Consider the following 57,671-nt stretch of genomic DNA (forward strand, 5'->3'; position numbering starts at 1 on the left):
TTTTTACAATACCTATGAATGTTTAATGATACTTTCATGTTCTCGTAAAAATAGTGAAACAGCTCCTAAAACCCCTGCGTTGTCCCCTAACTGTGATGTGTAGATTTCTACTGAACTCGGAAGATATTGATTCACAATTTCACGTACATTAGGTAAAATTTGTTCAGCTGATTTCGAAACACCACCTCCTAAAATAATGATCTCCGGATTTAGCAAACTGGCAGCATTGACAATTCCATAGCTTAAATGATCAGTTGCGTCATCTATAATTTGCTGGGCTATTTTGTCACCAGCTTGTGCTAATTTAAAAGCAGTTTCCGCACTTAAATCAGTGTTTTTTACTGCTTCAAATAATGGATGTTCACTCTGGTTTCGAATCTTCTCAGTTAGTTTTTCCCCAATTGATTTTCCTCCGGCTACACTTTCTAAATAGCCATATCGATAAAAAACAGGTTTAAAATTGCTTTTCACATCTTTTTTATCAGTTACCATATAACCCATTTCTCCAGCGGCACTGGAGGAACCACGATACAGTTGATTATTAATAATAATGCCGCATCCTATCCCTGTCCCAATAGCAATAAAGAGTACATTATTCTTATTTTTGGCCTTGCCAAGCCATTGTTCCCCAAGGGCAGCAACATTCACATCATTGTCAGCATAAATTGGAAATGAGAAATATTTTTTCGCTTCGTTTATAATGGAATAATTGAACCAATTTAAGCTAGGTGCCTCTACTACCAAACCACTAATTGTATCGGTGATTCCTGGTATCCCCACTCCCATTCCTAAGATCGTTTCTTGGGCAATCTTTTCCTTATCGATTAGCCAATCCACTTCCTTGGAAATGTGACTTAACAACCCCGTTTCCAAATATTCATTTGTTTTAAAACTATTTTCAGCTACAATATTGCCACTTAAATCACTGATGATTATTTTTACTTTTGTTCCACCAATATCGATTCCGATAACATAAGCAGCCTTATGATTAAAAAATAATTGTATCGGTCTTCTCCCACCTTGGGAGGAAGCTTCACCAATTCCTTTTTCAATTACCCAGTTATCGTTTATAAGTTCATCCACCAATATCGATACAGTTGGTTTACTAATTTTAATTTTTGCTGAAATCTCTGCTCTCGATATGGGAGCGAAGTCTTGAATACATTGAAGCACTCTTTTTTTATTGATAGATTTCATTTCCATCGGTGTTCCTTTTAAGCTCATAACATCACTGCCCTAATCTTTTTGGTTAGTAAAGTTTACTAATTAACTAAAGATAATATAACCTATTCGGAAAACGTTTACAATATATTTTTTGAATATTTTTATTTACAAACCTATTCGGATTAGTTAGTTAGGTTTTAATTACTTTTTTAAAAAATAAAGAGTATTTACATTATTCAATCGATATGTTATTTATTAGTTAAGGTTTTTTGGTCCTGTTAGTTAGGAATATTAACTAACCTACTAAATACCTAGGACAAAAGGGGTGACTTACATTTAAAACCTTAACTAAAAAAATGAAAGGGGTTACACAAGTGAAGAAACTATTATATGCATTGCTATCCATTTTATTGGCGGTTACTATTATTCCTCTAAACGGGAACGCAAAAGAAGCAAAAAAGTGGATGTAGATTTATGGAATGCCGTAAAGCCACTTGAAACAACGGTTACCTTTTTAAATACGGGTGCCCATCCCGATGATGAGCGAAGTGACTTTCTAGCTTACTTATCACGAGGATTAGGTGTGAAAACATCAAGTCTTATCGCCAATCGTGGAGAAGGTGGACAAAATGAAATTGGAGATGAGCTAGGTAATGCACTCGGCATTATTCGATCACGCGAAATGATTGAAGCGGCTAAAATCACCGGTGTAAAAGCCTATCATTTAAGTGAGACTACCTCTGATTCTATTTATGACTTTGGATTTTCAAAAACTCCGGAAGAAACGTTAAGCAAATGGGGAGAAAAGTTAACTTACGAACGTTTAATTAGATTCATACGTACTTACCAGCCGGATATCGTTATGCCTTCCTTCCGTAATGATGACACCCAACATGGGCACCACAGAACAATGGAAATTCTCAGTGAACGCGCATTTAAGGATGCTGCTGATCCCACTGTATTTCCAGATCAATTAAAAGAAGGTTTGTCTACTTGGCAAATTAAAAAGCTGTACTTACCATCAGGTTCTAAAGATCCTGTCACAACGACTTTAGAAATTGGGATGTATGATCCAATTTATGGAATGACCTATCCACAGCTTGGTGAACAGTCACGTTATATGCATAAAAGCCAAGGAATGGGCTCTGATATTCCAGCAGAACCAAGGCAATTTAAATTAGAGTTACTGTACTCCGCTGTTCAATCCAAAAACAGCAATGAACTTTTTGCAGGTATTCCTTATAATTTTTTTGAATGGGCACAAACCCTTCCTGCAAAAGAAAAAGGTTTAAAAAGACAATTCACAAAATTCCAACAAGAACTTAACCAAATCATTCATTCCTATCCAAATCGAGACCGTATTTTTATAAAAACGCAAAAAGCATTGAAAGATGTAAGAAATCTAGTAAAGAAAACGAAGAAAGCAAAGTTAAATAAAGAAATGAAAGCCGATCTGCTTCATAAGTTTTCACTTAAAGAAGAACAACTTCAAACTGCAAGCATCATCTCTTCAAATTTAGAAGTAACTGCAAAAGCACAATCAAACATACTTACAAAAGGGCAAAAAACAACAGTCCAAGTGAGCTTAAATAACAATGGAAAACAAAAACTTAAAAAGGTAAATGTTTCACTAAACGTACCAAAAGGTTGGAAAGTAAAAAGTAAGACCGGAAGCAAGGATTTAAAACCGGGAAAAAAATTAAATCTTTCATTTGAGGTGAAGGTTCCAAAAGATGCTGAGTACTATCATGCATACAAACAACCTGCTATCCAAGCCAATATACAATATGAATCATCAGGAACAAAAACGGTGCATGTTCAAGAATTAGAAGGTACTGTAGCGGTACTTCCTGATGTAAGCGCAACATTATCACCTGAAAATATTGTTGTAAATACAGCGAACGTTCAAAAGGAAATTCCCGTTATCGTTAAGCTCAAAAACTACCGGGAAGGAAAAACAAGCTCATCCGTCCGCTTAAAAATCCCTGCTGGATGGAAGGTTTCACCTCAAACATCAAAGGTAAATTTTGATAAAAAGCTAGAAGAAAAAGAAGTAACATTCAAACTCGCACCACCAAAAAACATCCAAGAAGGTGATTTCAATCTATCTGCAGTAACAGCTGTAAACGGAAAATCCTTTGACTCTACGATTCAGGAAATAAAATATGATCACATTGGTACCTTTTACTATCAATATCCTGCAGAACTAAAAGGCGTAGCTTTTGAACTACTAAAACCGGACCATTTAAAAGTAGGATATATTGATAGTGGTTTTGATAAAGTAGCAGATTATTTAACAAACGCAGGATTCGATATTACGAAACTATCAGAAGCCGATCTTGCAACTGGGGACTTAAATCAATATGATACTATCGTAACAGGTATCCGTGCGTATCTGTCACGTGATGATCTATTGCAAAATAATGCTCGCCTTCTAAAATATGTAGAAGATGGTGGACATTTAGTCGTTCAGTATCATAAACCAGGTGACCGTTGGGACCCGCTACAAACAACACCTTATAAGTTGAAAATTGGCGACCCATCCATTCGCTGGAGAGTAACAGATGAAAACGCTAAAGTGACCGTGCTAAAGCCAGATTCTCCATTATTCAATTATCCGAATAAAATTACTGATAGTGACTGGGATAACTGGATTCAAGAACGAGGTCTCTATTACCCGATGGAATGGGATAATCAATTTGAAACCTTTGTAAGCATGGCCGATCCAAACGAAGATCCATTTACAGGAGGCATCCTCATGGCGAAATATGGAAAAGGAACCTATCTATATACCAATCTTGTATTCTATCGCCAAATCCAAGACCAAGTTCCAGGAGGATACCGAATCTTCACAAACCTAATTAGTTATGGTAACAATAAATAATCGTAATATGCGATGTGTTTCACTGTCCACAGTTTGTTTTTTCTAATTTGAGACCGCGATTCATCAATTAATACCGTTGTTAGATTAAACCGCAGAAAATTACTACTTTCTGCGGTTTATGTTTATTTTTTATAAGGTGAAAATCCCATCAAATGATCAATCCACTCCGCATCACGAACCAAGGTAGCAGCGTATTCTTTCTTTAAATACTTTTCCGCTGCCTCAAAAGAAGGAAAGTCTGTTTCAAGTGGCTTTTGATTCACTTTAATCTGCCAGTCCCCTTTGCCTTTCTGATAAACAAATATCGCTTCATCATTTTTACCTTTATAGAACGAGCCATCCGGAGAGCCTTTTAGATTATATTGATTGTTGTATGCATCGCGCTTCAACGGTTCGGAGTAAAATGTCTGTTCAACGAATTGCTTGAATGCCTTTTCTGTTAAATTACAACCTGATGCTTTGCGATGACCACCTCCGTCATATAGTGCCGCGATTTCGGATACATCCACATTATCATGAATTGTTCGAAGGCTGATTCGTTTACCACCGACCATGACCATCGCGATATAGTCGAGATGTGTAAATTCCTTCGATAATTCATTTCCTAACTCCGAATGATAGTTTTCCGCGTGGACAACCCCGACTAAATGGTCGTCAATGGTCATTTGATAAACTTCCCGTTTCTTTCTGTTTATGTATCGTGTTACCCTGCTTTCTTCTACATGAAGCAACTTGCTTTCGATTTCATCGAATTGGAAAGGCTCATCGTCCTCAAGTTTGGAAAGGATTTTTTCTTCAAATTCCTCGATACTAATCATGAAAAACAAATCATTAAGCTGCTTCGCCATGAAATTCTGATTAGCATCCCATTCCCACGTATCGTACTGTCTCACCAATTCAACGAATTCATCAGCACTCTTTGTTTTCGTTAACAGCCCTTGTTCCACTAAATAGTCATACAGAAGTGAAGTTGCGGATGTCAGTTTTCCGTCTTCTTGCTCTACTGTTACAGCCGCCCAAGAATGCTCATTCAAATGCAAAGCCGATTTATGATGATCAATTAATAACGCCTCTCCACCGCCTGCCACATACTCATTTATTTTCTTTTCATTATCCTCATTCACGGACAAGTCAGTAATGATCAATCGCTCGTTGCCTGTAGCATTTTCAAGAAAATATGCCACCGAATGATTAAGTCTTCCAATTGAATTATAACTGACCGTCACCTGATTACCTAAAGCCAGCTTCGCAATAATTCCGCAGCCCACTCCATCCAAATCGTTATGTGAAAAAAGATGATACATCATATTCCTCCTAAAAAACAGATAGTTGTTAGCGTTCCCTACTATATAATAATTTATCCAATAAAAAAAAACAGTCCTTACATTCCAGTAAGGACTAACAGTGGGCTCGGTCCAAATCCCAATCAGGTAAGTATATTTGCCGTTACAAAACTATTTTGAAGTCTACCAATCTCTTTAATTTCACATTCAATCACGTCTCCTTCTTCCACGAATTCTGCACCGACAGGGCTTCCTGTTAAGATTACGTCACCTGGTTTAAGGGTCATGACGGTTGAAAGATAGGAAATCATCTTACGGATCGGAATAATCATTAATTCGGTTGCACTATTTTGCTTTTCTATATCATTTAGTCTTGCTTCAACGCGAATTTGGAATGGGTCGAGTTCCGTTTCAATAACCGGCCCTAAAGGTGTAAATGTATCAAACGATTTGCCGATGGTCCAATGTCCATCTTGGTGAAAATATTGGGGAGCTGTTACATCATTGGCAACCGTATAGCCAAATATGTATTCTAGCACTTCTGTTTCATGTATATTTTTTGCTTGCTTTCCGATGATAATCGCCAATTCCGATTCAAATTTTACTTGGTCAATTCCTTCTGGAATGACAATGCTTTCCCCCGTTCCGATAACAGATGATGTTGGTTTAAAGAAGAATACAGGAATGTCCGGAAGTTCACTAGGTAAATCATCCACTTTTGAAACATAGTTTGCTCCTATTCCAATGATCTGATTGGGCTCTAAGGGGGCCAATAATTTCACCTCATTTTCTACGAATTCCTTACCTGTAAATTCCCAATCCCCAAATATATTCCCTTTTATTTCTTTAACGGCTCCCTCTGTCATCACACCCGTATAAACGGTAGAATCAGCTTGAAATCTAGTAAATTTCAATGTACATACTCCTCCTATCGACTAGTCTTCAAATAAGAGCATCCTATATGTAGAATGCCCTCGATTGTCTATTATTGTTTCACAGCAAATTTCGCCTTCGCTTCTAAACGGCGACGATGTAAAATTGGTTCGGTATATCCATTTGGTTGATCATAGCCTTTAAAAACAAGGTCACAGGCAGCTTGAAAGGCGATAGAGTTGGCGTAATCTTCCGCCATAGGATGGTATTTAGCATCTCCTGCATTCTGTTTATCCACTACTTTTGCCATTCGCTGTAACGTTTCTAGAACTTGATCCTTTGTGCATATTCCGTGATGGAGCCAGTTCGCGATATGTTGACTCGAAATTCGTAGAGTTGCTCGATCTTCCATTAATCCAACATTATTAATATCCGGTACTTTGGAACAGCCAATTCCTTGTTCTACCCAGCGAACAACATATCCAAGAATACCTTGTGCATTGTTGTCCAATTCCTGTTGAATCTCTTCTGGACTCCAATCAATCTGATCGGCTACCGGTATGGTGAGAATATCACGTAGCAAATCCCCGTCCTCTTTTTCCAGCTCTTTCTGCACTTTTGTCACATCCACTTGATGATAGTGAAGTACGTGCAAGGTAGCGGCCGTTGGTGATGGGACCCAAGCCGTATTTGCACCTGCTTCTACATGGCCGATTTTTTGTTTTAACATGTCAGCCATTAAATCTGGCATCGCCCACATTCCTTTACCAATTTGTGAGCGGCCTTTAAGTCCACTCTCTAAACCAACCATTACATTAGATTTCTCATACGCCTGCAGCCATTTCGATGATTTCATGTTATTTTTACGAATCATTGGGCCGATTTCCATTGATGTATGAATTTCGTCCCCAGTTCGATCTAAGAACCCTGTATTAATGAAGACAATTCGATCCTTCACTTCACGAATGCAAGCTTTCAAGTTTACTGATGTACGGCGTTCCTCATCCATCACACCAATTTTTAACGTGTTTCGCTTAAGCCCAAGTAGGTCCTCCACTCGGTCAAAAATTTCATTACTAAATGCTACTTCCTGTGATCCATGCATTTTTGGCTTTACGATATAGACCGAATCCTTTGAAGAGTTTTGATAGTTTCCATTCCCAAGTAGAGAATGTTTGGCTAATAAACTCGTAAACACGGCATCTAACATTCCTTCGGGAACTTCCTTACCGTCCTGGTCTACGATCATGTTACTAGTCATTAAATGTCCTACATTTCGAACAAACATGAGTGAACGGCCCTTTAAATGAATTTCCTCACCTGTAACAGCCGTATACACGCGATCAGGATTAAGCGTTCTAGTGATTGTTTGGCTCCCTTTTTTAAAAGTTGCACGTAAATCACCTTTCATTAATCCAAGCCAATTTCGATATACAAGCACCTTGTCCTCAGCATCTACTGCAGCGACCGAATCTTCACAATCCATAATCGTCGTTAATGCTGCTTCCAAAAGGATGTCTTTAATCCCCGCTTCATCTGTCTGACCAATTGGATGGGTACGGTCGATTTGAATTTCTAGATGAAGACTATTATTTTTCAATAAAATAGCGGACGGCTCCCCTGCTGCTCCTTGGTAGCCAATACATTTAGATTCATCTTGGAGACGAGTCGTTTGTCCATCACTAAGTAAAACAGATAATTTCCCTTCAACAATAGAATATTTGACCGCATTACGATGGGAAGCTTCTTTTAATGGGACTGCTTGATCAAGAAACTCTCTCGCAAATTGAATGACCTTCTCCCCTCGAATGGGGTTATAGCTTCCTCCTTGCTGGGCTCCCGCTTCCTCACTGATCGCATCCGTCCCGTACAATGCATCGTAGAGACTTCCCCATCGTGCATTTGCGGCATTCAGTGCATAGCGTGCATTATCAACTGGTACGACAAGCTGTGGTCCTGCTTGAATCGCTACTTCATCATCGACATTTTCCGTCGTTATATTAAAATCATCAACCTCTGGCTCTAAGTAACCAATTTCTTGCAAGAATGATTGATATTTATTAAAATCAAACTCTTTATTTTCACGGTGCCATGAATTGATTTTGTTTTGTAAATCATCGCGTTGGGCCAATAATTCCCTGTTTTTTGGAGTCAAATCTTTTATAAGGGTTTCTAAACCGGACCAAAACTGCTCCTGATCCACCTTACTTCCAGGAAGCGCTTCTGCATTAATAAATTCATAGAGTACTTGTGCCACTTGTAAATTACCTACTTTTACAAAATCCTTCATCGTCTCTTTTCCTCCTTATTTAAACCTTTCTATCGAATATGGGGCAATCGATAAGGATGTATCTCCGTCGACTAATAATTCTGTCATTAATGTCCCTACTAAAGGAGAAAGCGTGATCCCACTATGCATGGTAGCGACATAAAGATTTTCGACAGAGGGAACTTTCCCAATAATCGGCAGCCCATCTTCCGGGACAGCACGAATACCTGAAAAAGCTCGGACAACCTTTGCCTTGCCAAGATCAGGAATATAATACATAGCCATATTTGCCGTTTCCTGCATAACGTCTAATGTAGTGGAACGATTAAAACCGGCCTCTTCCATGGAATAACCAATTAACACTTCCCCATTATTCGCTTGTCTCATTCCACTGATCGTATAATTGATAAATGGCTTTAGAGGTTCGGTTACAAGAATTTGCCCTCTTACTTGGTTTACTGGAATATGGACGCCTAGCATTTTTCCCAATTCCCGTGACCATGTGCCCCCAGCTAAGATGACGTTTTTACAAGTGTACTCGCCCTTTTTGGTAAAAACGATAAATTGATCGTTTTTCTTTTGAATATCGATTACTTCATTATAATAAGAATACTCGATACCATTTTTCTTAGCCGCTCTCATATACATATCGACAAGTCTGAAGGGATTCACATTTCCATCGATTTTGCTAAACGTAGCCCCAGCAACATTTGGATTAATGGAAGGTTCCTTTTCAATCACTTCTTCCCGTGATAAAACCTTTATTTTAATACCAATTTCACGATACGATTCCGCCAATCGTTTGGCCTTATCTCGATCTTTTTCATTAAAAAACGGGGAGAGTCCACCCGTTCTTTTATATTCCACATCACCTATTTTTTTTGATAAATAGGGATATAGTTCAGCACTATACATACTAAATTCAGCATAGGACGATGGCGTTTTATTATGTACCCAAACCCAAGCTTGAGTGGACCCCGAAGTACCGGAAAGGGGATATTTTTTGTCGATTACGAGGACACCCTCTTTATATCGTTCAGAAAGATGGTAGGCAATACTATTTCCAATGACTCCTCCTCCAATGATAATCGTTTCATAGGACGTATTCATTTTATCTCACCTTCCCATCTTCGAGTTCAACCTCATCTAGAACAGATTTCACTGCAGAAAAATGTTGACTATTTGTGGATAATGTTTCTATTGAAATTGGAGATACGGGCATTCTTGTTCGTGGTAGCGGGATCTCCTCATAATTTTTTCCTGTTTGTTCGCGGATCATTTGTGACACTATATCTGCACACATCTTTGCTTGACATGGCCCCATCCCACATCGTGTGATTCGTTTAATATCATCAAAAGATTCCGCCCCTAAACGAATCACCTCTTCAATTTCCTCCACGCTTAATTCCTCGCAGCGGCAAATAATCGTTTCTTTATCCATATAATTCTCCTTTCACCCACTCCAGATTTGTTTTCTCTAAGAAATAAATTGATTCTTCAGTTTAGGATGGAGGAAATTTTCGATGTGTGTCATTCTTTCTAACCACAAATGTTCATCTTGTTTGGACTCTATTATTTTTATCTCTTTAAATAATGAATCTCTTAAGCTATTCGCTTCGTCGACCTTCAATACGCCAAGATCCTCACACACACTGATACCAGCGATCATTCCTGTTAATAAGATGGAACCATGAAAGGATACCCCTGCAGCATTCCCACCTAGGTAAACCTTTTCTTGACTGGACTGGAAACGCTCATTATATTGAGGGACCCACCCCCCGAGTTTTTCTTGATAACTAAACGAACAATCCAATTGGTAAAATACCTCTGTAATCGGTTTTCTCCCTCCGTCTACACAAACAAGATCAACATGGAACGTTTTTACTTCCTGATCCTGTTGTACATAAACCTCTTCCACCTGACCATTTCCCCCTACTTCCTTAATAAAAGAATTAAGATAAATGGGGATGCTTGCTTGTTTGATTAGATTTATTTTATCCGTATCCCGGGCTGTTAATTTAGTTGATTTTTCAATGATTCCTTCAATTTCTACGCCAACTTGTTTAAGTTGAATCGCTACATCAAGCGCAAAATCACTTGAGCCGAAAATAACCGCTTTTTTCCCCGGAACGACAAAATCCCGATTGACTAAAGTTTGCGCAGCACCAATCGTCATAACGCCTGGCAACGTCCATTTCAAAAATGGAACGGCCCGTTCAGCTGCGCCTGTTGTCACAATCACTTTTTTTGCTGATATTGGAAAAACATTTTCCCCATCGGACACACCAATACTTCCGTCTTGATACAATCCGATAAATGAATGATTTAATAAAATTTTCACGGGAAATTCATGTAATTGATTGATTAATAATTCGGCTAATTCAAAGCCTCTCATTGGCGGGTATTGAGATGGCAGCATTGACAACATTTGAGTTTGCTGTGGAAGCTGGCCGCCAAGATAACTAGATTCGTCAATGATCACAACATCCAGCCCTCTCGATACGGTCTCATAGGCTGCCAATAGTCCAGCAGGACCCGCACCGATGATAAGTACATCAGTTTCCATGATTATTCCCCCTCACATCCGGATCTCCGATATTCGGAAATACCTCCATCCCATCCTCAACCATTTTCATACATGTTCTAACATGGTCCTCCCCATTCACCGTCATATAGCAGCTGCAGCAACGACCACGAGAACAGAATAAGCCTCTAGCTTGCATCAGTTTTCTGCTTTCCCCGAACTTTTTGACATCATTCGCTATTAATGCTGCGGCTATTGTTTGTTGTTGATAGGCGCGAAGTGGTTTTCCATTGAAATAAATCGTAACGGGATCGTGTAAACGCTCTCCCAATATTGGATGGTTGTTGATATGCATGATAACACCTACTTGTTAGTTTTTGGATGCAAATACCTTTCCAACACCTAGTACTCTTTCGATTACAATCATTAAAATAATAGTAAATAAAATCATGATGCTTGAAATTGACGTAATGATAGGATCGTATTGGTACTGCATATACGTATAGATTCTAACGGGCAACGTTACAACATCAGTACTGACAATAAACAAGGCAACAGTCAGATCATCAAACGAGGTAATAAAAGCAAAGATACAGCCCGCAATAACTCCTGATTTAATAATCGGTAAGGTAATGTGAAAAAATACTTTCCATGAACTCGCTCCTAGATTCATAGCCGCCCGTTCAATGGAACGATCAAAGTCAACTAAACTAGCAACGACTAGACGTAGCACAAACGGAACAGTTAAAATGATATGTCCAATAATCAAGGCAAGCGGACTCGCTGCAAGTCCAATCCATGAATAAAATTGAAGAAGCGCGACTCCAAATACGACTGAAGGAATTAACAGTGGTGAGCCAATCAACTGTACAATTGCTTCTTTTCCTTTGAATTGGTTTCTTACAACAGCAAGTGATGCAAATGTGCCGATAATTGTCGAAATTATGGCTGTTCCAAGAGCAACAACGATACTAAGAATTAACGATTGCATAAATTCAGGATGATTGATTAATTCAGTGTACCATCGTAATGTCAATCCCTTTGGGGGAAATGTAATGTATTCCGTTTTCGTTAAAGATGAAAGTAAAACTACCACAATCGGCGCCAGTAAAAAAATATATACGATTATACAGAATGTGTTTAATGTAAGTTTTGGAAGTCTTTTTCTCATTGGATGGCGACTCCTTTTTCAGAATAAGCTAGTATTCGACTATAGATGACAATCGTGATAATCGCTAAAAAGATAAGAAGGAAACCAATCGCTGAACCGTATGGCCAGTTCAACATTACAGCTGTTTGCTCATAAGTTAAGTAGGACATCACTTTTACTTGTGGTCCTCCAAGAATTGCTGGTGTAACAAACGAGCTTACACTTAAGCTAAATACCATTACCGAACCGGCAAAGATTCCTGGTAATGTTAGCGGTAACATTACGGAAAAGAAGGTTCTTAAAGAACTTGCTCCAAGATTTTGCGATGCCCGAATGACAGACGGGTCGATTCTTTCAAGAGAGCCCATGATCGTTAATACCATGTAAGGAAACAAAACATGAATCATGCCTAAAATAACGCTGAATTCTGTATAAAGTAAGGTAAGTGGTTGATTAATAATACCTAAATCCATCAGCGTATTATTAATAACCCCTTTATTAGAAAGAATAATCACCCAACCATACGAACGTATCACCATACTAATTAATAATGGCGATAATACAATGAGAGTTAAGTAGTTTTTCAATCTTCCCTTCGCTTTTGAGATTTGGTAGGCCACCGGATAGGAAATGATGATTGTGATCAATGTCGTTAACAGAGCAATTTTCACCGTCCGCCATAAAACGCTCAAATAAAAGGAATCAGATAGGAACTTTACATAATTTTGAATTGTCCATTCACTTCCAATTCCACTATTAGCATCAAAAGTTTTGAAGCTAGTAACAAAAAGAAAAACTAATGGAAGTAAAAAGAAAAAGATAAAGATAAGTAGTGTCGGTAGTAGTAGCAACCAAACATCTAGTTTTTTTCTAGCATTTCTCTTCCTTTTTTGCTTAAGTAACAATGATTGTTCTTGATTCGTTACGATATCTCCTTGCATCAAGTTAACTCACCTCTTTTGAAGGTAATAAATCCTCTGGTTCCCAATACGTATGAACATTCTTTCCCTCTTCAATATGATTAGGATTTAACTCCGTATTTGATATATCTGCAATGAGTTTTTTCTCTTTAACATTTAAAATGTATCTTGTTTTGGAACCGAGAAATAATTTTCTTTCTACCCGTGTTTGGAAGCCTTTGCCCCCTTCCTCCTGTGATATTTTGACCTTTTCCGGTCGAATAAAGAAGTTCATTTCTTTTTTTCCAGAAGTTTGAACGGCCACAAGCTGCTCATTACCATAAAAATTGATTTTGCATAAATTGTCTTCAAAGGTTTCAAGAATTTTCCCTTGTACTTGATTTACTTCACCAATAAATTGCGATACGAAGTCTGTTTTTGGCTGATTATAAATGGTGGCGGGATCATCTACTTGTTCAATACATCCACCATTCATTACAGCAATACGATCAGATATAGCTAGTGCCTCTTCCTGGTCGTGAGTAACAAAAATGGTCGTAATTTTCACCTGTTTCTGTATTGCAACAATTTCTTCTCTCATTTCTTGGCGCAGCTTTGCATCAAGATTACTTAAAGGCTCATCTAGGAGGAGCACTTTTGGTTTAACGACCAATGCCCTTGCCAATGAAACACGTTGCTGCTGGCCTCCTGATAATTCCTTTGGGTATCGGTGCTCATAACCAGACAACCGAACCATTTCTAGTGCCTCTGCCACTCGTGTCTTGATTTCATTATTAGGAACCTTGCGCAGCTCTAATCCGTAAGCAACATTATTGAAAACTGTCATGTGGGGAAACAGAGCATAATTTTGAAAAACCATGCCCATTTCTCTTTTATTTGGCGGAAGCAAGTGAACGGGAGACCCGTCCACCATAACTCTTCCTTCATCAACATCCAAAAAGCCAGCAATCATATTTAAGGTTGTTGTTTTCCCGCATCCAGATGGACCTAAAAATGAAATGAGCTCCCCTTGCTGAATATCTAAACTTAAACGCTTAACAACTTCGACTTGATTGAATTTTTTGACAATATTTTGCAAACTTAAATAACTCATTCTATCACCTCTTCATTAATGCGAGATTTCAATTTCTTTATTTGCTCTCTCCGTCCATTCTGCACGTTTTTCATTTACAAGCTTCCAATTTACTTTAATCAATTTATCAATTTCAGCCTGTCCATATGGAACCTTCTTCGTGATATCTCCCTCTAATTTCACATTTTTATTAACCGGACCGTCAAACAATGCTTCGGCAAAATCTTTTTGTACTTCTTCACTTAATACGAAATTCACAAATTTTTGAGCTAAATCATTATTAGGTGCATTTTTTACAACACTAATCGTAGACATTAATGCGATCGCACCTTCCTCAGGGATAACATATTCTATTGGGAATCCAGTATCTTGTAATGTATAGACACGGCTGCTTCCCCACGCACTCGCTACCGTTTGTCCTTGTAAAAAGTAGTTCGATACGTCTGCTGTTTTGTCAAAAGTGACTGCATTCTTTGCGATTTTTTTCAAAGCTTCAAAGCCCGGCACAATATTTTCTTCACTTCCCCCATTAGCTTTCGCGGCCATGATAAGCAAGTGAACACCATAAGTGTTTGCAATCGATGGTAGAACTAGATTCCCTTTAAATTTTGGGTCTGCTAAATCATTCCAAGATTTCAATGGCTCCCATCCATTTTTCTGAAATGTTTCTTTGTTATAAGCAAGTCCTGTTGAAATAATTCCAAAACCAACACCGATGTTATCTTCATCTTTTGCAATATCATATAAATTTTCCAAATTCGTAACCACTTTTTCATCTAACGGTGCTAATAGTCCAAACGCTTTTGCTTGTGCCTGTGGACCATCATCTAAAAAAGCAACATCAATCTGTGGGTGCGCCTTTTGTGCTTGAAGCTTCGATAATGTGTCGACAGAACTTCCCGTTATATACTTGACTTTGACACCATACTTCTTTTCAAACTTTGGAATAACTGCCTCCTTAATTTTTTTCTCATAACTCCCACCATACGCAGCTAAGACTAACGTTTTGTCACTACTGCCGTTACCTTTATTCGCTTGATTTCCTGTTTTATTTCCACAAGCCGACATGATGATAAGGAAAAGGCAAATGAATAATACAAAGAATTGTTTTTTCAACTTTGTTCCCCCTTGTTCAATTTTGTGATAGATAAAAACAAGCTTAATCAGATAATATCCAGTCGAGAATCACACCCCTTTCTCTAATCTCTGTCACTAATTTTTTAACAATCTAGTAAATTATAAAGTTATAATATTATATTCTATTGAAGTAAAGAGTTATGCTATTTCTGTTGTTCTAGATAGTTGATTTCTTTAGTTAACATTCAAACGATTTCTAAGGGGATTGTAAGCTGTAATATCAATTTCCGTATCTTCACCCATTGCTAGATTTGCAGCTAGTGATCCAACATATGGGCCCATTGTTAATCCCGAAGCACCTAGTCCGTTGGCAATGACTATTCCTTTTAAAGTAGGAATTGGTCCTAAGTACGGTAATATATCCTGCCCAGCTGGTCTAAATCCAATTCGTACTTCCTGCAAAGTGCCCTCTGAAAGGCCCGGTGCCACATGGAGTGCTTCGTGAAGAACCTCCTTTAAACCCGCTGCGGTTACACGATAATCAAATCCGGAACCAGTTTCTCGTGTTGCACCAACGACAACCCTTGAATCATCAAACGAAACAAGATAATGGCTGCTTTGCGGGAGGATAACCGGCCATTTTGAGGTATCCTGATCCGGAAGTTGTAAATGGACAATTTGCCCACGTTGTGGTTCAACTGGAATATCAATTCCAAGTGGAGACAGTAGCTCTGGAGCCCATGCACCTGCTGTTATTACCACAGCGTCAGCCGAAATAAATTCATCATTTACATAGGCACCAATTACTTTCTCGTTTTTAATCTCGAGCTTGGCGATACCAGTATAGGAATGTGCACCATGTTTTTCTGCTCCTCGTATAAGAGCATCTCTTAGTAATCGACCATCCACTCTTGCGGCTCCTGTGACATGAACAGCTTGTAAATCTTCTCTTAAAGGAGGAAATAGTTGGCGAGCTTCTTCGGCTGACAGCCGTCTAATTTCACCTACTTCGGGATTTTCCTTTTGGCGAGCTCTAACCTTTTGTTCGATTATGTTCAATTCCTCCTCATCATTGCTAACAGCCAACGCACCAACTAACCCATAACCAAGATTACATTCCCCATCTTCCTCTAGTTGAGAAACGAGAGAAGGATAATAGCAAGCTCCACCTTTAGCCAATGTATAAAAATCTTGATCATCGACCCTAGATATCCATGGACACACAATACCAGCACCTGCAGCAGTAGCCTGGCCTTCATGTTGTTTATCAATAATAATTACTTCTGCTCCTTTTCTAGCCAAATGGTAAGCAGTACTAGCTCCAACAATTCCAGAACCTATAACAATTATTTTCATTATTTCACTGCCCTTCTCATTTTTTATTCCATCACCGTTCAATCAGGATACAATATTTTGTAGTGGGTGATGACAAGCTACAAAATGTTCATCCCTAATTTGTCTTAATTTTGGTTTTTCAACTTTACATTTTTCCATACCAAATGGACATCTAGGATAGAAACTGCAGCCGGTTGGTAAATTCGTTTGATCAGGTAGATCATCTTCTAAAATGTATTGTTCCTTACGATCTCTTAAAGTCGGATCAGGTATTGGTACAGAAGCGATTAAACCGCTCGTATATGGATGGAGGGTATGCTTAAAAAGTCCTTCCTTTGATGAAAGCTCGACGACTTCCCCCATATACATGACAGCGATTCGATCACTAATGTATTTTACTGCAGGAATTCCATGTGCAATAAATATATAAGTTAAATTAAATTTCTTTTGTAAATCCATTAATAAATTTAATATTTGTGCTTGAATAGAAACATCTAAAGCCGAGACTGGTTCATCACAAATAATTAACTTTGGTTTTAATGCTAAAGCTCGAGCAATTCCAATTCTTTGCCTTTGGCCGCCACTAAATTCATGAGGATATCGACTAGAGAATGATCGGTCTAACCCAACGGTTTCCATTAATTCGTAAACTGCTTGCTCTAATTCCTTCCCTTTTGCTACTTTATGGGTACGAAGTGGTTCTGCGATAATGTCGAATACTCTCATTCTAGGATTAAGAGAGGAAAATGGATCTTGGAAAACCATTTGGATATCCTTTCTAATTCTTTGCATTCCACGTTCTGATAGTTTAGTAATATCAGACCCTTCGAAAATGATTTTTCCATCTGTAGGTTCAATCAAGCGCAAAATGGTATTTCCAGTTGTAGATTTTCCACATCCTGATTCGCCAACTATTCCTAGTGTTTCTCCTTTCTTCACAATTAAATTTATTCCATCCACAGCTTTTATATACTGCTTTGTTTTCCCAAAAAAACCTGAAGAAATAGGAAAATATTTTTTTAACCCTTCAATTTCTAATAGTGTTTCATCATCCTTTTTTAAATTATCGTTGGTGGTAACGGTCATAGATTAATCACCTCTTCATCTCCATGAAGCCAACATCTCACTTCAGCTCCATCTCCTGTTTGAACTAAAGGAGGCTCTTGATTTCTACAGATATCCATTGCGAAAGGACATCGTGGATGGAATTTACATCCAGTAGGCATTTCGGAAGGTATTGGTACATTTCCTTCAATTGATTCTAATTGATCCTTTAATTGGTGTATTTTTGGTGTACTATTAAGTAATCCCTTTGTATAAGGATGCTTTGGATTTTTAAAAATATTAAAAACATTATCTTGCTCAACAATTTGACCGGCATACATGACAATCACTCGATCCACCATTTCGGCAACTACACCTAGATCGTGAGTAATCATAATAATGGATGTTCCATATTCTTCACTCAGTTTTTTCATTAGCTTTAATATTTGCGCTTGGATGGTAACATCGAGGGCAGTTGTCGGTTCGTCCGCTATTAACAATTGTGGATTGCAGGATAATGCCATAGCAATCATGACCCTTTGCCTCATTCCTCCGCTAAGCAGATGAGGAAATGAATAAAAGTGTTTTTCCGCTCGCGGTATTCCTACCTTTTTTAACATTTCAATTGCTTTCTTTTTCGCTTCTGACTTATCTACATTTTGATGGAGTCTAATCGCTTCCGAAATTTGACTTCCGACAGTAAACACTGGATTTAAGGAGGTTAATGGCTCTTGAAAAATCATTGAAATTTTATTTCCTCTTATTTGCTGCATTTTCCGCTTGGAGTACTTCAATAAATTTTCTCCATCAAACAGTATTTCCCCACCAACAATTTTTCCAGGTTCACTAACTAATTGCAGAAGTGATAGTGACGTTACACTTTTTCCACAACCTGATTCACCGACAATACCGACCGTTTCTCCTTTTTCAACTGAAAAAGACACACCATTTACGGAAGCAACCGTCCCACTTTCTGTAAAGAAATGTGTTTGCAAATCCTTCACTTCTAATAGTGTCTGAGTTTTGGCCATGTTGTTACCCCCTTCCTATTTTCTTCCTTGTGTTCGTGGATCTAATACATCACGAAGCCAATCACCTAAAAAGATAATTCCAAGAGCCGTAATCGTTATGGCAATCCCGGGGAAAGTGGCTAACCACCAGTTCGTAGCTAAATAATTCCTGCCATCCGTCAACATTCCTCCCCATGAAACAGTTGGGGGCTGTATCCCTAACCCAAGAAAACTTAAAGATGCTTCCAAAATGATTGTTGTAGCAACACTTAAAGTTGATATAACAATAAAAGAGGAGATAATATTAGGAAAGATATGCTTTAACATAATCGTCGCATTTTTTGTCCCAATAGACCTTGAGGCCCTTACAAACTCCCGCTCCTTAATACTTAGTACCTCCCCCCTTACAACCCTTGCATATGTAACCCAGTTGGTAAATCCGATGACGACAATAAGTACCATAATGCTTGGTTCAAATACAGCTAGAACTACTAAAATAAATAGAATACTTGGAATCGCAAGGAAGGAATCCACGATTCTCATTAAGATATTATCGATTACTCCACCGTAATATCCTGCAAAAATCCCGACTAAGATGCCGATGATACCGGCTAAAATAACTGAAAAAATTCCCACTAACAATGACACTCGAGTCCCGTATATGATTCTACTTAAAATGTCTCTACCTAAATTGTCTGTTCCAAGTAGATAAGTCGTAGAGCCTCCGTCCAACCATGCAGGCGGCTTCAGCATGTCTCCTAAATTATTTGCAGCAGGGTTATGAGGAGCTAAAATATTCGCAAAAATAGCAATAAAGACAACAGCAAAGACAATGAAGAACCCCGTTGTGCCCGTCTTACTTCGGAGTAATAATTTTATTAAACGGAAAAGACGGTTATGTTTTGTTTTTGTGATCGGTTTATTTACATCAACGACTGCATCCCGATTTACATTTACTTCCACTTTCTCACCCCCTATGAATAATTAATTCTCGGATCAAGCAAACGATAAATGAGGTCCGTAATGAGGTTGATCAAAATAACTAGAATAGCAATAACAAAAACAGCCGCTTGTACAACCGCCATATCCCGTCCATTTACGGCTTGAACTAATAATTGTCCTAATCCCGGCCAAGAAAAAACGGTCTCGGTAATTAATGCACCACTTACTAAATGAGTTACTTGTAAAGAAGTAATCGTTACAACCGGAATCAGTGAATTTCGAAAGGCATGTTTATAAACAACAAGTGTATCACTTACACCTTTACTCTTTGCCGTCCGAATATAATCCTGGTTTAAAATGTCTAACATACTTGAACGAACTAGCCTCGTCATTTCGGCCGCTACACCAGTTCCTAAGGTGATAGCCGGCAAAATTAAATGTGCCCATGTTCCCCTACCTGATACCGGGAATATTTGATAGTTCACCGCTAGCATGAGAATAAGCATAATTCCAAGCCAAAAACTTGGCATTGCTTTTCCCAAAACGGAGCCACCTGTAATAAATAAATCAACAAAGCTATTTCTCTTTTGTGCTGAAAAAATCCCCATTGGAATGGCTATAATTATAGCAATCAACATAGAAGCAGCTGCTAGCTCAAAAGTAGCGGGAAGCCTTTCTAATACTAATGGCAAAGCTTCTTGATGATAGCGGAAGGATGTTCCGAAATTCCCCCGAAATAAATCACCAATAAAATGAAAATATTGATATAAAAATGGTTCATTAAGTCCAAGTGCTGCTCTTAATGCTTCTCGGTCCGCTTCAGAAGCATCTTCCGGTAACATTAAAGCAACAGGGTCACCAGCTAGATAAACTAATACGAAAACAACAAAAGTAATAATAAATAAAACCGGGATAATTTGTAGTAATCTCTTCACCAGATACTTCTTCAATTCAAGATCTCCTTTCATAAACGGGACTAGTTTTACTTTCCCAGCCCCGCTCATTTTCATCTCAACAAATAAATTACTTCAAAGAAATATCGGAAAAATTAATTACCTCATCAAGCCTAGAATTGAATGTAACTCGATCTGAAACCCCATAGTTCGCATTTTGTTGGAATAAGAAAATATGTGGTCTCTCCTCAGCAACAATGGATTGAATTTTTTGATACTGTTTAGTTCGTTCCTCTTCATTTAAATTTCTTCCAGCATCATGATAAAGCTTTTCTACTTCCGGATTGTAATAATCGGTTTGTCCTGCTGCACGATCTTTTGTATAGTGAACCAATGAATAAGAAGCATCCAACAATCCATCTGCTAAGCCAATCATTAACAATTCTTTATTGGAGTTCGAATTATACTCATCTAAATATGCACTAGACTCTAGTAATTTTAGATTAACTTTAATGCCCGCCTCACCTAACATACTTGCAACGAGTTGAGCCACTTCTCCATCAAGAGGGTATCTACCTTTTGGCGCTGTTAATGTAATTTCAAGTCCATCTTTATATCCAGCTTCCGCCAATAATTTTTTGGCTTTTTCAAGATCGTATTCATACGTGTTATATAAATCTGGATTGGAACCAACTACCCCTTCTGGTACACGTGTTCGAACTGGAACACCGGTACCTTTTAATACAGAATCAACGATAGCCTTTTCATTTATGGCTAAATCAATAGCTTCCCTAACTTTCGGATCTGATGTAGCAAATCCTTTTGTTGTTCTGACGACTAAAAGCATGACACGAGTCGTATCTCCATTTATAAGTGATACACCCTTTTCACCATTCACACGATCCCATTCATTCGGTGGAATATCTGTTGCAATGTCTACACCACCCGTTAATAATTCACCAACACGGGTAGAGCTCTCTGGAATGGCTCTGACAATGACTTCCTTCCATTTCGGCGCTCCAGCAAAATAATCTTTGAAACTTTCTAAAACAACTCGGTCATCTCGATCCCATTTAACAAATTTATAGGGGCCTGAACCGACTGGTTTCTTTAAAAATTCATCCATCCCTACTTTGTCGATATATTTTTTTGGCATGATATCTGCACCACTTTTTGCTAGAAGTCTTAATAATGTAGGCATAGGTCCATCCGTTATGATTTCAAAATTTAAGTCATCAACGACATTTATCTTTGAAAGCTGTGTAAAATACGGAAATTCCTTTAATGTCTGATCTTTCATCACTCGTTCAAGACTATATTTAACATCCTCAGCAGTTAAAGGATCTCCATTATGGAATTTTACTCCTTCCTTTAACTTAAACTTCCATGTGAGGTCATCTGTATTTTTGTAAGAATCAACAAGTTCCGGCTGAATTTCCATTTTGTCGTCCCTATTGAATAATCGGCTAAACATGTTCCTAAATACACGATCACCTGTTGTACTTAATGAATTTTGCGGATCCAATGTCGTTATATCGGCACTTTGTGCCAACACTAATGTTGTTTTGTCTTTTCCTCCTTCTCCACTCTTCTTTGCACCAGTTGAAGAATTACTACTGCATCCAGAAACCATAAAGACGAGAATAATACAAGCGACAAAAACCAATCTAAAAGATTTTTTCATACCCATCCCCCAAATTTGAATATTTTAAAATTACAGAATACTTTTCACATACTTATTTGAAGTTCTTAATCACCGCAGCTGTAGCTTTAATCCCTTGAATATAGTCTTCAACGAAGATATTTTCATTCGGTGCATGATAATTAGATTGGAGATTAGCCACACCGATTTGAACTGCAGGAATATCTGTATTTTTCAACATTTTATACATTGGACTAGAACCTGCTAGATTGCGCAAAATAACAGGTGGTTCTTCATACACTTCTTGAATGCTTTCAAGGACGGTTTGGACAAAAGGATCCTTTGGATTAGTATTAAAAGGATGTAATCCATGTCCTTGGTTAATTTCAATATCAGAGTATCCGTGTTTATCTAAGTGATTTCTTAGCAATTTGGCAATTTTCTCGGGTGATTGATTAGGAACTAAACGAAAATCTAATTTTACTTTTGCAATTGACGGCAAAACCGTTTTTGACCCTTCACCGATATATCCTGATTCGATCCCACATATTGTACATGTTGGCTCAGCAGTCAACCTTTCCTTTAATATATCTCCTGATACATTTTTCAAAAAGCTGTCTATTCCGTATAATTTCTTCGTAGCTCCCTCATCATAAATCATCGACCCAATGAACTTTTTGTCTAGCTCACTCAATGGAACGATATCGTCGTAAAATCCTTCGATTAATATTTCCTCTTGTTCATTTTTCAAGGTACTTAATGCCCAAATGAGCCTCCATGCCGGGTTCTCAATAATCGCTGCTTCCGAAGAATGTAAATCCATATTGGCACCCTTACAAACTAGCTCAACATAACAGATCCCTTTCACACCTAGTCCAACATGTGGACGTTTGCTTTCAACTTCTCTTGAACCACCTTCCCAAATGATTCCATCTGTTTGGAGTTTATCCGGATGTTCATTCGCAAAAAACTCTAAGTGCGGACTTCCAACTTCTTCCTCTCCTTCAAAGATAAATTTGAGATTGATGGGCAATGTTCCATATACCTGTTGATAAGCATGAACAGCACATATTCTAGCAATTAGGTTTCCTTTATTATCTGCAACCCCCCTTGCAAAAATTTTTCCTTCTCTAATGCTTGCTTTAAATGGATCGCTCTGCCACTGATCAATTGGATCTTCAGGTTGAACATCATAATGATTATAAAATGTAAGTGTTTTACCATGACTTTTTCCTAATTCTCCATAAATAATCGGATATCCGTCTGTTGTTAGTTCTTCAACTTCGACATTGATATTTTTTAAAAATCTTTTTACAAGTTCTTTCATTTCAAGCATTCCACGATTTTGAGCGGATACGCTTGGTTGATTACACGCTTCGATTAACCAATCAATATACGTATCAGCGTGGTCGTCAATATACTGAAAAACCTTTTCCATTCATGCTTCACCCTTTCAAATTCTAGTTTTAATATAAGAATATAATATTATAACTTTATATTTTTATATTATATGAGTATAAATTAGACCTTTTTATAGTCTAATTTCGATAAAATATCGTGATTTTTCTTGTCTAATAATAAATCTCGAATATTCAATGATTTGCTGCTCCTCAGTATACGTAAACCTTTCTAAAACAAATAGCTGCTCACCTTTGGGGATGTTTAACAAATCTGCCTCATAGTCCTCTGCAGTTATGGTGGAGAAAAAGATTTTTGCTTTTCCTAAATTCATTCCATATTTATTTGTGAAAACATTGTAGAAAAGATCGTCTTCTATTACCTTTTCCGTGAGACCAGGAAATAAAGAGCACGGAATGTATGTATACTCAATCCCGACTGGAGTCTCTTCTTCAATTTTCAACCTATGAATTTTATAGACTTTCTCTGCAGCGTTTATATTAAGCATTTTACCAATTTTCACACCGGCTTCTTCTTCCTTGAAGGATAATGACTTATGAGGATGGTGTTTATCTTCCTCTGCTTCATTCCTTAGTGAAACGAGCTGGTAAATATCTTTATCCTCCTTCCTACTTACAAACGTTCCTTTTCCTCTTTGACGATAAAGAATTCCTTTGTTGACTAGATCATGTATGGCTCTTTTTACGGTAATGGTACTTACTTGAAATTGGGCTGACAGCTCCTTTTCTGTAGGCAATTGAAACCCAGGCTCCCATTCACCTAAAATGATTTTTTCTTCTAAGTAATCTTTTACTTGATGATATAAAGGTGTAGGCAAATTTTTATTTACTTTCATGTGATTCTCCTTAAATTGTTATAATATTATATCTTTTGCTTTTACAATTTAAGTTTACTATGATTTAACTTAAACGCCTAGATAAATTAGATTTTTAAAAAGTATAGCAATAATAAAAAAGAAATTCAATATAATTTTCGATTAATTTTAAATATTTGATCATCATACATTGCTTTAACGGGTTAATGCGACATGTTCGATTTTAATTAGGTAATATACATATGACTTATTCTATGTGGTTTGAGATGACAAGGGAACCAGACTCTAAATAGAATGGAGGAAAATGGACTAAAATAAAAATAAGGAAGCTCTGAGTAATATGGTACCTATAGANNTCTATAGGTACCATATTACTCGTTGAACTCCCTTTTTTATTTCCCAATAAACATTTGTGACCAGTGATTTTCTGTTTGTTCAAACCCTACGCCGATATGTGTAAAGTTTTTATTTAAGATGTTTTTCCTATGACCTTCACTATTCATCCAAGCTTTAACAACTTCTTGTGGGTCTTGTTGACCTTGAGCAATATTTTCACCCGCACTCTTATAATTGACCCCAAAATCCCTCATCATATCAAACGGGGATCCATAAGTTGGACTTGTATGTGAAAAATAATGGTTTTGTTGCATATCCAATGATTTCTTTTGAGCCACACTACTAAGCTTCGAATCGACTTTTAAAGCAGGAATACCTTGTTTAGACCTTTCTTTATTTGTTAAGTCAATAACTTGCTTGGCATATTCACTAATATTTCCATCATTCTTAACTTGCTGTTCCTGCTTCGTTTGTTTTGGTTCTTGAGATTGTTGTTCTTGATTTTGCGATGGTACTTGTTCATATGATCCCTGTTGTTGAGTTGGTACTTGTCCATTTTGATCTAGTGGGAATTGTCCTTGTTGTTGACGAAAAAACTCATTCGTTTGATCAGGACCTATCTGAATTTCCTTGAACTTTGCGTCTTGTATTAGTTGTGCTTTTGTTTCAGGGTAATGATCGCTATTAATGGAAGTTTGTAAAGCAGATATATTCATGTCTTTCTTATCATAACGGTTATTCATGCAATTCTATTTTGAAAATTGAATGGAGTATTCTCAGGCGAATACTAATTGAACAGTTGGAATAAGCTCTTCATACTACCTATTTTCTAGTTTCTCCGGTTCCTTGTAAAAATTGCTTAAGTGCTTCTTTGTTTTGTTCAAAATCTACTTGAAGTACATCACCTATACCGTCAATGCGTCTATTTTCAAATGTCCCATCTTCGGGGAGACGTAATGTTTCTAGCTTACCACCCTGCTTTGTAATAACATCTTTTCCGATTGCAATAATAGTAGAGGTATCCATATTTGTATCAATATAGGAATTCATAATACCCATTAGTTTAGGGAGCTTGACCACATTATGAAGTTGGATAGACTCGTCCATTAATTTTGTAACGACCTCTTGTTGTCTTTGCACACGGCCAAAATCACTTAAACGATCATGGCGAAAACGAACATATCCTAATAGCTCATTTCCATGAAGTACTTGCTTGCCTTTCTTCAGCTTCATTCCTATACCGGATGACATATCATGTGGAACATCTATTTCGACGCCATCTGGTACAAGGGTGTCAACGGCTTTTTCGAATCCTTGGAAATCTACGATCGTGTAGTATTGAATATCTACACCAAAATTTTCAGTAATAGTTTGCCTTAGTAATTCCGGACCCCCGTAAGCATAAGCCGCATTTAATTTTTCTTTTCCGTGGCCAGGGATCGAGACAAACATATCACGCATAAGAGAAATAAGCTTGACATTATGGGCTTTTTGATCATAATGAGCGATCATGATCGTATCGGTTCTCGAATGTTTTTCCCCTCTAGTGTCATTTCCTAATAAAAGAATGTTAGTGTCACCGATTTTACTTTTTGTCCCTTTAAATGAATGAAATTCTTTTTGAGTTTTACTTGATTTACTGCCAGCTTCCTGTGTCCCTTGCACATACTGAATAACACTGCATCCTCCAATAATAAAGACACATAGAAGCAGAAGTGCGCCAAATATTCGGCCCCATCTCACTCTTACCCGTTTCCTCTTCTTCCCTTCCATACTTGCACCACCTAAACGAATCACATTTATTTCAGAAGTACTCATTATCCCATAATAATTTTTCATTTATATAAAATTCTGATTAAATAGCTTTAAAATTCGATTACATTCGGTGAATTTTTACTACATTGAAAATAAGATTAAAAATGCTACAAAATCCTCAATTAGTTGTTGAAATTTATCTTTCTATCTCGTGTGAGGAAAGGAGATGCCTCCGTCACGTCCAAGCTTGCGAGTTCCGATTCATCCTATTGCGCTTGTACTATTTACTGCATCATTTAAATTATGCTTAAATACAAGTTGGCAATTTATTTTAAAAATACGTCTAAACCATGCATTTCCGGCTCATAGGAACAGTAAATGTAAATATCCTCTGCTTTATTTTCAACGTACACTAAACAACAAAAAAAGCACTTGTTGCCTATTTGACAATAAAGCGCTTATAGTTAGCTATTGTTCGATTTCTCAAATAATTTACTCGGAAAAAGGGTTGTAATCTATTTAATTTACCATCCTAAACTATATCCTCAGCTAAATTTTCAAATTGAACAAATCCACCCTTAGGATGTGGCAAATAGAGACTTTCATCATTTGGATTTATTTTCAACTCAAATTCATCAACTCTTGGATTTTTTTGAGGTATTCTTTTTCCCCAGTATCCCTTACAATATGGCCTTGTTCAATATCATTGATTCCCCATTTTATTTTAGTTGTGTATTTCGGATTAACCTTATCCGTACCACCACCAACATTAACTCCCTTAACCTTACTCAACATAGCACTGACTTTATTCTCAAAAGCATGCGTATTCTCCACAGGCATTCGGACATTTCCAGTATTTCCGAATCCCTCCATGGCGAAGTCTAATGGTTTTCGGGTCGAGATGATGTTTTTTCCTTGTGTGATGGCTGAATCGATGAATCTTCCTACTTCTATTGTATCGTCTATTGACTTACTTCAGCTTATTTTCGACATCTTTTGTCACTGAGACCGAGCTTTTTAAGCAGGGGTAGTCAGATTTCCGACTTGTTTTGACAATATTTTTGAGATTGGGTACTTTTTTCATTTTTAACGACGAATTTCCCGAACCCCCGTAAATGATCAAGCTTTACTGTACCGTGCTGAAAATTATAATACTGTTTACTCTAGTTTTATCCATCTCTTGAATTTCAGTAAAGCATCATTCATGTTATCCAAAGCATAATTGTTTCATAAAAAAAACACTTGTTACCTAATAGGGAATCAAGTGCTTTATTAATGATTCTATTTTTAATCTCACCTCTAAACTAATGAGCATATTAATCTCAAAATTTTCAGGCTACGAGCCAGTAACACTTTTTTTATTCTTTTTCCTCCATCTTCTTCTTTAAATATTCAGCGATTTCTGTTTGCCCAAATTGTCTAGCATATTCATATGCATCCATATTCTTAATATTCTCTCCAGTATATCTAATTGAAATATCTATTCCTTTTTCAACTAGAAACTCAGCTACTTCTTTATGCCCGCCATAAATTGCTCCAAATAATGGATTTCTTTTTGCTAAGCTCACATCTAATTCTGCACCATTCTCTATTAAATACTTTACTATCTCCAAATGCCCCTCTCCCGCTGCCAATCTTAAAGGTGAAGCATCAAATATATCACCTTTTGTATTAACATCGATTCCTTTTTGAACTAGATATTCTACTATTCCAAAATGTCCTTTCTTTGCTGCAACATGTAACCAGGTACCAAATGGTGTCATTAAATGTAAAGATTCTGGATTTTCGTCTATTAAATGCTTTACTTCATTAATATCTCCAATCTTTATAGCATTTCTTATAGTTTTATTTAGAACTTTTTCATCCATAATATTAGCCCTCCAGTATTTCTACTATCTTGTACTAGCTATGTCACCTAAATCTTTAAGAGCTTCAACAATATCATCAAAGTCACCGCCAAATTCTTCAATAGCCCTTAACCGATTCACTACTTCCTCTAAAGCATCGAGACTATGTTGTCCTACTACGGCATTTGGTGCCCAAACAAGGTTTTCTTCTCCAATTATGGGATCTATCCCATACCTTCTTAATATTTCCTGACCTTCTCGAACCAGTTCTTGCTGCTTCTGACCAAGACCTTTTTTAAATAGAATATGATGTGCATGAGGATTTATCATAGCGGTAGGCGGGTCACCTATTAATCCCCTAAGATACTTGCCAAAATCAATTTTTATTAATGCTTCATCATACTCTTTAGTAATGCCTAAATCAGACATCTTTTTTCTAATCTCAGACAGCTCATCTACACTAAAAGTATTATTTTGAATAGCATTTTTAAGCTTATTCATCTTAGCGGCATCTACTTTTCCGTTCACAATTATATCATCAATATAATTACTTACAGTATTACCCGTACCACCACCAACCCCATTCCCCCTACCAAGCTTAGCCGCAAAATAATTCTCAGCCGCATGCGTATTCTCCACAGGCATTCGGACACTTCCAGTATTTCCGAATCCCTCCATGGCGAAGTCTAATGGTTTTCGGGTCGAGAAGATATTTTTTGTATATGTGGTGGCTGAATCTATGAATCTCCCTACTTCTATTGTATCGTCTATTAACTTATTTTTCAGCTTATTTGGTACATCTTTTATTGCCGAGGTTGCACTTTTTAATCGAGTGGCAGAAGCATTACTGGCAGTTTCTACCATATTCTTAATGTGGGTCACTCCATTATTAAAACTTCTTTTAATTCCCGTTTTAATGGACGATATCCCCATATCTCCAAGGTGAGCAAGCCTTACTGTTCCGCTGAATTTCGTAATACTACTCACCCCAGGAATAATATCCAGCGGGCTTAATAGTCCTCGGAAGACTCGCTCTCCAGTGCCTAGCTCTCGACCAGATATCCAATCCTTTCCGGAAACGGCCGAGCTTAATTCGAATGTACCATAAGCGGCTCCTAACGCGATACCTGCAGGTGGGCAGACTAAAGAAACACCGATGATGACGACGAGTGCGGCAATTTGCCCCCAGAATTCCTTGCTTTCCTGATGGTTTCGAATCGATTCATATTCAAAGGCCCGTGTATTTACAACTGCGAGTTGATACTCTTTTTGCGAAAAATCCTGATCCGGATTTAGCTCTTTCCAAGTCTCATATTCGAGCTTCATTTGTTTGGCATAGTGATTATCTCCGCTAAAAATGTCATCGATACTAATCTCAGTCTTTGGAACTTCAAATGTCTGTTGCTGGCCATATCCTGCATTGACAACTTTTACTTCTGTTGCACCTATTCGGTTTTTTGTTGTGTAGTTAGAAGGCGTTAAATCTCTCATCGCCTCGACAAATGCATCAATATCTTCATAGAATGGTTGGTCAATAGTACGATCGACGATATCCCCGATTTTTCCAGTAAATCGATGTAGCACCTCAAAGTCTTCGTATAATTGTTGAAATTTATCTTTCTGACTCGTGTGGTGAAAGGAGATGACCCCATCGCTGTCAAGGCTTGCAATATCTGATTCTGCATCTTCTAAGTTATCAGTGATATCTTTTAGATCATCAATCATCCCTTTACCCAAACGCCCTAATCCAATTAAATCGCCAATACCTTCTTTCATCTTTTCCCAATCTGATGGGATATATTTTACGTCCATGAAAAACCTCCTTTTCTTATTGATTTGGATATCTAGAATAAACCAATAGGGAATCCCAACTTTTCCAATCCTACATATATTCACCTTCTAAAATTTTACAATATAAAAAGGAACGATAAAATAGGAAAAAGGATGGTAGGTAATTTGAAGTATTAGGACCTTATTACAAAACGGTTTCCTCAAACACCTAGAATTTCTCCTTTATGTTATGATAAAGAAAAAGATGGTTGCTGATACACAAAAAGCCATGATGAAATAAGTACGTTGATTGGAATGGACTTAATGCTCCAAGTAAGGAGGATTTATTAATGAAATTAATAGCGATTGATTTAGATGGAACACTTTTATCAGAAAATGGGGATATAAGTTCAGGAAATACAGATGCTATTCATGATGTGCAAAGGCAAGGGGATATCGTTATGATTTGTTCTGGAAGATCGCTTCACGATACACAAGCCATCCTTCAGAATGCTGGAATTGATTGCCCTGTTATTACCGGTAATGGAGCAATTGCCTATCATGGAAAAGAAATTGTGCAAAAACTAATTATACCTGAAGATGTTATACACGAGCTTATTCCTCTGTTAGAATCCGAAGGCTTTTATTTTGAATTATATACGAATCAGGGGATTCACCTTCTTAAAAAGGGGAAGGAGCAGCTAGACGTAGAAATACGCTTATTAACCGAAAAGGATGCAAGTTTCCAATCTGAATGGGCGGAGAAGGAAAGGGATATTCAATTCAATCAGCATGGATTACAATTTATAAATGATTATAAAGATATCAATGTGGCAGAATTAGATGTTTATAAAATTTTTGTGTTGTCTTTTGATAGAGAAAAGCTGCTAAATCTTGAAAATCGTTTAAGTTCCCGTCAAGATATTTCGTTAACATCCTCAGGGAAGACGAAGCTAGAAATCGCCCATGCGGAGGTTAGTAAGGGAAATGCTTTAACCTATATGGCAAATTTTTTAAATATCCCATTAAAAGACACTGTTGCAATTGGAGATAATTTAAATGATCTTTCCATGTTTAAAGTTGCGGGAATCAGTGTGGCAATGGGAAATGCGGTAGAAGAAGCCAAAAGAAATAGTACATATACGACAAAGAATTTTAACGAGGATGGAGTAGCCTACGCGTTACGGAACTATATAATAGAAGTGTAAGAAAAAAGGCAACAGATTCCGTTGCCTTTTTCATGAACTTTATTTTATTTTTTCAAAGCATGACGACGCTGTTTCTTGAATGACTTTATTTAGTGCTTCAATGTTTGACTTCCCTTGTGTTTGCAACCATTCTCTTGCTTTTTCTGCTCCTGCATCACTGTATACCTTTACTCCGTCCTTCCAAGTTGCGCGGCCACAAAGGACACCATTGAAATCAGAGCCTGCTGAATGAGCAAAGCGTAATGTTTCTTGGAACATTTCTGCACTTACTCCTGCACTTAAGAAAATAAATGGAATATCAGTTGATTCGCTTTGTGTTTTAAAATGTCCCATCGCTTCTTCCTTCGTATAAACGACCTCTGTTCCATACCCTTCCACATAGTCCATATTAACAGGAACTTCAACTTTTAATACATCGACATGATATTGAGGTTTAGAGAATTCAATCATCATATCATTTACTTTATGCGGTTTCACTTTTGCATACTCTTTGCTTTTTACATCCTCAATCTTACTATCATAGGATACAAGCTCTAAGAAGAATGGGATATCTTCTGCTGCACATTCTGAACCAAGTCTTTCGACAAATGCATGTTTTTGATCATTAATCTCTGCAGGCTCATCGATATCATAATAAAGTAAAAACTTTACAGCGTCTGCTCCTGCTTCTTTTATCCGACGGGCAGACCATATCGGTAAAAGATCCGGGAATCTGCCAGGTTTTGTCGCATCATACCCTGTTTTTTCATAGGCAAGTAATAGACCTGCACTTGAATCTCTTTTTTTCGTTGCTGGAAGTCCATATTCCGGATCTAATAGAATAGAAGATGCATAAGGTGTTAAAATTTCAGATACAAGCATTTTAAATTCTTCAATCGCTTCTTGAGTTCCATTTTCGCCCATCATTTTTTTCAAGGCCCCACGTTGGTCGATAGCCAGAGCACTGATAATGCCTTGGTCATTTGTTAAATTTAATAATGCTTTTCTTTTATTCTCGGTAATTGTTCTCATTGTTGGTTCTCCCCTTAGTGTATATTTTTCATAAACATTTGATAGATTTCCTCGGAACTAGTTGCTTCCTGTAATTGATCAATAAATTCTTGATGAATTAATAGCTTTGATACTTCTGATAAGTAACGTAAGTGGTCATTCCCTTTTCCTTTAGGAATAAACATGGCAATCACGATATTTGTTGGTTTACCGTCAAGAGCCTTCCATTCAACACCTTGATTTAATCTCAATATCACAATGCTTGCCTTGTTAATACTATCCAGCTCGGTATGAGGAATAGCGATCCCTTGCTCCATACCGGTCGTGCTTAACTTTTCTCTTGCCATAAATCCTTCAATAACTTTCGATGCATCACTGCTTATATTTTTCTCTTTTGAAATTTCCGCTAACTTTTGAAATACTTCCTCTTGAGATGCTGCATCGACATGACAATAAATATTGTTGATATCCAGGACAGATTCTAAATTTTTCGTTTCACTTGGTGTTTGTATTTCTTGAATTTCTTCTTTAGATGATTGCCCTTTCGCTACTGTTCGTTTTTGATCCCAGCTCATGAGGAATCCACTTACAATTGCACCGACTAAAATAGCTAACACCCAAAGGATGGCATGAGTAACAATTGGCAATACGATAAATCCACCATGTGGTGCAGGCACTTGTACTTTAAATAAGTAGGTCAGGATCGCTGCAATCGATGATCCGAGCATGAGAATTGGGATGACCTTAATCGGTTTTTTCGCCGCAAACGGAATGGCACCTTCAGTAATATGTGTAGATCCTAGCAGGAAGTTCACATATCCTGCACTGCGTTCACTTGCTGAGTATGCTTTTCCGCCAAATAGAACAGCAAAACCGGTAGCTATTGGTGGAACAATACATGCAGCTGATACACCCGCCATAAAGAAGTAGTTTCCTTGTGCTAGTAATGCTGTACCTGTCACATAGGCTGCTTTATTGACAGGTCCACCCATATCAAATGCGCTCATACAACCGACAATCAATCCTAATAGGATTGGACTAGAATTTTGAAAACCGCCTAAAAATGACATCATTCCTTTATTGATAGACTCCATTGGAGTAGAAAGGAACCACATAGCAAATCCGGCAATGAAAATTCCTAAGACAGGGAAAAGGAAAATCGCTTTTAATCCATCGAGCTGTTTAGGCAAGCCTTTTAGCAGGTGTGCCAACCCAAGCATGATATACCCGGCTAGGAATCCTCCGATAATCCCTCCTAAAAATCCAGTACCATTCATGTAGGCAATCATTCCGACAATAAACCCGATGATCAATCCTGGTCTTTTCGCAATTGATTCTGCAATATAGGCACATAAAATTGGTACCATTAGATTCATAGAAACGCCGCCTATGGTTTTTAAATAATAGGCAAATTGATTATATTCGGGACTATCTGGTTCTGCTGAATGAATACCAAACATAAAGGAAATTGCGACCATTACACCACCAGCAACAACGAGCGGTAGCATATGGGAGACACCATTCATCAGAGAAACGTAAAGACTATGCCAAAAAGATGTCTTTTGATTGCTTTGCCCCGACTGATGTTGGGTTCTTGCTTGACCTTCTTTAAATTTAGGAACATTTCCAGATAAAATTTCATCGATTAATTGATCCGGTTCTTTAATACCTTTGCTAACAGAAACATTGATAACCGGTTTTCCGATAAATCGATCGACATTTACATCTTTATCCGCAGCTATAATAACGCCATCTGCCGCTTCTATTTCTTCATCTGTTAAAGCATTCTTTATTCCTTCTTGACCATGTGTCTCAACTTTAATTGAGATGCCTCTTTTTTTCGCTGCTTCCTCTAATGCCTCTTGTGCCATATAAGTGTGGGCGATTCCTGTAGGACAACCTGTCGCAGCAATAATTCTGTATGTCTTCATTTATATGACCCCCTTTTTAGTTGAATTTGCTTTCTTAATAAGGGAATATCCTCCAAATTACTTAACCCCGCTGTAAAAGCTGTAGATGATCCAGCTGCCGTTGCATAAATTAATGCTTCTTCTAAATCCCCTGTTTGTATCAGCTTCCCAACAAATACAGCGAGCATCGTGTCCCCGGCACAAGCTGTATTCACCACTTTTCCTTTAGGAGCGGTTGTCCATAAAACATGTTTTTCATCAACGTACAAAGCTCCTTTTTCACCGCGGGAAACTAATATTCTTTCTGCACCTTTATCTAATAGCTGTTGTGCTGCTTTAACAAGTTCTTGTTCTGATTCTAGTTTCGAAACACCTAAGAGATGGGCTAGCTCCTCATCATTTGGTTTTATTAAATATGGATGATAAGGTAAGCAGTCTATTAATCTTTCAGAACTAATATCTAGCACTAAAGAAAAGCCTTGCTCCTGAGATAATTTCGCGATGGTCACAAAAATGTCATCCTTTACTCCTTTTGGCAAGCTTCCAGAAACAAATAACATATCCTCGTTCGTGAAAGTTTTAATGTATTTAAGCAATGCTTCCTGTGCGTTTTGATTAATTTCGGGTCCTTTATTGACCGCTTTGTATTCTAATTCGCCGGAGCGGATAAATGTATTAATTCTGGTAATTCCATCCACTTTGATAAAATTCACATCAATTGAGTTTCTGACTAATTCTTCTTCAATATATTTTCCCGTGAATCCACCTAAAAATCCTGTGGCAGTACTATCAATGTTTAGCTTTTTTAACATAAACGAAATATTAATAGCTTTACCATTCGCTTGATAGTCCTCAAAATTGCTGCGATTGACAACAAAGGGAGAAAATTGTTCAAACTCAGTAAATAAATCAATAGCTGGGTTCATCGTACATGTATAAATCATGTTGTTTCCCTTCTTTCTTCCTGCCTTTTGTTTCACTTTATACTGTAATTGTGGCACAATAAGTTATGTAAATGTTTACAAAGTTAAACGTTTTCAATGTAAAACTTTTCTTTTTGGAGATGGTACATGTGTCACAATCGTTTTTAAATAGAGCGAAAAATCAGTATAATACATTAAGCGAAACAGAGAGATATTTAATCGACTATATAAAGCAGCATTTAGACACGATTCCGCAAATCTCCATTGTAAAATTGAGTGAACAGGCAAACGTTTCGACTGCGACCATTGTTCGTACGATGCAAAAATTAGGTTATAGTGGTTTCACCGCTTTTAAAATCCATTTAAAAGATGATTTTGACTCAAGCACTGAATTTTCGATTGTGGAAAAGATTGATAAAAAAATCCAAGAAGCGATTTTGAAAAATGAGCAAGAAGTCATCAAAACCATTCAGCTTCTGGATAGCGGGACAATTGAAGATGCACTACAGAAAATCATTCATTCCAAAAAAATCATCATCTTTGCCCGCGGCTTCTCCGAACTAATCGCAAAAGAAATGATGGTTAAATTTCAATTGTTAGGAAAAAGCTGTGAGCTGCATGATGATCCAAATATCATAAGGACGATTAGTAAAAAAATCGATAAAAAAAATATTGTTATTTTTGTATCTTTAAACGGAAAAACAAAGGAACTTGTCGAGGCTGCCCAAAACTGTCAAGAAAAAGGGGTAAGCACCCTTCTCCTTACTGCGAATCAGAACAGTCCATTATATGATTTATGTGAAATCTCTTTAGTCGGCTTTAAGTCAGAGATATCCTATTTCCCTGAATATGAGGTGCGATCACGTTTGCCTATCCAAGTAATGGCTCGGATTATATTAGATGCATATGCCATTCGAACAGAGGAACCTAGACAGTTAGATTCTTAAGAATCTATCGGGTTCGTGCAAGAAAGCGGGGATTTATCGTTTCTTCCTTCAAATGTTTTCAAACTAAAGAACGAAATAAGGGAATTGGGAAATTTATGTTGACCGATAAACAAGCTGTTGGCTCGATATAGTTTTTGACTTCAAACAAAAAACGAGATAAGGTAATCACCATTATCCCAAAGAACATTTTTATGTAGAGAAAATATCATCTATTTCCTGTTATCATTTTGGAGCTGAGCAGTTACTTGAACAACCCGTTCACCTAATGCTCTTCCTAGCGCTTGATCTTGCTCATTTAATAGAACGGAGCTTTCAATCGGGCACGATATTCCAACACCATAATAAGAACCGTAAAGAACATTTTCTGGTATATTTCCCGGCAACCCTACTATAATCATTCCCTGATGAAGCATTGGAGTGATAAGATTCAGCAAGGTTGCTTCTAATCCCCCATGTGTTGTCGCTATTGTACAAAAAACAGCGCCCACTTTATCCACTAGTTTACCGCGTGCCCATAGATAACCAAGTTTGTCCATCCACTTTTTTAATCCAGAACTAATACTCCCAAAATGACCGGGGCATCCCCAAATAATGGCATCCATTTCCGGTAGGGTATGGACATCTGCGTCGTCAACATGCTTGACGTACACAGTAGCTTTACCAGTCTTTTCTGCTCCTTGACCAATCGCTCTCGCTAAAGCTTCCGTATGTCCGCCTTCACTATCGTATACTATATACACTTTCATTTTCTATCTCTCCATTACTTTAAAGAGTTTCAAACATTGTAGGAAGCGTGATTTTTTATCATTTCTTTTTATGTAATGATTTCAATGCATTTCGGAACTCATCATCGTTCATTTCCTGTTTCTCCTTTTGATTGCCTTTCGCTAAATGGCTTAATGCTTGACGAAACAGTTCATCTTTCTCTCCAATATGGTGACTCTCCCTATTCTCATGATTAGGTGATTTATGAGGTATTTCATTATCTACTTCTATACCAATTTTCTTTCCACTTTCAACTGGTTTAACTTCTTTATATTTCCTAATATTAGTAATAAATGCAATAAGAATCGCCAATGTCAAAACAAAATAGATGGAAAGCGCCCCTAAGGCTTGACCAAGGCCTGCTTCTAATCTTCCGTCATAATAAAGTAATGCCCTTATACCGTCTACAATATATCGTGTAGGTAAAATATTACTGAATAGTCGATGGACAATTGGTAGCGTTGATAATGGAAATGCTCCACCACTTGAGAATATCCCCATAAAATTTACCGGGAACATTACTAACATTCCCCATCCACCTAAAAATACCGCTATCGTTTTAAATAACAGAAACATGGTTATACAACTAAAAAAGGTAAACAGGAATATCGCCCAAATCCCTGAAGCATGTGCACTTCCAAAGATTCCAAATACCCCTAGTTGGATAAAAATTGACACACAGAAAGTTAAAATGAACCCAAAAATTATTTCTGAAGCAAGGACTTCAGATTCACTTAATGCCGATCCTCTTTTCTGGGAGCTTAATTTAAACAATTGATTCACGACTTTCATTCCCCTAACCACGAATATATTTTAGTCATATTTATTATGTCCAATTTGGTGGTTGATTATTAGAATTCAAAAAGAGAAGTGTTAACATGAGAACGCATAAATAAAAAAAGGATGGTTCTTCCGTTTTCGAAACAAAAGAATCATCCTGGCTTATGAATTATTGATATTTGTTTGATACGAGAACCACACCTACATCCCTATAATGTGAAGCATTTACTCATTTTCCATACGAACAAGTAACTCTTCTTTTGCCTCTTCAACTACTTTAGGATTCATAAACAATTCCATCGCCGTCCTAGCTAATGCCTTGCTGCTTACTTGTATGCATCTTTTTCCGGCATCAGAATTGGCTAATTCTCTGAATTGTTCCGTATGATTAGAGATTTTATAATCTGGAAAAATGGTTACATATGGATTACAGATAGGGATAACCCTTGAGACATTTCCTAAGTCTTCTCCACCGTAGTCGAATGGCATTCCATCCATGACAGGTTCATCAATGGCAATCAGTTCTTTTCGACAAACATCAGATAGTATTTGATTCGGGACACGACCAAGGTAGCCTGGGACGAATTCAATATCTACTTCACAACCGGTCGCAAGGGCTGCGCCTTCTGCACAATTTCGGACCCGTTCGATATAATCTTCTAGATCTTTAGCTTTAAAACAACTAAGTGAACCCCTAATCTTAACATAGTCCGGAATTAAACCAGTTGTTTTTCCACCATCTTCAATAATACCTGATAGACGAAAGTCAGCTTTGCAATGTTGTCTTAATAGTCCTGTTGCAACAAAATATAAGTTTGCCGCATTTAATGCATTGATTCCCTTTTCAGGATGTGATGAAGCATGCGCAGATTTTCCATGAAACTTGATTCGTATTCCAGTTGACGACATACATTCTCCTGCAAGTCTAGTTGTATCGCTTGTAGGATGCATAAATAGAACGGCATCAATACCGTCAAACGCATTTTTTTCAAGCAACTTTATTTTTCCTCCACCAGATTCCTCAGCAGGTGTCCCCATTACGACTAAAGTTCCTGGGATTTTATGATCTTCCATAAATTTTTTTGTCTCTAGTGCCGTCCCTAATGCAGTGGTACAAATCAAATTATGACCACATGCATGTCCTATTGGCAAAGCGTCATATTCTGATACTACAGCTAACGTTAAATCACCTTTTTCATATTGATAAGTTGCTTTATACGCTGTAGGCAGCCCGCCTAAATTTGTTTCAACATCGAAACCGTTTTCTTTAAGAAACTCACATTGTACACGACATGCTTTTTCTTCCTGATAGGCTAGTTCCGGGTTAGCATGTACATATTGAGCAATCTCCCAAAGTTCGTCTAATCTTGAATCTAAATAATCATCACATTGTTTTTTTATCGTTTCTAAATTCATTTATGATAGCTCCTTTACATTTTAATACTTTCATACTTTTTCGAAGTGAAATAAAATTACTTCGAAACTCCGAGAATACCGAAAAAACTACCAATCAACGATATGAGAATGATGCCAATAATAATTTTGTTATAATTTTGCCCTTTCGTTTTAAAGAAAAAATAGATAGCAAAAACTGCACAAAGAGGTAATATACCCAATAAAATTTGATCAAGAATTTCTTGTACAACAATTGGTTTAGAATGTGCTATTTTAAATTCTAAGGGGGTTTTTATTTTTATATAAGTTGAAGAAAGTGCCCCCATCATAAATAGCCCTAAAATACTGGCGCTATTTATAATTTTATTAATTAGCCCCGATTTCATTAACCGCATAACTGATTCTCTTCCTAAAAAATAACCAGATTTCAACATATTATAGCCAATTAATATAATGGCTAGTGGATATAAAAATGGAATAACAGCACCTAAAAAATTGCCACCGAGTGCCATGGAACAAGCTAGTGCTAATATGATCGGTTTCAACGTCCCCCACATTAATGTGTCTCCAATTCCAGCTATCGGTCCCATTAACCCTGTTTTAAACCCTGTGATTACTTCATCTGGAATTGGAGCCCCATTTGACTTTTCTTCTTCCAAAGACAACGTTACACCGTGTATAATACTCCCCATTGTTCCTTCCGAATTATAAAATTGTAAATGGCGTTTTAATGCTTCTTGATAGGCTTCATCATCATCTTTGTACAGTTTCCTTAAATTTTTGGAAAGTGCATTACAAAATGCTAACGCTTGCAAACGTTCATAAGAATTACTTACCTCTACGGATGAATACCATAAAGCAAAAGTTTTCCTTAAATCTTTCTTAGTTAGCTTTCTTTCTTGTGGCTTTTGTTCTGGTGCAGGCATTGAAGACATATTAGACAACCCCCTTTTTATCTTTATTCATAGAATTAAACATGATAAGGACAGCGATACATGTACCGAAAACAGCGGCCCCCATTGTATTTATTCCTAAATAAGCTACCGCGAAAAAACCAATAAAGAAATATGGCATGATCTCTTTTTTCCCAATAATTAAGAGAATGATAGCGAATCCCATAGCTGGAAGCATACCTCCTGCAACATTAAAGCCATTGATCACCCATTTAGGAAGAGCGTCTATTAAATATTCGACTGCATTCGCTCCAAGTAAAGTAATAATAAAAACGGGTACAAATCTTAAAAAGAATACGAGAATGGTAGGATACGTGATTGCACAATGGAAAATTCCTTTGTAATTTTTCTCTTCCACATATTTATCAGCTTTTGAAATCCAATAGGCATTTGTTGTTCTTCTGATTTGATCCAATAAAACACCTAACACTCCAAACGGAACGGCAATTCCAACTGCTAGCTCAGTAGATAGATTTGATTGTAATGCAATAGGTATCGCAATAATACCAGCTAAAGCCTCATCAGCAGGGATATTTCCCCCCGTTGCAATCATTCCTAAGTACATAAGTTGTATCGTTCCGCCAATGATTAAACCTTGTTCAACATTGCCATATATTAATCCTAAAATTAATCCATATAAAATTGGGGAGCCTAATGCCTGTGTCATTCCATAAAAAACACGGCTTGTGCCTAAAAAGTATAAAATACCGCATAAAATTGCTATCAATATATTCAACTAAATCGCTCCCTTCCCCTATTATTTGTTTAATGAATGGAATTTTTCCGCAGCCTTTTTAAATTCCATTTTCGGCTCATCCGGAACTTGATGTAAGTATGCATGACAACCGCCGCCTTCCAATTCTTCCAGCATTTTGACATCTTCCGCATTTAGAGTAATTGGCCCAAAAACAGTAATCCTGCCCGGTCCAGCTCCTAAGCCTCCGATTTGAATATCTTTTATCGGGATCCCACCTTTTATCGCTCGATAGGTTGTATCAATATCTTTAAATAAAACAAACAGCTTCCCTTCTCCCAACTGATTGATATTCCAACTATTAATCGCGTCTGTTACCGAATAAACTTCTACCTCTATATTGGCTGGAGCCGCCATCACATAAATACTTTTCATAAATTCATCTACAGCTAGTGCATCATCAATAATAACGATACGATTCGCAGATGTTTGTCGGATCCATTTCGTAATTACTTGTCCATGAATAAGTCGAAAATCAACACGTACCATTTGTATTTGTGCCATTACAATTCCCCCTAATAAACTTTTTTATTTAACACTAATTTCTATCTAGCTTAAAGTATGAAATAATTACTTATTTACTTGATTTGGTAATTTTAAATGCTGGCAGCTCAACAACGCAGCTTCTTTAATTTCTTTAACACTCTCTTCTGTAAAAGGTTGGTTTTGTCGCATAACTGCCTCAATAAGCATCATAGAATTTAAACCTGATAGAATTTGAATGTTATATTTTTGGCTTAAACTTAATGCAACATTTGAAGTAGTTCCTCCAGCAATGTCAGTAATAATTAAGGAATCTATCGGCATTTCTTTTAATTTGCCTTCCACCTTTTGCAAGAAATCTTCTGAAGAGTCTAATGGAGTTAGTGCAATTTCACTTACTCCTTTTACTGTACCTATAATCATTGAGAGTTTTTCTACTAGAGTACTTCCCCATCCTCCATGGGTTAATAATAAAATTTCATGTCTCATCGTTTCGTTAGACAAAACTTCTTCACCTCCTTGCTAATTTAATAATGCAATTACTGTACCAACAAAGTGTCATCCCACAATTTTTTTGTAAAAAAGCAAAATACCAGATCAATTTTATCAGTAATAGCAATTGTTTTATCATGCCTATATTTATTAAAAAAATTATTTACAGTTAGTGAATGTTCGAAATCATATGACAGTTCTACCTTGAAAGACGACAGAATCGTGACACTTCGTTGTTTTGTTGTCTTTAGATGACAGATGATTATTTGTCATGACAATTGATGTTGTAGGAGAAAAAAGATAGTATAGAAAACAATAGGACTATTTTTTGACTATAATGAGGTGGACATATGCGAAGAATTGAAAGGATAGCCCATGAATTGAGAAAAAGGTCAGAAAATACTTCCAAAAGTGATCTGGAAAAAGGTAGAATTGTCGGATTTACAGCAAATGAAATTAGTAGCGAATTGCAAATAGCCCGAAATTCAGTTAGTCAAGATTTAAATGAACTTGTCAATCAAGGTCTTGCGATAAAAATAAAAAGCAGACCTGTTTATTTCTTTGACCTTTATGTTTTAGAAAAATATACGGAAAGGAACATTCAAAAGCCTGCAAATCAATATACATCCCTCAGAGATTATTTTGGTACACCTAAAGTTAAAAAAGAATTACTCTCAGTTAAATCAAAGCCTGAGGAAACGACCAACGATGTATTCGAGAAAATCATTGGCTACAATGGTAGTTTGAAAGAAGCGATCGCAAAACTAAAAGCTGCGGTTCTTTATCCACCTTTTGGATTGAACGTGATGTTAACTGGAGAACCTGGTGTCGGAAAAACAATGATCGCTGAGGCGGCCCATAAGTATCTTACGAATTCCCGAGGGAATGATATCCCTTTTGTATACTTTAATTGTTCGGAATATTATAATAACCCAGAATTATTAACCGCCCATCTTTTTGGTCATATGAAAGGCGCTTATACTGGAGCACAAACAGATCGAATAGGATTGATTGAAAAGGCGAATGGTGGTTTTTTATTTCTTGATGAGGTACACCGACTGACATCTGAAGGCCAGGAAAAATTGTTTACCGTGATAGATCGAGGCATTTTTTCGCGGGTGGGAGAATCGCAGTCACATTCTGTAAATGTGAGATTTATTTGTGCAACTACAGAGGATATTCAATCTACCATGCTAAAAACATTTTTAAGAAGGATCCAAGTCGTGGTACATCTACCTTCCCTTTTTGAAAGGCCTATCGAAGAACGCCTTGAATTAGCTTTACTCTTTTTGCAGCAGGAAAGTAATAAAGTCTCTAAACCGATTGACGTTTCAAATGCCTTTTTGAAATATATGTTGGAACGTAATTATACAGGAAATATTGGTCAGTTGAAGAGTAATATTCAGTTTATTTGTGCGCAAGCATATCTCGATAGCCTGACAGATAAAACCGACACCATTCGTATTGATAATCGTTTCATGAAAGTCGATGACAATATGGAAAAAACTCCGGTTGAAGGGTTTAATGCTTTTACTGAAGCTGAGAATATTCTATTGATACCTGATCAATATTCAATAACCGCAGAAAAATTGCTTCGAAAACCTGTTCCTGAGCAGAAAAAGGATATATTTTATTCCTTCTTACTAAATGAGTTTATTAAATTACGGAATAGTAACGTTTCTTATCAAGAAACATTGTCCATTTTGAGGAAAAAAATTGAAACCATTTTTGACTATGGGATCTATCAGAAAGATGATGGAAATCAGGTACAAACGCATAACTTTAAATTATATGACAAAATGGAAGTTGTCCTTTCATATATCGAGGAATTTATTCCATACAAGTTAAATGAAGCAACAAAAAATAATTTACGAAACCATTTTTATTCTTTACTATCTGTTGTAGAAGAGAATAAAAAGGATGACTTTTTCCTATATAGTGGTCAATTGATTATAAATAAGCTAGATTATTATGAAGAAGCTAAAAAAATTTGCGAAAAAATTGAAGAGGAATTTCAGATTAAATGCCCACCAACAGAGCTTTCCTTTATTAGCATGCTGTTACGAGATTTGTTGCGAGGAGAGAATAAAAGTCAGTTAAGAAAAGATTGCGGTGTAGTAATTATTGCCCATGGTCAATCAACAGCATCCAGTATGGGAGAGTATGCAAACCACCTATTCTCACAGCAAATTATCCAAGCGATTAATATTCCGATTGAACAGTCAGTGAATGATACATTGGAATTTCTAAAGAAACTTGTTAGGAAAAATAAGTATCAAAAGCTTATTTTAATGGTAGACATCGGGTCATTGCTTTATTTTGGCAATATTATTTCCGAGGAGTTCAAGATTGAAGTACTAATGATAAAAAATATTAATCTCTTATCTGTACTTGAACTTATGCGGGAAATTATTTATGAATCAACAGATTTTAATTATTTGTTATCGGTTATGAATGATAAAAACCATCAAACAGTTCTCTGCCGTAAAGGTGGATACCGCGATAAGCGTGTATTAATCATCACTTGTATAACAGGAATTGGCACTGCTTTGAAAATTGAAAAGCTTCTTAATGATACTTTTGGTGAATATTTTCCGAATGACCTAAGATTAATGACATTAGATTATGAAGAAACCAAATCACTCGAACGTTTAACGCCAAATTTAGATAAAAATGAACGCCCACTTGCAATCATTGGAACTTTCCAGACTGAGATACCTGATGTACCTTTTATTCCACTTGATGTACTCTTTTCTGAAAAAGGAATAGAACGGTTAATGATTGTATTTGGATATGACATGGCAAATCAAAAAAATGAAAAAATCAGAGAGGCCATTTCCTCAAGATATATTCAAAATTTATCACTAGAAGCTGTGGTCAATTATGTGAATGTTCTTAACCCACAAAAACTATTGATTGAAATGATGCAAGTCTATCGACAAATATGTCGTCAATTAGACATTCATCCAGGGAAATTAGTAATGCTGCGCTTTATGATTCATTGTTGCTGTCTAGTGGAAAGGTTAGCTGTAAACGTTGATTCAATTAAACCGATTAGGGATTACCCATTACAGGAAAACGAAAACGTGTTTGATGTTATTAAATTATCTTTCCGCAACATTGAATTGTCTTATAATATCAAACTTCCACCTATTGAAATCCAATATATTTATGAACTGATTTATGATTAATGTATTTAGAAAAAGCTATCAATAGAAACTGATAGCTTTTTTGAATAGTTCTATTCAATCAACCCCGTATCCTCAATTTGTACGTTTGAATGCACTTTAAATTTAATATTTGGATAGAGGTGTTGCCATTCTTCCCAATCATTCGTGTTAAAATGTCTGCTTCGGTAGCGCATGCCAAATCCAATGGGATCTACGCCTTCTTTTTGCATTTTTATTAATAACTTCTCCATTCCTTTGTTTAACATCTTTTCTGACTCATTCTCATAATTTGTTAATTTATCATTATGTACCGCTTTAATTGCTTCCTCGATTCTCCCTCTCACTTTAAGCTTCACACGAATATAAGGCTGCTTGCCAGGAGGAGTGATTATTTTGTATTTCGTTTTTACTTTTTGTGTTTCAATAATGATCATATCTTTTCCTTTGTTTACTTTTAGTACACTTTTCTCCTCTTTATTTAACATGAAATTAAGAAATTTGGTTTCTTCAGGAGTTAAGATCGTTTTCATTTTTTTCTTATTCATAAGAGCCATCGTATTAATGGTAAACAGTGAATCCTTTGCTTCGATAATTGGAAGCATTGGATCAAGTCCTTTTTCCGTGAGCCTTTTTTTATAATCATAATAAAAGGGTGGAATGATATATGGTGTTTCTGAGCCGTCTTTTCCTAGCGCAAGGAACAACGCATCTGAAGGAAGCTGCTCCGATTTTGGTCTTACTTGCAACACATCGAGTGCACTTGGCTTCCCCACGCCAACCCAAGCAATCTGCTGGATATCTCTTCTTCGAGCAAACCAATAATTAATTTCAATAGGGAGTTTTTTCAATAGTAAATCTTGCCCGAATAAAATGACCTTTGCATGGCCGAAATCAATTTCCTTGTCCACTTTTGTTTTTATCATCCGCACTGCCTCGGAAATGGAATTAGCTTTTTCCGAAACAATAAGAAAATCATCCGGCTCATCTTTCGAACCAGGAATCACGAACTTAAGACTGATATTATATTTTTTTTGACTATGAGATGCAGTATCTATTCCGATACTCACAACAAATATTCGTTTATCAATATCTTTAAAACCACAGCCGCTTAAAATTAGCAGCAAAAGAAAAATACATACGAAGTAACTCTTTTTACCTATTTTTTTGATAGTGTTCCCCTCCTTGCCCACAAACAAAAACTCGCGACAAAAAGTATTTCAACAATAAATCGGATAACCATCCAATAAGAAGTGAATGTATTTAACAAAACAGTATTTGTAAAAATGACACCAGCAATGGAAACACAAATATAAAGAGCAATAATTGCTCCGTTTTGCTTTTTACTAGACTTCTTTTTAAAGGTTCCTTTCATTAGCTCAAAAGCAACATGCCAGTGAACAGAAACACTAATAAGTACGATACTCATATAAAAAATGAGGAATAGGAAGATTACTCTCTCAATTGGACTATAGACCATTCGAATCGAATCCGAAGTTGTGATCCACGGATAAAGAAATTCTTGAGTTTGATCCGCCCCGTTAAAGCCAATTGGGATAAAAAAAGTGGTGAATAAACTAACCCAGCCTAATAAAAAAATAGTCAGGAAGTTCCAATTAGATAATCGTTTCTTAATCAAACGGTTAAAAATAATCAAATTAGTAAATCCAGAAAACACATAGGTTGCTGTTCCGATTACTTTTAAATTTGGCACTTCAAAAAGATGAGTTCCTACTTCTAAGATGGCATCCCAGCTAATATTTTCATTCGTATATGCCTTGAATATAATAAATCCAATTAATGGAGTATTTATAAAAAGCACAATTTCTAATAAATACATCACTCTCTCGGTCGGCAACTGGATTACAAAACAAATGGCAGCTAAATAAATGGCTAAAATCATCAGTTTAGGAAATTCAGGGTTGATAAAGCGATTTAAAATATCAATAAATTCAAGTAAAGTAATCAGACCCGCTGAAAACCATAAAAATTGCATGATAGAAAAACAGATGACTTTCAACAATCGATACTGACTTGAGTCAAAAATCTCGGGAAATCCTCGTTCAGGAAATTTAGACATAGCTTTGGTGAACAAAAATGTAAGGCTAAGGCTTATTGGTATAGCGATCAATATCCCCATGACAGTCCCATCAAAACGATACTCTATTAAAATTTTAGGAACAAACATAATGACATTGATCAGCATGTTTATTAATACAAGATATAAAAAATAACGATTCAACGTCCTGCTCCTTTACCCGTTTCCTAGATTTTTCTTTGATTTATTTTGAACGAGGGTAAAAAACGGTTCACCAAAACTATCCAGTTTCACAAAATAGGCAATAATCATAAAGAATCCAATGACAACACCTAGTAACCCAAATAAGGTAGCTAACACTAACACAAAGTATTTCAACACCCTAATCGCAAAGCTAAACGAATTGATAGGTACCACAAAATTTGAAATCGCAACGGCGGATACAAGAATAATCATGATATTACTAACTAGATCCGCTTCTGTAGCAGCCTGTCCTAAAATCAAACCGCCAACGGTTGTAGCAGTCGGACCAATCGCCTTGGGCAAACGGATACTAGCTTCTGTCAATAATTCCATCATAAATAGCATCAATAATACTTCAATAAAAGAGGGATAGGGCACACCTGTACGGCTTCCAGCGATCGATATCGCTAATTGAGCTCTAAAAACCTCTGGGTTATAACTTGTTAGAGCAACATATAACCCAGATAACGTAATACTCAAGAAAAATCCGATATAGCGCAGCACCTGCAGAAATCTTCCGACCCAATAGGTTTGATAGATATCCTCCATTGAAGCCATAAAATCCTTCATTACTGTAGGCAAAATGACAGCAAATGGTGAACCAGAAGTAAGCAGGATTACTTTTCCACCAGCTAAGTTTACGGCTACCCTGTCCGGTCTCTCACTCACCAGCATGACAGGGAACAGCGACCGATTACTTTTTTTTATAATATCCAGCAGCTGTTCCCCCGATTGAAACATTTGAACTTCAACGGAAGAAAGAAAATTTTTTATTCTTTCTAAAACAACGGGATCAACATATTGAGTATCATGGAGAATCATTACTTTTGTTTGCGATGTCGTTCCAATCGTCATAGATTCTACAGTTAAAGTAGTGGACGGGTATCGCTGACGAATGAGTCCTAGATTTGTAGGCAGGCTTTCACTAAATCCAGATTGCGGGCCTTGGGTAGTGGTTTCAATGGTAGTATCTAAAACCGCATTATTTTGATCAATTTTACTATCTAATAAAAAATAAAATCCTGATAAAAAAGAATCGAAACTCCTCTTACTAGCTCATCAAGCGTTTTCTGTTCATTCTCAAACGGTTTTATTTTCGGCTGCGATTGCAGGTAATCTAAGAACCGCTCAGGAGATGTAATTTCAAAAAAAGGAACAACCACGTATTCTTGAAAAATCTTCTCATCACTAATTGTGTTGATATATAAGACTTCAATCGATTTTTCTTCGGTATGTAACTCCTTAGAAACAACCTCTTCCGAATGTGCAACCTTTCTTTTCAAGGATTCCTGGATGGATTGAATCATATGTATAAATCCTCCCCGTTTAAAAAGCACTTTTCTTACTGTCCCCTGATAATTGGAATTTTATTCATGTGGGTCTCTTGTGATAACCAACCAATAGGGCGGATTCTGGTCCAGTTAACATCCGCTTAATTGAATTTTCCTGTTTCTAATAAATTTCTTAATTTGACACAAAGTTAATAAAAGGCGAAATATTTGTTTTAAAAAGATAAATTTGAAATCAAGCAGAAAATAGATCGTAGCTGAGCTTTTATCCTTTGTATTTACGATGCATTTTAGTTGAAAAAAGCCAAATAGAAGAGTATATTAAAAGTGTAAAAACTATTATTTTCTTAGGAGATGCATGAAATGAAAGCATTAAGATGGCATAACCAAAAAGACTTACGATTAGAAAATATAGAAGAACCGAAAGCCCTTAATGGCAAAGTTAAATTAAAAGTAGAATGGTGTGGAATTTGTGGCAGTGATTTACATGAATATACTGCAGGTCCTATTTTCATTCCAACTGAAACACATCCATTAAGTGGCGATAAAGCTCCAATTGTTATGGGACACGAATTTTCCGGACGAGTTGTTGAAGTAGGTGAAGGTGTGACAACTGTTCAAGTTGGCGACCGCGTAACTGTTGAACCTATTTACGCATGTGGTGAATGCGAGGCTTGTAAACAAGGAAAATATAATCTTTGCGATAAAATGGGATTCTATGGTCTTGCTGGAGGCGGCGGCGGATTTTCCGAATATGCAGCTGTACCAGTTGAAATGATTCATAAATTACCAGAAACTGTATCATTTGAACAAGGCGCACTTGTTGAGCCATCCGCAGTTGCTCTTCATGCAGTTCGTCAAAGTAAATTGAAAGTCGGCGACAAAGCTGCTGTTTTCGGTACCGGACCAATCGGTTTACTTGTTATTGAAGCATTGAAAGCTTCTGGTGCATCAGAAATCTACGCTGTTGAATTATCCGAGATTCGTCAACAAAAGGCAGCAGAACTTGGTGCAATCGTTATTGACCCGAAAAAATATGATGCCGTTGAAGAAATTTACAAACGTACAAATGGCGGGGTTGATGTAGCTTATGAAGTAACTGGTGTACCACCTGTATTAAAACAAGCAATCAATGCAACAAAAATAGATGGGGAAACAATGGTTGTAAGTATTTTTGAAAAAGAAGCGCCAATCCATCCTCATGATATCGTTATGAAAGAACGTTCATTAACTGGTATTATCGGATACCGGGACGTCTTCCCAGCTGTAATCAGCTTAATGGCTCAAGGCTATTTCCCCGCTGACAAATTAGTAACGAAACGTATTAAACTTGATGATGTGATTGAAGAAGGTTTTGAAGGCTTACTAAGAGAAAAAGACCAAGTAAAAATCCTAGTTAAAGCTGAATAAATTGTTGAACCAGATTTCTATGGAAATAGGAATCTGGTTTTACTTTTTTAATAACCTAGTAATTCAGTTATCTAATTTCTGTGGGTTGCACAAAAAAGCTTCGAATTTTTTTGTGGATCATAGAATTCTGGTTGTAACGCATAGATTCTGGTTTGTGCATCATACTTTTGGGTTTGTGATGCATACGTAGCTTGTGAATCTACCTTTTTTTGTTTTGTGGATCATAGAATTCTGGTTGTGACGCATAGATTCTGGTTTGTGCATCATACTTTTAGTTTTGTGATGTATATGCTGCTTGTGAATCCATCTTTTTTTGTTTTGTGGATCATGAAATTCTGTTTGTGACCCATAGATTCTTACTTGTGCATCATACTTTTAATTTTGAGGAGCATGCAAAGCTTCGGAATCTACCTTTTTCCTTTGTGGATCTTATAATATCGAAAAAATAAAAAGAGAAGTGCTGATAACACTTCTCTTTCACAACTGTTATAGGAGACAACATGTTAATCACCCTGAGATACCAAATTTATACTTCGTACTAGAATGAAACACCTCACCCTTTTTTAAAATACTTGAAGGAAAATGTGGGTGATGAATAGAATCTGGTAATCCCTGTGTTTCTAAGCATAATCCGAGATAATTTCGTGATGGGATACCCCTTATGGAAAAGTGCCGTTATCTTCAAGTTGGTTGCCTGTATATACAAACTGCAACAATATTATATTGGATTGTCGCAAAGTGGACTAACATAAAGCCATTGGTACAGTTTGTCAGGGATAATAGGCAACCGACATACATTAAATCTCTAAACCCCTTTGACAACCAAAGGGGCTTTCACATTCTGTAACTTAGTGACTAAACATCATATGGTATCTATAATAGATCCACAAACAACTTGATCCTAGTGCAAGAAAGTAGACATAGATTTTCTACCGCGCATTCGCTTGGTTGCCTTTATAAAAAATTGCCTTTGGGAAAAACCCCAGGTTAAACGTATTTTTATTTACTTTCAAAATGCTTATCGAAAAAAATTTGATGGTTATTTTTGATATCAATAACCTTCAGTATATTCGACTTTTTAATATAGATGCTCTTATAACGCTTTTCCCCATCGATATTAAAAATCAAGATTCGCTTATTAGGGTTGTCTGTTCCAACTGTATAGTTAATATGATCAACTTCTAGTTTATCCATTATTACTGCATATTCCGGATATTTTGACCCAGCATCAGAATTGGTATTATTTTTTGCAGCCCCTTGAGATTCAGTCTGTGTTTTCGATTCTTCCGACTGAGACTTCTCATTGCTGTGATCATTTGCCACATCTTTACTTGGGTCTTTCGCAACCTCATTCGTCCCATTGGCACTGGTGTCTTTACCATTCGACGTTTGCTTTTTTTCCCCATTATTTGCAGAACAAGCTGTCAGTAAAAATGCACAAACTAGTAATAAAAGTACCTTTTTCATAAATAAACTCCTTCTTAAAATTAAATGAAACAACATTATAACGAATTTAAAACTATCATGCAAAAAATTATACTTTTCTATCTATTTTCCTTTTGTGGATCATAGAAACCAGTTTGTGGCGCATAGTTTCTTCTTTGTGCATCATACTTTCGATTTTGTGACGCATACGTGGCTTTTGAACTAACTACATTTAGTAAAAATTTGATAAAGTTTAAATAGAGATAATCGTATCTAACTATGGGAGCTTAAATAGTAAATTAAATAAGAATTCCATCCTCCTTTATTTCCTCTAATGTTAATTCATCTCCCGCTTCTTGCGGATTAAACATGCTTAATCTCTTTTTTATTCCTTCAATACGTCCAACAAAAACTTTATCATGGCCAATTGCAATTTCTCCAATAGCAGTATCAACAATAACATCTTCTATCTTACCTAAGTTATCAAATTCATCCGCCAGTTTTGCTATAGCAACCTATATCCCCCATCTTCATCTAACAACTCTTCATATGTCTCCTGAATTGCATCAAATAATTCATTATACTCCCAATCCTTCATTAGTTTTCTCCTCCCAAAAAATTAAGTCTAAGGAATAATTCTATTACCATTGTTGTGTATGACTTCTAATTTAATATTTTTTATTTAGCAGCAAACTCTGCTATGACTTTACTATAACTGTCGCAAAATGCCTTGATGGTATAACCATCATGAATTATGAATTTTCATTAGCATTTTTTATTTCGTCCAAAGCACAGATTTCTCACAAAAAAACTAAAAACACCTGTTGCCTATTAGACAATCAAGTGCTTTTTGTTTATTAAATAGGTTTGACCGATTTACAAACATTGGATCAAGGTTTTGTTACTACCAACAAGTATCTATTCTGTTAACATATTAAGAAATTCTTCAAAGCTATTACTTATAGTATATGTTACAGGATTTAAATCTGAAGACTCTTCATGATTCCACACGCATACAGTAGGCTCTTCAACATCGTTACGATAGTCTAAGCAAACAAAGTCACCCGCAAATAAAACAGCTATTGGTAGCAGTTCAGTACCAACTAAATTTTCATCAAAAACAATTCTTTCGTCTAATTGTGTTCTAACTACTCCTATATCATAATACTCATCGTCTCTTTCCCCGGTTACTTTTAAAATACATAAAAACCTATCAATCGCATAGATATGGTTATTATACTTAAAACTATCCTTTATAGGAGTACCACCATTATATTTTTTTATAAATTCTTTATACGTCTCTGGTAAATTTATTCTCCACTTACCTTCCTTTTCAGAAAGCAAAGTATCATCTGGTAAGGGATAAATTATTGATCCATCCTTAAATTCCATTTCTATACCACCTCAATATTATTATCTTGGAGCATCGGCCCACATACCTTTTGTCCTTCCACCATTATGTGGTGTGATATTATGAATACCAAAGGGGACTAGCTCCATTTTACCCGGAACCTCTGTATGATGCCATGTCATTCCTTTTCTTGCACCACCTATTTGTTCATCTAACCACTTAAACTGTTCTTTATCTGATAATCTCCAAAATTCCTCTGGTAGCTGAACAGTTTCTTCTACAACACCCGCACTTGCAAAGTCGGCAAATCCATACCTCATACCATCTGCTTTTGTAACCTTTATTTCAGGAATATGTCCTTTTTCTATAGCCATTTCTTTTATCTTTCTTTTTTGAGCGGAAGACAAGCTATCGCCACCAGGAATAGTATCATCCCAAGACCAAGGTTTGTTTAAATCGACATGTTCTTTATATACTTTTGCATAGTCTTCAATGACTTCATCAAATTTCTTATTGCCATTTATAAAATCATCAATATTTCTTAAATTAGTTTCACTAACTCCCTTACCTTTACCCGTACCCTATGTTGTAATCTTAAAAGCTAAAAATAAAAAAGTCAGCCATTTACCATACTATTAAACTACTTCTTTTCTTGCTCTATCGGCAATTCGTAGGCTGTTTTATGTTTCATCATGCCATAAACAATGTTCACAAGCCTTCTCATAATGCACACCAATGCTTGTCCCTTTGTTTTGCCTTCTTTCAGCTTACGTTGGTAATAAGCGTGGAACACTGGATTTCGTGGCAATTTACTTCCCTTTGCTACTTGCACTTGTTGTACTGCGAGGTTGTAAAATAAAGCGTGTAGCGCCCGATTTCCCTGTTTACTTTTTTGTTCCTTGCCTTTCCCACCAGACCCAAAGTAAACAGGCGCAATCCCCGCAAATCGTGCCAATTTGTTGGCATTTGGAAAACGTCTAACGTCACCAATCTCCGCAATTAAAGCGGAAGCTGTTACGAGGTCAATGCCTGGCATGGAGTCTAGTTGAAAGTCTAGTAAGCTCATTAACTCTTTTAATTCGCCTTCCACATAGTTCATTTCCTTCTTTTTAAACGTGATGTCTCGAACGATGCTTCTTACTAGAAAGTCTCGCGTTTCTTGATGTTCTTTTGTTGTGTTCCCATCTTCTATTACTAGCTTCAATATTTCATTCGCTTTTTTCACCGAACAAGTATTATGGCTCACTTCTAATAAGAAGGTGGTCAATTGTTTTATACTCACACCTTCTAAACAAGACGGTGATGGGTATCGTTCCCAAAATGCTAAAGCTGTTTTCCCATCCACCTCGGAGAAAAACTTCTTATAGCTTGGATAATGATGGCTCAATTGAATATGCAGTTGGTTTTTTAAAGCACCTTGAGCTTTCACCAATGCATTTCTTCTAGTGACCAATTGTTGTATCGACCAAAATAAATCATGTGGTTTAGCGTCAGGCAATTGGCTAAGTTGTCTTACCAATATTCTAGCCACACATTCCGCATCCCAGCTATCACTTTTTTGTACGGTCACATGGCTTTTTCGTTCAGCGTACGAAAGTGCTGGGTTAACCTCTTTTACAACTTGTCCATGGTCCGTTAGATATTGTGCCAGTGCTCGACCGTAACCGCCCACATCTTCTAAACCAAATACAGGTGTCAACCCTTCTTCTGTCAGTTTATCAATATCTAGTAAAAATGTTGAGAAAGCGGACGGTTTATTTTCAACCTTTATTTCATCTAGTTTTTCCTGCCAACAATTAATAATCACTGCCACATGGTGCTGTTTATGCAAGTCTACACCCACATAAATATGTTTCTGCTTTTCATGCATCGTTCATCCTCCTATTCAGTTGTCAATTATTGAATGAAAATGCCGGCAACCTTAGTTCGAGCGTTCACCTATCGGTGCGCATTGGTACGAAAGCCTATCCATTTTCAACCTTACAGAAGAATTTATAAGAAAATGAGTCCCTTTTTTAAGTAACCTTTTAAATTATTGCTTCATGTTTGCCATTTGCTTGTATTTGTCCGTAGGTATAGATCCCTTGATAAAAACTTTCTCGGTCTAATATTCGCTTCACTTGTACTTTCGTAAATGCTTTCCCTTGCGTTGTTTGATACCCTTCTTCATTCAATGCTTCTGCCAACCTAGACAGTGACCATTTCTTATGTAGCTCTTTTAACTCAAATAACCGTTTTACTACTTCTGCATGCTCGTTATGTATCTTTAATTCCTTTTCACCCTTTAGCTTTGTATAGCCAAATGTTGCCCTTCCCCCTGCATATCCACCTTCCTTCGCCTTTTTATTTCTGCCTTTCGTTAGTTTTAGTGCTATCTCAAGCCGTTGGTATTGGTCTAACAATTCCATTAAGCCATTCACCAAAAAGTCGTTAGGGTCTTTCTTATGGATACTGTAAAAGGGTTGTTCAATACTTTTAATGTCACAACCATATTTTTTCAGCTCTCGTTGAATCAGCACCTTCACAATATCTGACCGCCATAATCGGCTTGTGTTGAGCACCACCACATAATCAATTTGGACAGACGAAAGGTGAGCCAACATCTCCTGTAAGCCCACCCTGTCAATTTCTAATGCTTCTTCATTTAGTTTTGCGCCACTAATTCCTTCGTCTCTAAAAATATGAATCAAGTTTAAGCCTTGTTCCTTACAATATGCTTTAATTTCCTCTTCTTGATATTTCAAGCTATATCCATCTCTTGCCTGCCCTTGAGTGGAGACTCGTATATACCCAACAACGTTCAACTTTTCACCCTCCCGTTACATAAATTGTAATTTGTGTAACGCTTTTTAAACGAATAGCGAGTATTATACAACCGTCTCTTGTAAAAACACAACCCAATTTTTGTCTGCCTTGACGCTAAACTAGTTACCTTCTTACGTAACCTACCTTTTATCGCCACGAGCTTTGTCATTCTCGTTAGTTTTTTAGCCATTCCCTGTCATAACTACCCCTGCCATGTAAAATGTCATCTCGCCTAATTATCATACTTTTTTTACTATCCAAGTATTAAACCGATACTCCATGATGGTACAACCTTCATGAGTTATGAATTTCATACAGTCTTTTTAAATTACCTCTCATCTATTAATTATGGAAAAAACCTTGAAGGAACTCACTTCCATTCAAGGTCAACTTTATCGTCCAGAATATTTCGAAAGTTATAATACAATATCTTGATAACCTACTTCTTCTACCATTTCATCTTCGATTTTTATTCCCATCCCATTGTCAATATCCCAGGAAACATCACAAAGTAAACCTAATCTTCTTTTTCCATTCTTTCTTACTCTTCTTACAATTAATTCAACTGGCTTTACTATTCCTTTTAAATCTGAGATAGAATCAATCTTTGGTGCAAATTTATCTGCTTCTGATTCATTACCTAACATCTCTCTATACTCTTCATAGTTCTCAATATAGTAATCGTAGACTTGCTTTTCAGCCTCATGTATTATGTTATTCATTTCTTGATTAAAGTTAATAAATGCTTCTCTTTGCACATTTGAAAAATCAGCGTTTTCATGTGCATCAACACTTAAAAGTATTTCTCTTTCCAAATCAAACATTCTAATGGTTGTTTTTCCTCTCCAAAAATTGTTTTTATATTCAAGCTTTCCAAATAATTCATCATTGATTATAGCCATCCTAATTACTCTCCTAACTTAACTTTTATATTATATTCTCCAACTCCACCCAAATGTTTAAAAACACTATTGATTTTACTTGGCACCAATTGTATTGTTTCCAAGTCGTTAAGTTCATGCCAAGTATATTTATTATCTTCTCGCCAATCAGCTATATCTTCTGCTGTCCATTTTTGTTCTGGTGTACTCCACTTTTTAGCCAATTCTTCATCAGCAGTCGAAAAGTTTGATTTTCTATCATTAGTCATATTTTCTAATTTAATTTCACCTTTGGAAAATGGAGAAAAGTCTGGCATTCCGTTTTTATACTCAACTCCATCAACACCAGCTTCATCAAGGTATTTTTTTATTTCACCGGTCTTATCGGAGATAAATAACGATTCTGCTCGTTCGTTACTCCATTCACCTTTGTTAACAGGGGTAGTTTTTACCCTTTGTTCATAAGTACTGTATTTAGGGTCTACGTCAAAACCTCTTGTAAAGTCTATTTGCCTATAATTATCCGTACCCTTACTACCACCACTAACCCCATTCCCCCTACCAAGCTTTGCAGCAAAATAATTCTCAGCCGCATGCGTATTCTCCACAGGTATTCGAACACTTCCAGTATTGCCGAATCCCTCCATAGCGAGGTCCAATGGTTTTCGGGTCGAGAAGATATTTTTCGTATGTGTGACAGTTGAATCTATGAATCTTCCTACTTCTATTGTATCGTCTATTAACTTATTTTTCAGCTTATTTGGTACATCTTTTATCATGGAGGCGGCACTTTTTAAGCGAGTGGTAGACGCCTTTCCGGCTGTTTCAACTAGATTTCTAACCTGAGTCATTCCATTATTGACACTGTTTTTTATTCCCGTTTTAACGGATGATATCCCTATATCTCCAAGGTGAGCAAACTTTACTGTACCACTGAATTTTGCGACACTGCTCACTCCAGGGATAATGTCCAACGGGCTTAATAGTCCACGGAAGACTCGTTCTCCGGTACCTAGCTCTCGACCTGATATCCAATCCTTTCCCGAAACGGCCGAGCTTAATTCGAATGTTCCATAAGCAGCTCCTAAGGCGATTCCGGCAGGCGGGCAGACTAATGATACACCGACGATGACGACGAGTGCGGCAATTTGTCCCCAGAATTCCTTGCTTTCTTGATGGTTTCGAATCGATTCATATTCAAAAGCGTGGGTATTTACAGCTGCGAGTTGATACTCTTTTTGTGAAAAATCCTGATCCGGATTTAGCTCTTTCCAAGCCTCATATTCAAGCTTCATCTGTTTGGCATAGTGATTATCTCCGTTAAATATGTCATCGATACTTACCTCTGTTTTTGGAACTTCGAAGGTCTGTTGCTGTCCGTAACCCGCGTAGACAACCTTTACTTCTGTCGCACCAATCCGATTTTTCGTCGTGTAATT

Annotated in this window: 52 protein-coding genes and 1 pseudogene (1 of these 53 running past the window's edge); 5 read left to right on the forward strand and 48 right to left on the reverse strand. The window is 36.8% G+C overall.

What is annotated here, in order from left to right:
• Positions 1-12: 12 nt before the first annotated feature.
• Positions 13-1,224 carry an ROK family transcriptional regulator gene (locus B5V89_RS06035; protein ID WP_235598278.1) on the reverse strand — a complete coding sequence of 404 codons (1,212 nt, stop codon included), beginning with the start codon at positions 1,222-1,224 and terminating at the stop codon, positions 13-15.
• A 400-nt stretch (positions 1,225-1,624) separates the two neighbouring features.
• On the opposite strand from B5V89_RS06035, the gene B5V89_RS06040 reads away from it, so the two are divergent.
• Positions 1,625-4,048, forward strand: coding sequence for an NEW3 domain-containing protein (locus B5V89_RS06040; RefSeq protein ID WP_244913450.1), 2,424 nt, complete (start codon positions 1,625-1,627; stop codon positions 4,046-4,048).
• A gap of 122 nt (positions 4,049-4,170) precedes the next feature.
• Here B5V89_RS06040 and B5V89_RS06045 read toward each other — a convergent pair whose 3' ends face one another.
• From B5V89_RS06045 to B5V89_RS20385, 24 genes are all read right to left on the reverse strand, one after another.
• Positions 4,171-5,352, reverse strand: a complete 1,182-nt coding sequence (locus B5V89_RS06045) for a DHH family phosphoesterase (RefSeq protein WP_108070974.1) — start codon at positions 5,350-5,352, stop codon at positions 4,171-4,173.
• A 122-nt stretch (positions 5,353-5,474) separates the two neighbouring features.
• On the reverse strand, positions 5,475-6,245 hold the full coding sequence (locus tag B5V89_RS06050) for a fumarylacetoacetate hydrolase family protein (RefSeq protein WP_066228175.1): 771 nt from the start codon (positions 6,243-6,245) through the stop codon (positions 5,475-5,477).
• A gap of 71 nt (positions 6,246-6,316) precedes the next feature.
• On the reverse strand, positions 6,317-8,494 hold the full coding sequence (locus tag B5V89_RS06055) for a malate synthase G (protein ID WP_066228178.1): 2,178 nt from the start codon (positions 8,492-8,494) through the stop codon (positions 6,317-6,319).
• A 15-nt stretch (positions 8,495-8,509) separates the two neighbouring features.
• Complete coding sequence (locus B5V89_RS06060; RefSeq protein ID WP_066228180.1) at positions 8,510-9,583, reverse strand: NAD(P)/FAD-dependent oxidoreductase; 1,074 nt, start codon at positions 9,581-9,583, stop codon at positions 8,510-8,512.
• Between the two features lies 1 nt (position 9,584).
• Positions 9,585-9,914 (reverse strand): (2Fe-2S)-binding protein, encoded by a 330-nt coding sequence (locus B5V89_RS06065; protein ID WP_066228184.1) that lies wholly within the window; start codon positions 9,912-9,914, stop codon positions 9,585-9,587.
• Between the two features lie 36 nt (positions 9,915-9,950).
• Positions 9,951-11,039, reverse strand: coding sequence for an NAD(P)/FAD-dependent oxidoreductase (locus B5V89_RS06070; protein WP_066228187.1), 1,089 nt, complete (start codon positions 11,037-11,039; stop codon positions 9,951-9,953).
• Positions 11,029-11,352 (reverse strand): (2Fe-2S)-binding protein, encoded by a 324-nt coding sequence (locus B5V89_RS06075; RefSeq protein ID WP_066228190.1) that lies wholly within the window; start codon positions 11,350-11,352, stop codon positions 11,029-11,031. Before B5V89_RS06075 ends, B5V89_RS06070 begins: the two co-directional genes overlap by 11 nt.
• A 15-nt stretch (positions 11,353-11,367) precedes the next feature.
• A complete protein-coding gene (locus tag B5V89_RS06080; RefSeq protein ID WP_066228193.1) occupies positions 11,368-12,168 on the reverse strand; it encodes an ABC transporter permease in 801 nt (266 codons plus the stop codon).
• On the reverse strand, positions 12,165-13,088 hold the full coding sequence (locus tag B5V89_RS06085; RefSeq protein WP_066228234.1) for an ABC transporter permease: 924 nt from the start codon (positions 13,086-13,088) through the stop codon (positions 12,165-12,167). Before B5V89_RS06085 ends, B5V89_RS06080 begins: the two co-directional genes overlap by 4 nt.
• A 4-nt stretch (positions 13,089-13,092) precedes the next feature.
• The gene (locus B5V89_RS06090; RefSeq protein WP_066228196.1) at positions 13,093-14,160 is read right to left on the reverse strand and encodes an ABC transporter ATP-binding protein; all 1,068 of its coding nucleotides are present in this window, start codon (positions 14,158-14,160) and stop codon (positions 13,093-13,095) included.
• 15 nt (positions 14,161-14,175) lie between these two features.
• Positions 14,176-15,255: an ABC transporter substrate-binding protein gene (locus B5V89_RS06095; RefSeq protein WP_235598279.1), complete on the reverse strand. Its 1,080-nt coding sequence runs from the start codon at positions 15,253-15,255 to the stop codon at positions 14,176-14,178.
• A 195-nt stretch (positions 15,256-15,450) separates the two neighbouring features.
• The gene (locus tag B5V89_RS06100) at positions 15,451-16,575 is read right to left on the reverse strand and encodes an NAD(P)/FAD-dependent oxidoreductase (RefSeq protein ID WP_280523954.1); all 1,125 of its coding nucleotides are present in this window, start codon (positions 16,573-16,575) and stop codon (positions 15,451-15,453) included.
• A 39-nt stretch (positions 16,576-16,614) separates the two neighbouring features.
• Positions 16,615-17,637, reverse strand: a complete 1,023-nt coding sequence (locus tag B5V89_RS06105; RefSeq protein ID WP_066228200.1) for an ABC transporter ATP-binding protein — start codon at positions 17,635-17,637, stop codon at positions 16,615-16,617.
• Positions 17,634-18,626, reverse strand: coding sequence for an ABC transporter ATP-binding protein (locus tag B5V89_RS06110; protein ID WP_066228203.1), 993 nt, complete (start codon positions 18,624-18,626; stop codon positions 17,634-17,636). The genes B5V89_RS06105 and B5V89_RS06110 overlap by 4 nt, the downstream gene beginning before the upstream one ends.
• Positions 18,627-18,641: 15 nt before the next feature.
• The gene (locus tag B5V89_RS06115) at positions 18,642-19,520 is read right to left on the reverse strand and encodes an ABC transporter permease (protein WP_108071037.1); all 879 of its coding nucleotides are present in this window, start codon (positions 19,518-19,520) and stop codon (positions 18,642-18,644) included.
• Positions 19,521-19,579: 59 nt separating this feature from the next.
• A complete protein-coding gene (locus B5V89_RS06120; RefSeq protein ID WP_066228242.1) occupies positions 19,580-20,497 on the reverse strand; it encodes an ABC transporter permease in 918 nt (305 codons plus the stop codon).
• A 73-nt stretch (positions 20,498-20,570) separates the two neighbouring features.
• Positions 20,571-22,124: an ABC transporter substrate-binding protein gene (locus B5V89_RS06125; protein WP_165797674.1), complete on the reverse strand. Its 1,554-nt coding sequence runs from the start codon at positions 22,122-22,124 to the stop codon at positions 20,571-20,573.
• A 52-nt stretch (positions 22,125-22,176) separates the two neighbouring features.
• A complete protein-coding gene (locus tag B5V89_RS06130; protein ID WP_107958213.1) occupies positions 22,177-23,520 on the reverse strand; it encodes a M20 family metallopeptidase in 1,344 nt (447 codons plus the stop codon).
• Between the two features lie 93 nt (positions 23,521-23,613).
• Positions 23,614-24,336 (reverse strand): GntR family transcriptional regulator, encoded by a 723-nt coding sequence (locus tag B5V89_RS06135; RefSeq protein ID WP_066228213.1) that lies wholly within the window; start codon positions 24,334-24,336, stop codon positions 23,614-23,616.
• Between the two features lie 371 nt (positions 24,337-24,707).
• Entirely contained in the window at positions 24,708-25,394 is a 687-nt protein-coding gene (locus tag B5V89_RS06140) for a CAP domain-containing protein (RefSeq protein ID WP_066228216.1), read from the reverse strand.
• Between the two features lie 79 nt (positions 25,395-25,473).
• Positions 25,474-26,424, reverse strand: a complete 951-nt coding sequence (locus tag B5V89_RS06145) for an LCP family protein (RefSeq protein ID WP_066228219.1) — start codon at positions 26,422-26,424, stop codon at positions 25,474-25,476.
• 603 nt (positions 26,425-27,027) lie between these two features.
• Positions 27,028-27,246, reverse strand: coding sequence for a hypothetical protein (locus tag B5V89_RS06150; RefSeq protein ID WP_066228222.1), 219 nt, complete (start codon positions 27,244-27,246; stop codon positions 27,028-27,030).
• Positions 27,247-27,764: 518 nt separating this feature from the next.
• Complete coding sequence (locus B5V89_RS06155) at positions 27,765-28,274, reverse strand: ankyrin repeat domain-containing protein (protein WP_066228226.1); 510 nt, start codon at positions 28,272-28,274, stop codon at positions 27,765-27,767.
• A 24-nt stretch (positions 28,275-28,298) separates the two neighbouring features.
• Positions 28,299-30,065, reverse strand: coding sequence for an AHH domain-containing protein (locus tag B5V89_RS20385; RefSeq protein WP_244913451.1), 1,767 nt, complete (start codon positions 30,063-30,065; stop codon positions 28,299-28,301).
• Positions 30,066-30,373: 308 nt separating this feature from the next.
• Between B5V89_RS20385 and B5V89_RS06165 the strand changes: the two genes are divergently transcribed.
• On the forward strand, positions 30,374-31,231 hold the full coding sequence (locus B5V89_RS06165) for a Cof-type HAD-IIB family hydrolase (protein ID WP_066231623.1): 858 nt from the start codon (positions 30,374-30,376) through the stop codon (positions 31,229-31,231).
• 39 nt (positions 31,232-31,270) lie between these two features.
• Here the strand turns inward: B5V89_RS06165 and lacD are convergent, their stop codons facing one another.
• The 3 genes from lacD to pfkB are packed head-to-tail and all read right to left on the reverse strand — an operon-like array spanning position 31,271 to position 35,075.
• Positions 31,271-32,242: a tagatose-bisphosphate aldolase gene (gene lacD, locus B5V89_RS06170; protein ID WP_108070976.1), complete on the reverse strand. Its 972-nt coding sequence runs from the start codon at positions 32,240-32,242 to the stop codon at positions 31,271-31,273.
• Positions 32,243-32,256: 14 nt separating this feature from the next.
• Entirely contained in the window at positions 32,257-34,152 is a 1,896-nt protein-coding gene (locus tag B5V89_RS06175) for a fructose-specific PTS transporter subunit EIIC (protein ID WP_066231629.1), read from the reverse strand.
• On the reverse strand, positions 34,149-35,075 hold the full coding sequence (gene pfkB / locus B5V89_RS06180) for a 1-phosphofructokinase (RefSeq protein ID WP_066231631.1): 927 nt from the start codon (positions 35,073-35,075) through the stop codon (positions 34,149-34,151). Before pfkB ends, B5V89_RS06175 begins: the two co-directional genes overlap by 4 nt.
• A 128-nt stretch (positions 35,076-35,203) precedes the next feature.
• On the opposite strand from pfkB, the gene B5V89_RS06185 reads away from it, so the two are divergent.
• Positions 35,204-36,001, forward strand: coding sequence for a MurR/RpiR family transcriptional regulator (locus B5V89_RS06185; RefSeq protein WP_244913452.1), 798 nt, complete (start codon positions 35,204-35,206; stop codon positions 35,999-36,001).
• Positions 36,002-36,210: 209 nt separating this feature from the next.
• Here the strand turns inward: B5V89_RS06185 and B5V89_RS06190 are convergent, their stop codons facing one another.
• From B5V89_RS06190 to B5V89_RS06220, 7 genes are all read right to left on the reverse strand, one after another.
• A complete protein-coding gene (locus B5V89_RS06190; RefSeq protein ID WP_108070978.1) occupies positions 36,211-36,747 on the reverse strand; it encodes an NAD(P)H-dependent oxidoreductase in 537 nt (178 codons plus the stop codon).
• Positions 36,748-36,805: 58 nt separating this feature from the next.
• Positions 36,806-37,549: an ABC transporter permease gene (locus B5V89_RS06195; protein WP_108070980.1), complete on the reverse strand. Its 744-nt coding sequence runs from the start codon at positions 37,547-37,549 to the stop codon at positions 36,806-36,808.
• Positions 37,550-37,771: 222 nt separating this feature from the next.
• A complete protein-coding gene (locus B5V89_RS06200; protein ID WP_108070982.1) occupies positions 37,772-38,962 on the reverse strand; it encodes a M20 family metallopeptidase in 1,191 nt (396 codons plus the stop codon).
• Between the two features lie 56 nt (positions 38,963-39,018).
• On the reverse strand, positions 39,019-39,876 hold the full coding sequence (locus tag B5V89_RS06205) for a PTS system mannose/fructose/sorbose family transporter subunit IID (RefSeq protein WP_108070984.1): 858 nt from the start codon (positions 39,874-39,876) through the stop codon (positions 39,019-39,021).
• 1 nt (position 39,877) lies between these two features.
• Positions 39,878-40,630, reverse strand: a complete 753-nt coding sequence (locus tag B5V89_RS06210) for a PTS mannose/fructose/sorbose/N-acetylgalactosamine transporter subunit IIC (protein ID WP_108070986.1) — start codon at positions 40,628-40,630, stop codon at positions 39,878-39,880.
• 21 nt (positions 40,631-40,651) lie between these two features.
• Complete coding sequence (locus B5V89_RS06215) at positions 40,652-41,152, reverse strand: PTS sugar transporter subunit IIB (protein WP_108070988.1); 501 nt, start codon at positions 41,150-41,152, stop codon at positions 40,652-40,654.
• Positions 41,153-41,218: 66 nt separating this feature from the next.
• Entirely contained in the window at positions 41,219-41,635 is a 417-nt protein-coding gene (locus tag B5V89_RS06220) for a PTS sugar transporter subunit IIA (RefSeq protein WP_213083797.1), read from the reverse strand.
• A gap of 338 nt (positions 41,636-41,973) precedes the next feature.
• Between B5V89_RS06220 and B5V89_RS06225 the strand changes: the two genes are divergently transcribed.
• On the forward strand, positions 41,974-44,814 hold the full coding sequence (locus B5V89_RS06225) for a sigma-54-dependent transcriptional regulator (RefSeq protein ID WP_108070990.1): 2,841 nt from the start codon (positions 41,974-41,976) through the stop codon (positions 44,812-44,814).
• Between the two features lie 50 nt (positions 44,815-44,864).
• On the opposite strand, the gene B5V89_RS06230 is transcribed toward B5V89_RS06225, so the two are convergent.
• From B5V89_RS06230 to B5V89_RS06245, 4 genes are read right to left on the reverse strand one after another with little or no spacing between them, the layout of a single operon-like run.
• A complete protein-coding gene (locus tag B5V89_RS06230; RefSeq protein ID WP_280523953.1) occupies positions 44,865-45,983 on the reverse strand; it encodes a Ger(x)C family spore germination protein in 1,119 nt (372 codons plus the stop codon).
• Positions 45,950-47,032 carry a GerAB/ArcD/ProY family transporter gene (locus B5V89_RS06235; protein WP_066231673.1) on the reverse strand — a complete coding sequence of 361 codons (1,083 nt, stop codon included), beginning with the start codon at positions 47,030-47,032 and terminating at the stop codon, positions 45,950-45,952. Before B5V89_RS06235 ends, B5V89_RS06230 begins: the two co-directional genes overlap by 34 nt.
• A 12-nt stretch (positions 47,033-47,044) precedes the next feature.
• Positions 47,045-48,067 (reverse strand): spore germination protein, encoded by a 1,023-nt coding sequence (locus tag B5V89_RS06240; RefSeq protein ID WP_108070992.1) that lies wholly within the window; start codon positions 48,065-48,067, stop codon positions 47,045-47,047.
• 8 nt (positions 48,068-48,075) lie between these two features.
• Positions 48,076-48,378 carry a spore germination protein gene (locus B5V89_RS06245; RefSeq protein WP_107958840.1) on the reverse strand — a complete coding sequence of 101 codons (303 nt, stop codon included), beginning with the start codon at positions 48,376-48,378 and terminating at the stop codon, positions 48,076-48,078.
• 345 nt (positions 48,379-48,723) lie between these two features.
• Between B5V89_RS06245 and B5V89_RS06250 the strand changes: the two genes are divergently transcribed.
• Entirely contained in the window at positions 48,724-49,770 is a 1,047-nt protein-coding gene (locus tag B5V89_RS06250) for a 2,3-butanediol dehydrogenase (protein ID WP_108070994.1), read from the forward strand.
• A 507-nt stretch (positions 49,771-50,277) separates the two neighbouring features.
• On the opposite strand, the gene B5V89_RS06255 is transcribed toward B5V89_RS06250, so the two are convergent.
• The 9 genes and pseudogenes from B5V89_RS06255 to B5V89_RS06295 form a co-directional block, all read right to left on the reverse strand.
• A complete protein-coding gene (locus B5V89_RS06255; protein ID WP_107981730.1) occupies positions 50,278-50,433 on the reverse strand; it encodes an aldose epimerase family protein in 156 nt (51 codons plus the stop codon).
• A gap of 336 nt (positions 50,434-50,769) precedes the next feature.
• Positions 50,770-51,237, reverse strand: coding sequence for a hypothetical protein (locus tag B5V89_RS06260; RefSeq protein WP_108070996.1), 468 nt, complete (start codon positions 51,235-51,237; stop codon positions 50,770-50,772).
• Positions 51,238-51,494: 257 nt separating this feature from the next.
• Positions 51,495-51,793, reverse strand: a pseudogene (locus B5V89_RS06265) (Imm3 family immunity protein).
• A 320-nt stretch (positions 51,794-52,113) separates the two neighbouring features.
• Positions 52,114-52,587, reverse strand: a complete 474-nt coding sequence (locus B5V89_RS06270) for an SMI1/KNR4 family protein (protein ID WP_066231679.1) — start codon at positions 52,585-52,587, stop codon at positions 52,114-52,116.
• A 21-nt stretch (positions 52,588-52,608) separates the two neighbouring features.
• The gene (locus B5V89_RS20390; RefSeq protein ID WP_235598323.1) at positions 52,609-52,953 is read right to left on the reverse strand and encodes an HNH endonuclease signature motif containing protein; all 345 of its coding nucleotides are present in this window, start codon (positions 52,951-52,953) and stop codon (positions 52,609-52,611) included.
• Positions 52,954-53,186: 233 nt separating this feature from the next.
• Positions 53,187-54,416 carry an IS110 family RNA-guided transposase gene (locus B5V89_RS06280; protein WP_066231681.1) on the reverse strand — a complete coding sequence of 410 codons (1,230 nt, stop codon included), beginning with the start codon at positions 54,414-54,416 and terminating at the stop codon, positions 53,187-53,189.
• 157 nt (positions 54,417-54,573) lie between these two features.
• Positions 54,574-55,350, reverse strand: a complete 777-nt coding sequence (locus B5V89_RS06285; protein ID WP_034767640.1) for a recombinase family protein — start codon at positions 55,348-55,350, stop codon at positions 54,574-54,576.
• 417 nt (positions 55,351-55,767) lie between these two features.
• A complete protein-coding gene (locus B5V89_RS06290; protein WP_034767638.1) occupies positions 55,768-56,253 on the reverse strand; it encodes a DUF6985 domain-containing protein in 486 nt (161 codons plus the stop codon).
• 5 nt (positions 56,254-56,258) lie between these two features.
• Positions 56,259-57,671 carry the 3' portion of an HNH endonuclease gene (locus tag B5V89_RS06295; RefSeq protein ID WP_244913454.1) on the reverse strand. It continues 342 nt past the right edge of the window, so 1,413 of the gene's 1,755 nt are visible here — the last part of the coding sequence; its start codon lies beyond the right edge, outside the window — the gene reads right to left on this strand; its stop codon occupies positions 56,259-56,261.

Origin of the sequence: Heyndrickxia sporothermodurans, from assembly GCF_003055045.1 — a bacterium.
GTDB lineage: Bacteria > Bacillota > Bacilli > Bacillales > Bacillaceae_C > Heyndrickxia > Heyndrickxia sporothermodurans.

Coding starts and splice junctions, on each gene's coding strand:
- B5V89_RS06035 (WP_235598278.1), bottom strand. CDS start 1,224: ATGAGCTTAAAAGGAACACCGATGGAAATGAAATCTATCAATAAAAAA.
- B5V89_RS06045 (WP_108070974.1), bottom strand. CDS start 5,352: ATGTATCATCTTTTTTCACATAACGATTTGGATGGAGTGGGCTGCGGA.
- B5V89_RS06055 (WP_066228178.1), bottom strand. CDS start 8,494: ATGAAGGATTTTGTAAAAGTAGGTAATTTACAAGTGGCACAAGTACTC.
- B5V89_RS06060 (WP_066228180.1), bottom strand. CDS start 9,583: ATGAATACGTCCTATGAAACGATTATCATTGGAGGAGGAGTCATTGGA.
- B5V89_RS06065 (WP_066228184.1), bottom strand. CDS start 9,914: ATGGATAAAGAAACGATTATTTGCCGCTGCGAGGAATTAAGCGTGGAG.
- B5V89_RS06070 (WP_066228187.1), bottom strand. CDS start 11,039: ATGGAAACTGATGTACTTATCATCGGTGCGGGTCCTGCTGGACTATTG.
- B5V89_RS06075 (WP_066228190.1), bottom strand. CDS start 11,352: ATGCATATCAACAACCATCCAATATTGGGAGAGCGTTTACACGATCCC.
- B5V89_RS06080 (WP_066228193.1), bottom strand. CDS start 12,168: ATGAGAAAAAGACTTCCAAAACTTACATTAAACACATTCTGTATAATC.
- B5V89_RS06085 (WP_066228234.1), bottom strand. CDS start 13,088: ATGCAAGGAGATATCGTAACGAATCAAGAACAATCATTGTTACTTAAG.
- B5V89_RS06090 (WP_066228196.1), bottom strand. CDS start 14,160: ATGAGTTATTTAAGTTTGCAAAATATTGTCAAAAAATTCAATCAAGTC.
- B5V89_RS06105 (WP_066228200.1), bottom strand. CDS start 17,637: ATGACCGTTACCACCAACGATAATTTAAAAAAGGATGATGAAACACTA.
- B5V89_RS06110 (WP_066228203.1), bottom strand. CDS start 18,626: ATGGCCAAAACTCAGACACTATTAGAAGTGAAGGATTTGCAAACACAT.
- B5V89_RS06125 (WP_165797674.1), bottom strand. CDS start 22,124: ATGAAAAAATCTTTTAGATTGGTTTTTGTCGCTTGTATTATTCTCGTC.
- B5V89_RS06130 (WP_107958213.1), bottom strand. CDS start 23,520: ATGGAAAAGGTTTTTCAGTATATTGACGACCACGCTGATACGTATATT.
- B5V89_RS06135 (WP_066228213.1), bottom strand. CDS start 24,336: ATGAAAGTAAATAAAAATTTGCCTACACCTTTATATCATCAAGTAAAA.
- B5V89_RS06140 (WP_066228216.1), bottom strand. CDS start 25,394: ATGAATAACCGTTATGATAAGAAAGACATGAATATATCTGCTTTACAA.
- B5V89_RS06145 (WP_066228219.1), bottom strand. CDS start 26,424: ATGGAAGGGAAGAAGAGGAAACGGGTAAGAGTGAGATGGGGCCGAATA.
- B5V89_RS06150 (WP_066228222.1), bottom strand. CDS start 27,246: ATGCCTGTGGAGAATACGCATGCTTTTGAGAATAAAGTCAGTGCTATG.
- B5V89_RS06155 (WP_066228226.1), bottom strand. CDS start 28,274: ATGGATGAAAAAGTTCTAAATAAAACTATAAGAAATGCTATAAAGATT.
- B5V89_RS20385 (WP_244913451.1), bottom strand. CDS start 30,065: ATGGACGTAAAATATATCCCATCAGATTGGGAAAAGATGAAAGAAGGT.
- B5V89_RS06165 (WP_066231623.1), top strand. CDS start 30,374: ATGAAATTAATAGCGATTGATTTAGATGGAACACTTTTATCAGAAAAT.
- lacD (WP_108070976.1), bottom strand. CDS start 32,242: ATGAGAACAATTACCGAGAATAAAAGAAAAGCATTATTAAATTTAACA.
- B5V89_RS06175 (WP_066231629.1), bottom strand. CDS start 34,152: ATGAAGACATACAGAATTATTGCTGCGACAGGTTGTCCTACAGGAATC.
- pfkB (WP_066231631.1), bottom strand. CDS start 35,075: ATGATTTATACATGTACGATGAACCCAGCTATTGATTTATTTACTGAG.
- B5V89_RS06190 (WP_108070978.1), bottom strand. CDS start 36,747: ATGAAAGTGTATATAGTATACGATAGTGAAGGCGGACATACGGAAGCT.
- B5V89_RS06200 (WP_108070982.1), bottom strand. CDS start 38,962: ATGAATTTAGAAACGATAAAAAAACAATGTGATGATTATTTAGATTCA.
- B5V89_RS06205 (WP_108070984.1), bottom strand. CDS start 39,876: ATGTCTTCAATGCCTGCACCAGAACAAAAGCCACAAGAAAGAAAGCTA.
- B5V89_RS06215 (WP_108070988.1), bottom strand. CDS start 41,152: ATGGCACAAATACAAATGGTACGTGTTGATTTTCGACTTATTCATGGA.
- B5V89_RS06225 (WP_108070990.1), top strand. CDS start 41,974: ATGCGAAGAATTGAAAGGATAGCCCATGAATTGAGAAAAAGGTCAGAA.
- B5V89_RS06245 (WP_107958840.1), bottom strand. CDS start 48,378: ATGATTCAATCCATCCAGGAATCCTTGAAAAGAAAGGTTGCACATTCG.
- B5V89_RS06250 (WP_108070994.1), top strand. CDS start 48,724: ATGAAAGCATTAAGATGGCATAACCAAAAAGACTTACGATTAGAAAAT.
- B5V89_RS06260 (WP_108070996.1), bottom strand. CDS start 51,237: ATGAAAAAGGTACTTTTATTACTAGTTTGTGCATTTTTACTGACAGCT.
- B5V89_RS06270 (WP_066231679.1), bottom strand. CDS start 52,587: ATGGAATTTAAGGATGGATCAATAATTTATCCCTTACCAGATGATACT.
- B5V89_RS06280 (WP_066231681.1), bottom strand. CDS start 54,416: ATGCATGAAAAGCAGAAACATATTTATGTGGGTGTAGACTTGCATAAA.
- B5V89_RS06290 (WP_034767638.1), bottom strand. CDS start 56,253: ATGGCTATAATCAATGATGAATTATTTGGAAAGCTTGAATATAAAAAC.